This window comes from Humibacter ginsengiterrae, assembly GCF_054780115.1.
Genome location: NZ_BAAGWY010000005.1, coordinates 169738 through 226526 on the forward strand (window position 1 = coordinate 169738; position 56789 = coordinate 226526).

55 protein-coding genes and 1 tRNA gene (2 of these 56 only partly in view) are annotated in these 56789 nt (G+C 67.6%); 23 read left to right on the plus strand and 33 right to left on the minus strand.

Features of this window, described 5'->3' with window-relative positions; all coding sequences use genetic code 11:
- Both dhaL and dhaM read left to right on the plus strand, forming a co-directional pair.
- Positions 1-434: the 3' portion of a dihydroxyacetone kinase subunit DhaL gene (gene dhaL, locus ACYVII_RS08520; RefSeq protein ID WP_460533887.1), read on the plus strand. The gene continues 199 nt to the left of window position 1, outside the view; the window shows 434 of its 633 coding nt (coding positions 200-633); its start codon lies off the left edge, out of view; the stop codon is at positions 432-434.
- Positions 431-1111, plus strand: a complete 681-nt coding sequence (gene dhaM / locus ACYVII_RS08525) for a dihydroxyacetone kinase phosphoryl donor subunit DhaM (RefSeq protein ID WP_460533889.1) — start codon at positions 431-433, stop codon at positions 1109-1111. The genes dhaL and dhaM overlap by 4 nt, the downstream gene beginning before the upstream one ends.
- Before the next feature lie 35 nt (positions 1112-1146).
- Here dhaM and ACYVII_RS08530 read toward each other — a convergent pair whose 3' ends face one another.
- The 3 genes from ACYVII_RS08530 to ACYVII_RS08540 all read right to left on the minus strand — a co-directional run bounded on the left by ACYVII_RS08530 (position 1147) and on the right by ACYVII_RS08540 (position 3459).
- The gene (locus ACYVII_RS08530) at positions 1147-2337 is read right to left on the minus strand and encodes a hypothetical protein (protein WP_460533891.1); all 1191 of its coding nucleotides are present in this window, start codon (positions 2335-2337) and stop codon (positions 1147-1149) included.
- 81 nt (positions 2338-2418) lie between these two features.
- Entirely contained in the window at positions 2419-2937 is a 519-nt protein-coding gene (locus tag ACYVII_RS08535; RefSeq protein ID WP_460533893.1) for a 2'-5' RNA ligase family protein, read from the minus strand.
- 183 nt (positions 2938-3120) lie between these two features.
- Positions 3121-3459, minus strand: coding sequence for a putative quinol monooxygenase (locus ACYVII_RS08540; protein WP_460533895.1), 339 nt, complete (start codon positions 3457-3459; stop codon positions 3121-3123).
- 49 nt (positions 3460-3508) lie between these two features.
- On the opposite strand from ACYVII_RS08540, the gene ACYVII_RS08545 reads away from it, so the two are divergent.
- From ACYVII_RS08545 to ACYVII_RS08555, 3 genes are all read left to right on the plus strand, one after another.
- A complete protein-coding gene (locus tag ACYVII_RS08545; RefSeq protein ID WP_460533897.1) occupies positions 3509-4096 on the plus strand; it encodes a TetR/AcrR family transcriptional regulator in 588 nt (195 codons plus the stop codon).
- Between the two features lie 192 nt (positions 4097-4288).
- Entirely contained in the window at positions 4289-5593 is a 1305-nt protein-coding gene (locus ACYVII_RS08550) for an MFS transporter (RefSeq protein WP_460533899.1), read from the plus strand.
- 161 nt (positions 5594-5754) lie between these two features.
- Entirely contained in the window at positions 5755-6309 is a 555-nt protein-coding gene (locus ACYVII_RS08555; RefSeq protein ID WP_460533901.1) for an HdeD family acid-resistance protein, read from the plus strand.
- A 97-nt stretch (positions 6310-6406) separates the two neighbouring features.
- Here the strand turns inward: ACYVII_RS08555 and ACYVII_RS08560 are convergent, their stop codons facing one another.
- Positions 6407-8452, minus strand: a complete 2046-nt coding sequence (locus ACYVII_RS08560; protein ID WP_460533903.1) for a S9 family peptidase — start codon at positions 8450-8452, stop codon at positions 6407-6409.
- 4 nt (positions 8453-8456) lie between these two features.
- Complete coding sequence (locus tag ACYVII_RS08565) at positions 8457-9224, minus strand: SDR family oxidoreductase (protein ID WP_460533905.1); 768 nt, start codon at positions 9222-9224, stop codon at positions 8457-8459.
- A 178-nt stretch (positions 9225-9402) separates the two neighbouring features.
- Between ACYVII_RS08565 and ACYVII_RS08570 the strand changes: the two genes are divergently transcribed.
- From ACYVII_RS08570 to ACYVII_RS08585, 4 genes are all read left to right on the plus strand, one after another.
- Entirely contained in the window at positions 9403-9885 is a 483-nt protein-coding gene (locus ACYVII_RS08570) for an NfeD family protein (protein ID WP_460533907.1), read from the plus strand.
- On the plus strand, positions 9882-11024 hold the full coding sequence (locus tag ACYVII_RS08575; RefSeq protein ID WP_460533909.1) for an SPFH domain-containing protein: 1143 nt from the start codon (positions 9882-9884) through the stop codon (positions 11022-11024). Before ACYVII_RS08570 ends, ACYVII_RS08575 begins: the two co-directional genes overlap by 4 nt.
- On the plus strand, positions 11017-11811 hold the full coding sequence (locus ACYVII_RS08580) for a PI-PLC domain-containing protein (RefSeq protein ID WP_460533911.1): 795 nt from the start codon (positions 11017-11019) through the stop codon (positions 11809-11811). Before ACYVII_RS08575 ends, ACYVII_RS08580 begins: the two co-directional genes overlap by 8 nt.
- 124 nt (positions 11812-11935) lie before the next feature.
- Positions 11936-12301 (plus strand): RNA polymerase-binding protein RbpA, encoded by a 366-nt coding sequence (locus ACYVII_RS08585; RefSeq protein ID WP_460533913.1) that lies wholly within the window; start codon positions 11936-11938, stop codon positions 12299-12301.
- 97 nt (positions 12302-12398) lie between these two features.
- Here ACYVII_RS08585 and lnt read toward each other — a convergent pair whose 3' ends face one another.
- The 10 genes from lnt to ACYVII_RS08635 form a co-directional block, all read right to left on the minus strand.
- Entirely contained in the window at positions 12399-13979 is a 1581-nt protein-coding gene (lnt, locus tag ACYVII_RS08590) for an apolipoprotein N-acyltransferase (protein ID WP_460534054.1), read from the minus strand.
- Between the two features lie 52 nt (positions 13980-14031).
- Entirely contained in the window at positions 14032-16458 is a 2427-nt protein-coding gene (locus tag ACYVII_RS08595; RefSeq protein ID WP_460533915.1) for a DEAD/DEAH box helicase, read from the minus strand.
- 24 nt (positions 16459-16482) lie between these two features.
- Positions 16483-17280, minus strand: coding sequence for a twin-arginine translocase subunit TatC (gene tatC / locus ACYVII_RS08600; RefSeq protein ID WP_460533917.1), 798 nt, complete (start codon positions 17278-17280; stop codon positions 16483-16485).
- Positions 17281-17285: 5 nt separating this feature from the next.
- The gene (gene tatA / locus ACYVII_RS08605) at positions 17286-17525 is read right to left on the minus strand and encodes a Sec-independent protein translocase family protein (RefSeq protein ID WP_460533919.1); all 240 of its coding nucleotides are present in this window, start codon (positions 17523-17525) and stop codon (positions 17286-17288) included.
- Position 17526: 1 nt separating this feature from the next.
- Entirely contained in the window at positions 17527-17883 is a 357-nt protein-coding gene (locus ACYVII_RS08610; protein WP_460533921.1) for a hypothetical protein, read from the minus strand.
- Positions 17884-17951: 68 nt separating this feature from the next.
- Positions 17952-18938 carry a helix-turn-helix transcriptional regulator gene (locus ACYVII_RS08615; RefSeq protein ID WP_460533923.1) on the minus strand — a complete coding sequence of 329 codons (987 nt, stop codon included), beginning with the start codon at positions 18936-18938 and terminating at the stop codon, positions 17952-17954.
- Positions 18931-19950 carry a helix-turn-helix transcriptional regulator gene (locus ACYVII_RS08620; protein ID WP_460533925.1) on the minus strand — a complete coding sequence of 340 codons (1020 nt, stop codon included), beginning with the start codon at positions 19948-19950 and terminating at the stop codon, positions 18931-18933. Before ACYVII_RS08620 ends, ACYVII_RS08615 begins: the two co-directional genes overlap by 8 nt.
- A 59-nt stretch (positions 19951-20009) precedes the next feature.
- Positions 20010-20948, minus strand: a complete 939-nt coding sequence (locus tag ACYVII_RS08625; protein ID WP_460533927.1) for a hypothetical protein — start codon at positions 20946-20948, stop codon at positions 20010-20012.
- Between the two features lie 79 nt (positions 20949-21027).
- The gene (locus tag ACYVII_RS08630; protein WP_460533929.1) at positions 21028-22062 is read right to left on the minus strand and encodes a tRNA (adenine-N1)-methyltransferase; all 1035 of its coding nucleotides are present in this window, start codon (positions 22060-22062) and stop codon (positions 21028-21030) included.
- Entirely contained in the window at positions 22059-22727 is a 669-nt protein-coding gene (locus tag ACYVII_RS08635; RefSeq protein ID WP_460533931.1) for an HAD family hydrolase, read from the minus strand. The genes ACYVII_RS08630 and ACYVII_RS08635 overlap by 4 nt, the downstream gene beginning before the upstream one ends.
- Before the next feature lie 106 nt (positions 22728-22833).
- Between ACYVII_RS08635 and ACYVII_RS08640 the strand changes: the two genes are divergently transcribed.
- Positions 22834-23784 (plus strand): PAC2 family protein, encoded by a 951-nt coding sequence (locus ACYVII_RS08640; protein ID WP_460533933.1) that lies wholly within the window; start codon positions 22834-22836, stop codon positions 23782-23784.
- 8 nt (positions 23785-23792) lie between these two features.
- Here ACYVII_RS08640 and mshC read toward each other — a convergent pair whose 3' ends face one another.
- From mshC to ACYVII_RS08655, 3 genes are read right to left on the minus strand one after another with little or no spacing between them, the layout of a single operon-like run.
- Positions 23793-25049 (minus strand): cysteine--1-D-myo-inosityl 2-amino-2-deoxy-alpha-D-glucopyranoside ligase, encoded by a 1257-nt coding sequence (gene mshC / locus ACYVII_RS08645; protein WP_460533935.1) that lies wholly within the window; start codon positions 25047-25049, stop codon positions 23793-23795.
- The gene (locus tag ACYVII_RS08650) at positions 25042-25911 is read right to left on the minus strand and encodes an undecaprenyl-diphosphate phosphatase (RefSeq protein ID WP_460533937.1); all 870 of its coding nucleotides are present in this window, start codon (positions 25909-25911) and stop codon (positions 25042-25044) included. Before ACYVII_RS08650 ends, mshC begins: the two co-directional genes overlap by 8 nt.
- A 36-nt stretch (positions 25912-25947) precedes the next feature.
- Positions 25948-27291 (minus strand): M20/M25/M40 family metallo-hydrolase, encoded by a 1344-nt coding sequence (locus tag ACYVII_RS08655; protein WP_460533939.1) that lies wholly within the window; start codon positions 27289-27291, stop codon positions 25948-25950.
- Positions 27292-27451: 160 nt separating this feature from the next.
- Between ACYVII_RS08655 and ACYVII_RS08660 the strand changes: the two genes are divergently transcribed.
- Positions 27452-27537, plus strand: a tRNA-Leu gene (locus tag ACYVII_RS08660).
- Positions 27538-27789: 252 nt separating this feature from the next.
- On the opposite strand, the gene ACYVII_RS08665 is transcribed toward ACYVII_RS08660, so the two are convergent.
- A complete protein-coding gene (locus ACYVII_RS08665) occupies positions 27790-28500 on the minus strand; it encodes a Rossmann-fold NAD(P)-binding domain-containing protein (RefSeq protein ID WP_460533941.1) in 711 nt (236 codons plus the stop codon).
- Between the two features lie 101 nt (positions 28501-28601).
- Here ACYVII_RS08665 and ACYVII_RS08670 point away from each other — a divergent pair, with 101 nt between their 5' ends.
- A complete protein-coding gene (locus ACYVII_RS08670) occupies positions 28602-29471 on the plus strand; it encodes a helix-turn-helix transcriptional regulator (protein ID WP_460533943.1) in 870 nt (289 codons plus the stop codon).
- 7 nt (positions 29472-29478) lie between these two features.
- On the opposite strand, the gene ACYVII_RS08675 is transcribed toward ACYVII_RS08670, so the two are convergent.
- From ACYVII_RS08675 to ACYVII_RS08690, 4 genes are all read right to left on the minus strand, one after another.
- Positions 29479-30498 carry an LLM class F420-dependent oxidoreductase gene (locus tag ACYVII_RS08675; RefSeq protein ID WP_460533945.1) on the minus strand — a complete coding sequence of 340 codons (1020 nt, stop codon included), beginning with the start codon at positions 30496-30498 and terminating at the stop codon, positions 29479-29481.
- An 18-nt stretch (positions 30499-30516) separates the two neighbouring features.
- The gene (gene hydA / locus ACYVII_RS08680; protein ID WP_460533947.1) at positions 30517-31947 is read right to left on the minus strand and encodes a dihydropyrimidinase; all 1431 of its coding nucleotides are present in this window, start codon (positions 31945-31947) and stop codon (positions 30517-30519) included.
- Positions 31948-31955: 8 nt separating this feature from the next.
- Positions 31956-32804: a carbon-nitrogen hydrolase family protein gene (locus tag ACYVII_RS08685; protein WP_460533949.1), complete on the minus strand. Its 849-nt coding sequence runs from the start codon at positions 32802-32804 to the stop codon at positions 31956-31958.
- A gap of 128 nt (positions 32805-32932) precedes the next feature.
- A complete protein-coding gene (locus tag ACYVII_RS08690) occupies positions 32933-33655 on the minus strand; it encodes an SOS response-associated peptidase (RefSeq protein WP_460534056.1) in 723 nt (240 codons plus the stop codon).
- Between the two features lie 150 nt (positions 33656-33805).
- On the opposite strand from ACYVII_RS08690, the gene ACYVII_RS08695 reads away from it, so the two are divergent.
- The 3 genes from ACYVII_RS08695 to ACYVII_RS08705 are packed head-to-tail and all read left to right on the plus strand — an operon-like array spanning position 33806 to position 39696.
- On the plus strand, positions 33806-34633 hold the full coding sequence (locus ACYVII_RS08695; protein ID WP_460533951.1) for a hypothetical protein: 828 nt from the start codon (positions 33806-33808) through the stop codon (positions 34631-34633).
- Positions 34634-36217: a DNA polymerase Y family protein gene (locus ACYVII_RS08700; protein ID WP_460533953.1), complete on the plus strand. Its 1584-nt coding sequence runs from the start codon at positions 34634-34636 to the stop codon at positions 36215-36217. It begins immediately after the preceding gene.
- Positions 36218-36246: 29 nt separating this feature from the next.
- A complete protein-coding gene (locus ACYVII_RS08705) occupies positions 36247-39696 on the plus strand; it encodes an error-prone DNA polymerase (RefSeq protein ID WP_460533955.1) in 3450 nt (1149 codons plus the stop codon).
- An 18-nt stretch (positions 39697-39714) separates the two neighbouring features.
- Here the strand turns inward: ACYVII_RS08705 and ACYVII_RS08710 are convergent, their stop codons facing one another.
- Entirely contained in the window at positions 39715-40206 is a 492-nt protein-coding gene (locus ACYVII_RS08710; RefSeq protein WP_460533957.1) for a DUF7882 family protein, read from the minus strand.
- Between the two features lie 24 nt (positions 40207-40230).
- Between ACYVII_RS08710 and ACYVII_RS08715 the strand changes: the two genes are divergently transcribed.
- Positions 40231-40410, plus strand: a complete 180-nt coding sequence (locus ACYVII_RS08715) for a CsbD family protein (protein ID WP_460533959.1) — start codon at positions 40231-40233, stop codon at positions 40408-40410.
- A gap of 54 nt (positions 40411-40464) precedes the next feature.
- On the opposite strand, the gene ACYVII_RS08720 is transcribed toward ACYVII_RS08715, so the two are convergent.
- The gene (locus tag ACYVII_RS08720) at positions 40465-40950 is read right to left on the minus strand and encodes an Lrp/AsnC family transcriptional regulator (protein WP_460533961.1); all 486 of its coding nucleotides are present in this window, start codon (positions 40948-40950) and stop codon (positions 40465-40467) included.
- Positions 40951-41054: 104 nt separating this feature from the next.
- On the opposite strand from ACYVII_RS08720, the gene ACYVII_RS08725 reads away from it, so the two are divergent.
- Positions 41055-42299 carry a trans-sulfuration enzyme family protein gene (locus ACYVII_RS08725; protein WP_460533963.1) on the plus strand — a complete coding sequence of 415 codons (1245 nt, stop codon included), beginning with the start codon at positions 41055-41057 and terminating at the stop codon, positions 42297-42299.
- Here the strand turns inward: ACYVII_RS08725 and ACYVII_RS08730 are convergent.
- Positions 42273-44027, minus strand: a complete 1755-nt coding sequence (locus ACYVII_RS08730; RefSeq protein WP_460534058.1) for a DEAD/DEAH box helicase — start codon at positions 44025-44027, stop codon at positions 42273-42275. The genes ACYVII_RS08725 and ACYVII_RS08730 overlap by 27 nt on opposite strands.
- Before the next feature lie 165 nt (positions 44028-44192).
- Between ACYVII_RS08730 and ACYVII_RS08735 the strand changes: the two genes are divergently transcribed.
- Complete coding sequence (locus ACYVII_RS08735) at positions 44193-44996, plus strand: SGNH/GDSL hydrolase family protein (protein WP_460533965.1); 804 nt, start codon at positions 44193-44195, stop codon at positions 44994-44996.
- Here ACYVII_RS08735 and ACYVII_RS08740 read toward each other — a convergent pair whose 3' ends face one another.
- A complete protein-coding gene (locus ACYVII_RS08740) occupies positions 44997-46271 on the minus strand; it encodes a D-alanyl-D-alanine carboxypeptidase family protein (RefSeq protein ID WP_460533967.1) in 1275 nt (424 codons plus the stop codon).
- A gap of 24 nt (positions 46272-46295) precedes the next feature.
- A complete protein-coding gene (locus tag ACYVII_RS08745; RefSeq protein ID WP_460533969.1) occupies positions 46296-47129 on the minus strand; it encodes a TrmH family RNA methyltransferase in 834 nt (277 codons plus the stop codon).
- 70 nt (positions 47130-47199) lie between these two features.
- Between ACYVII_RS08745 and ACYVII_RS08750 the strand changes: the two genes are divergently transcribed.
- Positions 47200-48033, plus strand: coding sequence for an SIR2 family protein (locus tag ACYVII_RS08750; RefSeq protein ID WP_460533971.1), 834 nt, complete (start codon positions 47200-47202; stop codon positions 48031-48033).
- Between the two features lie 68 nt (positions 48034-48101).
- Entirely contained in the window at positions 48102-48671 is a 570-nt protein-coding gene (locus ACYVII_RS08755; protein WP_460533973.1) for a histidine phosphatase family protein, read from the plus strand.
- 6 nt (positions 48672-48677) lie between these two features.
- On the opposite strand, the gene ACYVII_RS08760 is transcribed toward ACYVII_RS08755, so the two are convergent.
- Both ACYVII_RS08760 and ACYVII_RS08765 read right to left on the minus strand, forming a co-directional pair.
- A complete protein-coding gene (locus ACYVII_RS08760) occupies positions 48678-49757 on the minus strand; it encodes a glycosyltransferase family 4 protein (RefSeq protein ID WP_460533975.1) in 1080 nt (359 codons plus the stop codon).
- Entirely contained in the window at positions 49754-50659 is a 906-nt protein-coding gene (locus ACYVII_RS08765) for an alpha/beta fold hydrolase (protein ID WP_460533977.1), read from the minus strand. The genes ACYVII_RS08760 and ACYVII_RS08765 overlap by 4 nt, the downstream gene beginning before the upstream one ends.
- Positions 50660-50809: 150 nt before the next feature.
- Here ACYVII_RS08765 and treS point away from each other — a divergent pair, with 150 nt between their 5' ends.
- Both treS and ACYVII_RS08775 read left to right on the plus strand, forming a co-directional pair.
- Positions 50810-52516, plus strand: coding sequence for a maltose alpha-D-glucosyltransferase (treS, locus tag ACYVII_RS08770; RefSeq protein ID WP_460533979.1), 1707 nt, complete (start codon positions 50810-50812; stop codon positions 52514-52516).
- Positions 52517-52704: 188 nt separating this feature from the next.
- A complete protein-coding gene (locus ACYVII_RS08775; protein ID WP_460533981.1) occupies positions 52705-53391 on the plus strand; it encodes an exonuclease domain-containing protein in 687 nt (228 codons plus the stop codon).
- Between the two features lie 60 nt (positions 53392-53451).
- Here ACYVII_RS08775 and ACYVII_RS08780 read toward each other — a convergent pair whose 3' ends face one another.
- The 3 genes from ACYVII_RS08780 to glgA form a co-directional block, all read right to left on the minus strand.
- Positions 53452-53703 carry a type B 50S ribosomal protein L31 gene (locus tag ACYVII_RS08780; RefSeq protein WP_440296071.1) on the minus strand — a complete coding sequence of 84 codons (252 nt, stop codon included), beginning with the start codon at positions 53701-53703 and terminating at the stop codon, positions 53452-53454.
- Between the two features lie 157 nt (positions 53704-53860).
- Positions 53861-54679, minus strand: coding sequence for an ABC transporter ATP-binding protein (locus ACYVII_RS08785; RefSeq protein ID WP_460533983.1), 819 nt, complete (start codon positions 54677-54679; stop codon positions 53861-53863).
- 271 nt (positions 54680-54950) lie between these two features.
- Positions 54951-56138 carry an alpha-maltose-1-phosphate synthase gene (gene glgA / locus ACYVII_RS08790; RefSeq protein ID WP_460533985.1) on the minus strand — a complete coding sequence of 396 codons (1188 nt, stop codon included), beginning with the start codon at positions 56136-56138 and terminating at the stop codon, positions 54951-54953.
- A 108-nt stretch (positions 56139-56246) separates the two neighbouring features.
- On the opposite strand from glgA, the gene ACYVII_RS08795 reads away from it, so the two are divergent.
- Positions 56247-56789, plus strand: the 5' portion of a protein-coding gene (locus tag ACYVII_RS08795) for a glucose-1-phosphate adenylyltransferase (protein ID WP_460533987.1). The gene runs 699 nt beyond the window's last position; the window shows 543 of its 1242 coding nt (coding positions 1-543); the start codon lies at positions 56247-56249; its stop codon lies off the right edge, out of view.

A 56789-nucleotide genomic window follows, 5' to 3' on the forward strand; every position in this document is an offset into this window, starting at 1 on the left:
GCACCGCGGCGATGAAGCTCATCTCGTCGGTCGGAGGCGCCGCAGGGCCTTTGTACGGGACCGCCTTCCTGCGTGCGTCCGATGCGGTTTCTGGCCACGTCGAATTGAGCGCCTCCGATGTCGTGGACCTCACCGACGCGGCGCTTCGCGGGATCGAGGAGCGCGGTCACGCTGCGGCGGGTGACAAGACGATGGTGGATGCCTGGGCCGCTGCTGTCCGGACGGCGCGCGGCGCCGTGGCCGCGGGTGACGATGCAGTGCGTGTGCTGTTCGCCGCGGCGGCCGGTGCAGAGGAGGGTGCGGCATCCACCGACGAATTGCTTCCGCACAAAGGGAGGGCGAGCTATCTGGGGGAGCGGGCCGTCGGCCACCGCGACCCGGGTGCGGTATCGACCGCGATCATCCTGAAGGCCGCGGCGGAAGCGGCGTCATGAGCGACGTGCCGGCGCACCCTTTGGTTGGGATGGTCATCGTCTCGCACAGCGACTTGATCGCGCGCGGCGTGGTCGATCTGGCCGCGGAGATGGGGCCCGACGTGACCGTGATCGCCGCGGGGGGAACTGCGGATGGCCGGCTCGGAACGGATGTCGAGCGGGTGATGACGGCGATTCGTGATGCAGATGGGGGCGCCGGCGTCGTCGTGTTGTCTGATCTGGGTTCTGCGGTGCTGAGCGCAGAGGCGGCTATCGATCTGCTCGGACCCGATTGGGCCGCCCGCGCAGTCGTCGCGCAAGGTCCGCTTGTCGAAGGGGCCGTGGCCGCGGCGGTGTCGTCGCAGACGGGGGAGGGGCTGCAGGATGTGGCGCGCGCGGCAGCCGCGTCCATGCCGCCTACGGGCGCTGTGCCGGCGATCCGTGGCTACGTGCGTACCGCGACGCTGATCAACCCGGATGGCCTGCATGCGCGCCCGGCGGCGGAGTTCGTCAAGCTTGCGGCCAGCCTTGGGCAGCGGGTGACGGTGAACGGCAAGGATGCCCGCAGCCTGCTGAGCATCCTGTCCCTCGGGCTGACGCAGGGTGCAACCGTGGAGATCGCAGCGGAGGATGCGACGGGCAAGGAAGCCGTCGACCGTTTGGCCGCGCTGGTCGAGTCGGGATTCTCTGCCTCGTAACGAGACGGTGGATGACGGCACCTCTGTGGTCGACCTCACCGGTACTTCTTTTTCGCCCGACGCCGCGCTGCCCGGTTTGACGGCATTGATGTGAAGATCCACTCGGGCGTCAAGCGGTCGAACATGGCGTGGTACATGGGAGCGAGTGAATTGCCGGGAGCGAGGCGCCGCGCCGACACGATCGTTTCGTGAGCCGCGTTCGAGAGACCGAGTGCCCATTGCACCCACGCGAAAGCGCACATGAGCCAAGCTTTCTCGGGCAGCGGGCAGTGGGCGATCGCGCGGCCGAGCAGGGCGGCGCCGGCGCGCAGCCGCTCAGGCGAGGGGAGCTCGCGCGTCTGCCCCGTCAGGAGGTTTCCCAGCCGCTCATCCCGCCGGCTGTAGATTCCGCGCTCATACCGGTCCATCAAGATGTCGTTCGGTTCGACGCCCGACTCCGCTGCGGCCGCTCGCACCTCGAGCGTGGCGGACCATGACTGTGCGCCGGCGGCGCGCCCGAACGCGAGCTGCAGCACCGTCCGGTCGACGGCGCCCTCGGACTCGATCTGAGCGATCAGCCGAGCCAGGGTCAGGGCGGAGGCCTCGGCCGGCCCGTCAGCGAGTGCGTTTTCGAGGAAGTCCACCGGGTTGGGCGGTGCGACTGGTCGCAGGCGTCCGAAAGAGTCTCGCTCGGACTGATCGATATATCGGTCGAACAGGGCGTCTGTGACGCGTTGAGCGAGTTCCGGATCGGTCTCGGGCAACGTCGATACCGCGTCGGAGCGCGGAACTTCGGGCATCCGCTTCGCGTGTTCCTCGATCTCCGCCAGCGGCTGAGGAGCTGCGAGATCGCCCTCGAAGTAGGGGATCCACCCGTCGGCGGCGACGATGGCGGCATCCTTGATGTGGTAGCCGGACTGGTGCAATCGCTCGAGGACGACGCCGAAGGCTTCGTGCCACTGCGGTCCGATCTGGTCGAACGGCTCGTCTCGGTAGACGGCGACCGAGACGCTACCGCAGTCGTCGAGTTTCGAGAGGGCTCCAAGCGCCACCGATGCGAGGGTGCGCGCCGTTTCCATGGAGGGCGATGGCTCGACCGGGATGCGCAGAGCGCGTGATGCCCGGTTTCCGATGAACGGAGCGATGACGAGGCTGCCCCGGACGGGCACACCTGCGAGGACGGGCATGAACGCGAGCAGTTCTGCCGTGGATGTGAGTTTGACGATGGGGATTGTGCTGGTCGACATGCCAACCATCGTCTCGGCGGCGGCCAGTCGGGGAGGGGCGAAAGCGCAATCTGGGGATAACTTTGCCCGGTGCTCGGACCGTCAGTCTGCAAGTGATGCAAGGGCGACGACCCGGCGCAAACCAGCCTGGTGGCCCGGGCTGCGGTCGATGAGCGCCACTCGACCGATCGCGACCGGCTGGCTCGGCGCGATGGATCGACCACGCTGCACGCTGACGTGCGGTCGGTAGCGGTCGCGAACGTTGCGGCGGTCGGCGTGCTGCTCTGCGACGGGTTCGACCGCATCCATGAGTGCCGCGTGCAGTAGAAGCAGTCCGGGGTCGGGCTCGAGCGTGATGACAGGCACGTCGCGGCGCCGGCCGAACAGTTCCCGTCCTGCAGCGCGGACGGTCAGCGGGCTGAAGCTGCGACATACCGACGCGATGAGCTCGGCAACGATTTCAGCCGGCACTGACGTGGTGAACGGTGGTACGAGCGTGACGTGCAGCGGCCAGGCGTTCGTGCGGAACTCCGAGCCCGGCCGCACCGTCTCAAGCGGCGCCACGATGACGAAGGCGCCAGGGCTGCGGCGTGACGGGTGCGTCGGGACGTCAGCGCTCATCCTGATCCCACCGTTTTCGAGTCGAAGACACCCGGACTCTACGCGGTCGAGGCGACCTCAACGACCTAGCTCTTCAGCGATATCGCGCGCGTCGGGTGGCGAGCGGGCCAGTCGATCGAGCTTGGTGACCCCTAGGCGTCATTGTGCTCTTACCGCACGCCTGAGCCCGACAATCAGGCTGGGTCAAATGGTCCAGGTGATCGGATAGTTGACGATCGAGGCGTGCTCTGGGCTGAAGTCGACGCCGACGGCTGTGAAGTCTCCACGCGCGGTGACGATCATTTCCTTCAGCCGGCCCATTTGCTCAGCGTGCTCCTCGGAATCCCAGATGCTGATGTGTACGAATGAACCGTCCGGCGATTCCCCCGCGAAGTAGTGCACAAGCCCTGGTAACGAGCGAATGGCGGGGATCAGGTACTCCGAGATCTTCATGTCTGCTGCGACGACCTCATCGAAGAGGCCGGGATCGAAGGTGACACGTGAAACACGGACGACAGCAGTTGGGGGCAACGACTCGACCATGGCGATCCTCTCCGTCGGCAATTATGTTCCGGAGTACCATCGTAACGTAATGAGTACTCCCGAAACCAGGGTCGGGCGGCCGAGGAACCCTGCCCTGGACCAAAGCATCCTCTCGACCGCGGTGCACCAGTTCGGCGACCTCGGCTTCGCCCGCATGTCTCTGGAATCCGTCGCCACCGCCGCCGGGACCACCGTGCCAAGCCTGCGACGCCGGTATCGGAACAAAGCGGAATTGGCGGCCGCAGTGATCCGATCATTACGGGTCGAAGAGCCCCCTGACGAAGCGGTCACCCCACGGGCTCACGCGCTGGCGATCCTGCAGAACTTCCACAGCAACCTGCGGGCCGCGCCCGCGATGGCCATCCTGGGTTCATTGCTCGCGGAAGAGGAACGCCACCCCGAACTGCTCGACCTCTTCAAGACGACCCTCGTCGAGCCTCGGCGGGCGCTACTTCGCCAAGCACTCTCAGCCGGGGACTTCCCGGACCAGATCGACTTCGACGTGCTCACGAGCATGCTCATAGGCTCGTTCTACGGCCAATACGTCACCACGGCCGGAGTACCGGACGACTGGCCCGAGCGGGTGCTGAACGCCGTATGGCCACAGAACGCCACCGACAACGACCACCCAATGTGACCGACAGCGTCGCGCTTCCCATCCCGCCACAGCCGCCGAATCCGCGGAGACGCAGCAGTTGAACTGACATAATGTGCATTATCGGTCATAAACCAGCGGGAGTTGCGGCGCGACCGGTGTCGACCTGCGTGAGTCGATGAGCAGCATTCCAGGTCCTGTGGTCCGCCGGCCGGCGATGGTTAGGCTGGCCGCGTGGGCGATGACGACAATGATCCGAACACGCCGTCAGTCATCGCCTCGCGTCGGCGCGAGATTCTTCGACACCCGGCGTTCGCCTTGTTCTGGAGCGCCAGCAGCATCCGAGCGTTCGGTAGCGCCATTTCCGGCGTGGCGTTCAACGTCCTGGTCGTTTCGGTCCTGCACGCATCTGCCGCTCAGATCAGCATCCTGAGCGCGCTCAGCGTCGTGCCGTACCTGTTCCTAGGACTGATCATCGGCGCTCTCATGGACCGCTGGCGACGCCAGCCGACGCTTGTTCTCACAAGCGTCGGCCGGACGATCGCTCTGGCCTCGATCCCGGTCCTGATACTCACCAACACTCTCAGCTTCTGGTCGGTCGCGATCGTCACGCTTGTGCTCGGAGTACTTGTCTTGTTCGCGCACTCAGCCGAACAGCCGCTTCTCCCGAGGGTCGTCCCCCGCGAGGCTCTCGTCATCGCCAATGCACGCCTTGGGCAGATCGAGACGGTGGCCGGAACCGCAGGTCCGGCGCTCGGCGGCGCGCTGTTGAACGCCCTCGGTGCGCCCCTCCTGTTCGTGTTCGACGCGATCTTCACCGCCGTCTCGGCCGTGCTCCAATCCCGGATCAAGGTCGACGAGCCCAAGGCCGGTCCCCGCGAGCCCGGCCGTCACATCGGGCACGACATCGCCGAGGGCATGCGTTACACCTACACGCACCGCACACTGCGCCCGCTGGCACTTTCGATCCACACGTGGTTCCTCGGCAACAGCATCGTGGCGACAGTGTTCGCAGTCTTCGTTCTCCGGCAACTCCGACTCCAACCGTGGGAATACGGTCTGGCTCTCACATTCGGTGGAGCAGGCGGGTTCCTGGGTGCACTCATCGCGCCGCGGCTCGGTGCATGGCTCGGTGCGGGACGTGCGATCTTCCTCGCCCGTGCCCTTGTCGTCGTGCCCTGGCTCGCACTCGCCGTCGTGCCCGTGAACGTGGCAAGCGGCGGCTTTGTGCTGGTCACGCTCGTGGCTGCGGCCCAGTTCCTCTATTGCCTCTCGATGGGTATCGAGGACCCGAACGACACCGGATACCGGCAATCAGTCGCACCCGACGCAATCCAGGGGCGGATGAACTCGACCATCCGCACGATCAATCGGGTGGTCTTCTTCTTCGGAGCACTCCTCACCGGAGTCCTCGCAACCTTGCTCGGCTACCGCGTGACCATCGGAATCGGCGCAGCGATCTTCTTGGTCGCTGCGCTCATCGTCCTGTTCTCGCCGTTGTTCGCAGCGCGACACGACGACCGGCCTGCGAACGCCTGAACGAGTCCTCTGCCACGCCTGATGGCCACGTGCTCTCAGAGTCCATGGTTGCGACCGCGACACGAATCGGGTGATTTGCGGCGAATGAACCACGATTCGGCGACACCCGAGGCTAGGCTCACGACAAAGCTCACAGCTTTCTCACAGGAAAGGTAGCCTCCATGTCCGCTGAAAGTTCCGTCGCGAGAACCGCGGTGAACGGCATCCGCACGGCATTCGGAGTCGGCGGCCTCGTCGCGCTCATCGTCGGCATCATCATCTTGGTCTGGCCCGGTCACGCCGCCGTCGCCCTGACAGCCGTCATCGCGGCGTACGCGATCGTCGGCGGACTGGTCTACGCCGGTCTCGGCATCTTCTCCAAGTCGATGAGCGGCTGGTCGCGCGTCGGCCACATCATCCTCGGCATCTTGTTCATCATCGCCGGCATCATCGCCTTCACCGAACTCGCCCAGACCGCGGTGTGGCTCGCCGTGTTCGTCGGCATCCTCGTGGGGATCATGTGGATCGTCGAGGGCGTGGTCGCGCTCACCGCGCTAGGGACCTCCACGTCGCGTGGCTGGTCGCTGTTCTTCGCGATCCTGAGCATCATCGCGGGCATCATCCTGCTGTTCTCGCCGCTCTGGGGCGCCGTGGTGCTGTGGTGGCTGCTGGGCATCTCGCTCGTGGTGCTCGGCATCATCCAGATCCTTCGCGCGTTCACGTTCAAGGCTGCGTGACGTAGTTCCTGCAAGTCGAAGAAAGGCGCCGGCCCTCGAGGGCCGGCGCCTTTCTTCGTGTTGGGGGTTCGACGGGCTCAATCCCGGGGATGCGAGCTCAAGCCACTGGCTCGGAGCGATGGTTCCGCACCGTGGGAAGGTGGCGTGCCCACCAGTCGAGGATGATCGCGAATCGCTGTACGCGATGGCGCGGCCTGCCCGATCGGCTGAGCTCGTGATCCTCACCGGGAAAGACGACGAGCTCCGTCTCCACCCCGCCGCGCTTCAGCGAGGCGAAATAGCGCTCCGCTTGGCTGAGCGGACAGCGCAGGTCGTTCTCCGAGTGCATCACCAGAGTCGGCGTGCGAACGTCGCCGACGTGCGCCTGGGGGCTCTGCGCCGCGATGAGCTCGGGATCGGCGCCGTTGTACTCCTCGCCGAAGAACGAGCCGATGTCGCTCGTCCCGAAGAAGAACCGCGGGTCGAGGTAACCTCGCTCGACGATGGCCGCCGCGAACCGATGGTCGTGCGCGATGGTCCACGCCGTGAGATAGCCGCCGTACGAGCCGCCGAGAATGCCCACCCGCTCACCGTCGAGGTCGGGATGCGCCGCCACCGCGGCATCCAGAAAGTCCAGCACGTCGTCCAGGTCGACGGTGCCCATGCGGCCCTTGATCGCGCGCCCGTGCTCCTGGCCGTACCCGGCCGAGCCCCTCGGGTTGCAGTAGACGACGGCGTAGCCGGCGTCCGCGTAGACCTGCGACTCGTCGAACACGTGAACGGAGTACTGCGCATAGGGCCCGCCATGGATGTTGAGAAGCACCGGATGCGGCCCCTCCCCCTCCGGCAGCACCACCCAGCCATGCACGGAATAGCCGTCGCGGCCGGTCGCCTCGAACTCGATCGGCGTACGGATGCCCGTCGCTCGCAGCTCGGTAGAGAAGTCGGTGAGCACCCGGACGGCGTCATCATGCGCGTCCTCATGCTCGAGGCGGGCGACATCGACGACCGCGAAGTCGCCGAACGTCGACTCGGACTGGAACGAGAACGCGACGGTCTGCCCCGCCGAGGCAGCACCGGTCACCTCCCGGTCGCGCACCAATGTGGTGACCACTCCGTCGGGTCCGACCGCGAGCAGCGTGACCCGACCCCGTTCCGCGTTCCGCACGAGTGCGCCGTGCGGTGACAGCACAACATCGCTCCCGGTAAGGTCGACCGTCTCGTCATCGGTGAGGCGGATCGGCTGCTCCCCCACCGACTTCACCAGATAGAGGCCGGAGTTGCGGGCGACGAAGTCCCGCCCCGACTCCCCCACGTGCTGTGCGACGAAGTACAGCGAGCCCTCCTCCGTGACGGCGACCGCGCCAGCGCTCTCCCCGAGAGACAGATTCGCCTCCGGCCCGACGACTGAGATGGACTCGCCGCCGTCGACGGGCACGAGCGTGAGGATCGAGCGCAGATCGTCGTCGGCACCAGGGTGCCCGTCGGAGACCACCGCCACATGCCGGCCGTCTGCAGTGAAGGCGATGGCGCCGTGCTCTGCGTCGTCGTTCGTCAGCGGGCGCGGCTCGACCACAGCGGGCCGCGGTTCTGCCACGCCATCGGAGGATGCGACGGGCTGCACGACGGGCGCGGCGCACAGGTCGGGCACGGGAACGACGAACACTTGGCTGCGACGATCCCGCATCCAGCCGACACCGTTCGCCGAGTAGCGGTAGGTGGTGATGCGACGTGCTGGTTCGGCGGCCGGGTCGACGCCCTCCACGGTGCCGTAACGGCCGTGCTCCGGCTCTCTGGAGACGAACGCGAACATCGACCCGTCGGGCGACCAGGCGAACTCCGAGACACCCAGCTTGCGGTCGGTGACCTGGATCGGCTCGCCGCCCGTCGTGGCCATGACGTGCAGCTGTGCCGGCTTGCCGGGTTCTGCGCGGAGGAAGGCGATGGCCGAGCCGTCCGGCGAGAACTGCGGTGCGGCGTCGCGGAAGCCGCGGGTGATCCGCCGCGGCGAGGTGCTCCCCTTCACGTCGACGGACCAGAGCTGCCCCACGTAGGCGTCGGCGTCGAGGTCGGGATGCGCCGCGGCCACGACGGCGGTACCGCCGTCCGGGCTCAGAGTGGGGCTCGAGACTGAGACCAGACGGGTGATGTCTTCGGCTTTCACGCGGTCAGGCCTCCGCCGTGAAATCCGTGACGTCACCGATGAGACGAGTGTGGTCATCCGGAACCGGCTCGACGGCGGCCTTCGCAACCTCAGCGGCGAACTCGCTCACGTTGTACAGGCGTCCTGCCGCTTCCTTGCGCTGCTGAATAGCGCCGGGATTCGCACGTTCGAGCAGCGTGGCGGTGATCGTGCCCTCGATCATGTCGCCGGAGACGACGACGAAACCGATGCCGCGGGCATCCAGCTCGGGAATGAGCTCGCGCAGTGCGTCTTCGCCTGCCCGTTTGCTCAGCGCCACCGGCTCGTACTCAGGCATGGTCGGCGTGCTGCGGATGAAGTGCGCCTGGTGACTGGTGACGAAGACCACGCGGGATCCCTCGCCGAGGAGCGGCAGCGCCGCGTTCAGCACGTTCACCTGGGCGTCGCGATTGAGCTTGAGCGCGTAGTCCGCCTCCATGCCGGACTCCATTCCGCCGGATGCGTTCAGCACGAGGATGTCGAGGCCGCCGAACTCGCGCTGAACCTTCTCGAACATGGCTGCGACCGAGTCGGTGTCGGTGAGATCCGCCCCGACCACGATGGCGGTGCCGCCGGATGCCTGGATCGAGTCCGCGAGCTTACGTGCCCGTGCCTCCTTGTTGCGGTAGTTGATGACGACGCTCGCGCCCGCCTCGGCGAAGTATCCGACGGTGTCCGCTCCGATGCCTCGGGAGGAACCGGTCACGAGGGCCCGCTTTCCGGACAGTGACGACGGGGCGAGAGGGTTGCTCACGATGAAGTTCTCCTTGTGCTGCCAGTGCTGTAAGGCCCTGCGAAGGGCACCAGGACAGTATCTCAGGCCGGTCGTCGGGCGTCGTCGTGACCGGCTCGCCCGCCGCCGACCGCGCCATCGTGGGGCTGAGGCCGCATGCTGATAGCGTCTGACCAGGCGCGAAAGGAGCGTGTGCGACATGGATGTCGTTTCGTCTTACGCGTGGATCGGCTGGCTCGTTCTGATCCTGGTCTTCGTCATCGTCGAGATGCTCTCGCTGGACTTCGTCTTCCTGATGCTGGCGATCGGCTCTCTCGGGGGACTGATCAGCGGTCTGTTCGGATTTCCGTGGTGGGCTCAGATCCTCGTCGCGGCGGTGCTTTCGATCCTGCTGCTGTTCCTGCTCCGGCCCCCGCTGCTGCGTGCCCTTCGCCGTGGTGGAGACCCGGCCAGGAGCAACGTCGCCGCTCTTCTCGGCCAGGAGGGCAGGGTTGTGGAGTCGTTCGGTAACGACGGCAGGGGTCTCGTGAGACTGGCCAACGGCGAGGTGTGGACGTCGCGGCTGGCAGATGTCGACGCATCCGGCGTGCCGCGACACGTGGAACCGGGAGAACTGGTGCACGTGACCGCGATCGAAGGGGCGACGGCCGTCGTCGTCCCGGCAGGGAAAACCACCTCATGACCTCTGTAGAAGGGCTCGTCGTGCAGATCATCGTCTGGATCGTCGTACTGATCATCCTGATCTTCGTGCTCGTCACGTTGTTCCGGGCGATCCGGATCGTGCCGCAGGCGAGGGCCGGAGTCGTCGAGCGATTGGGGCGCTACCACAAGACGCTCCTTCCCGGACTGAACCTGCTCGTCCCCTTCGTCGATCGGCTCCGCCCACTGATCGACCTGCGCGAGCAGGTGGTGAGCTTTCCTCCGCAACCGGTGATCACGGAGGACAACCTTGTCGTGTCCATCGACACGGTCGTCTACTTTCAGGTGACGGATGCCCGTGCCGCAACCTACGAGATCGCGAACTACCTCAACGCGGTCGAGCAGCTCACCACGACCACGCTCCGCAACGTCGTCGGCGGCCTCAACCTGGAGGAGACGCTGACCAGCCGCGACAACATCAACAGCCAGCTGCGCACCGTTCTCGACGAGTCGACAGGCAAGTGGGGCATCCGGGTCAGCCGGGTCGAACTCAAAGCGATCGACCCGCCGGTGTCCATCCAGGACTCGATGGAGAAGCAGATGAGGGCGGAGCGTGACCGTCGTGCGCTCATCCTCACCGCGGAGGGCACGAAGCAGTCCGCGATTCTCACCGCGGAGGGCAACAGACAGGCCGCGATCCTGAACGCGGAAGGCGAGGCGCGGGCGGCTGTGCTCGTGGCCGAGGGTGAGGCGAAGGCGATTGAGACCGTGTTCGCCGCCATCCACGAGGGCAATCCGGACAACCTGCTGCTGGCATACCAGTATCTGCAGACGCTCCCCAAGATCGCGGAGGGCGCTTCGAACAAGCTCTGGTTCATTCCGAGCGAGTTGAGCGAGGCTCTGCGGGGCATCGGAGAGGGCTTCGCATCGCACGGCAAGCCGCGTACGGGACCGCCTTCGCCGCTGAAGTCCTACGCCGACCTCGATCGGATCGCCGAGACCTCGGGGACACCGGGTGAAACGAGCGTGCAGGAGATCATCGACACCCCTGTCGAAAAGCTCGTAGAGCCGCCCGCGGACCTCCTCGGCGAAACCGACTCATCCCCGTCAACGCCGTCAGATCAGTCGCCGGCTTCCGGGCCCTCGACCGACCCCGACTCCACGCCGCGGACGGATGCCTGACCCGGCACGCTACTTCGACGGCGTTCCGCCTCGCGTGATCGCGCACCGAGGCCTGGCGCTGCATGCACCGGAGAACACGCTCGACGCGTTCCGGGCGGCGCTCGACGCGGGCACGGACATCCTGGAAACCGACGTGCACGCCAGCGCTGACGGCGTGGCCGTGATCTGCCACGACGACGACCTGGCGCGCATCGCCGGTGTTCGGCTTGGGGTTGAACAGCTGCCGTGGGAACGTCTTCGCGACCTGACCCTGGTGGGCGGCGGCGCCCTCACGACCCTGGAGACCGCGCTCGCCTGCTTTCCGAACGCCCGATTCAACATCGACATCAAGACGGATGCCGCGCTCCTCCCGACGATCCGGGCCATCCGGGATGCCGGGGCCGAGCCGCGCGTGCTGGTCACCTCGTTCCGGCAGCGTCGACGGCGCCGGGCCGTGCGTGCGCTTCCCGGTGCGGCCACCTCCGCGTCGACGCCGGGCGTGGTGATCTGCCTGATCGGGGCGTGGCTGCGCTTCGCCCCGCTCGTTCGGCTGGCACTGCGCGGCGTCGACGCCGTGCAGGTGCCACGTCGGCGTGGCGCCGTCACGGTGGTCTCCCCCGGGTTCGTGAGGGCCGTGCACGCGGTGGGGAAGGAAGTGCACGTGTGGACGATCGACGACCCGGATGAGATGCGCGATCTGCTTGCCCTCGGCGTCGACGGCATCGTGACCGACCGATGCGATCTGCTTCGGGCCATACTGCATGCCGGCACGGGGCACAACCCGCGCCGATCTCCCGGCGCGACCTAGGAGTTCGTGAGACCCTGAACGAAGAAAATGCCTGAAAGGAGGCTGAATCTCCGGATGTGCCGGGCAGAGAATGCCCAGCTTGACGGTTTATAAGTGTGGAGGCATCGCGAGAGGAGACCACACAATGGCAGATCGCAGCTTGCGAGGCATGAGACTCGGTGCTCAGAGCCTGCAGAGCGAAGAGGGCGTCACGTTCTCTGCCCGCACCACGTACAACTACAAGTGCTCGAACTGCGACCGTGAGACGGAGGTCGTATTCGCCGCCGATGCCGAGGCTCCCGAGACCTGGGAGTGCAAGTACTGCGGCCACGAGGCGACCCTGCTCGTGGACGATGCGCCCGTCGAGGTGGACCGTTCCGACGTGAAGGCACCGCGCAGTCACTGGGACATGCTGCTCGAGCGCCGCACGCGTGCGGAGCTGGAGGAGCTCCTGGAGGAGCGTCTCGCCTATCTGCGCGCACGCCGCGGAGAGCACAAGATCGGCGCCTGAGGCGCACTCGGCCGAGAAGCGCCGAGGAGCCGGGTGCAATCCCGGCCGGATGGTGACGCAGCCTGCTCCGGCAGGCTGCGTTTTCGTGTGAGGCGCCTCAGCGCGACCGGCGGTGACGCGTGCGCGGCATCGTGATGGCCGCCACCACCAGTCCGCCGAGACCGAGTCCGCACGCCAGCACTTCCCAGGCGCGGCTGAGTAAAGTCGCAGGCGTTGTCGTGGTGCCCAGAGGAACATCCGCCAGCATCGCGCCCGGTTTGTAGGCAGGAATCTGCGCGATCGTTCGGCCGTCCGGATCGATGATCTGGCTCGTTCCCACTGTGGAGATGTTCACCAGACTCCGGCCGGTCTCCACGGCACGCAGTCGCGCGATTGCGAGCTGCTGCATGTTCTCCTTCGTGCGCCCGAAATCGGCATTGTTGGTCTGCGCCAGGATGACCTGTGCCCCGCCGTCCATCATGTCGGTGGTGAGCTGATCGTCGACGATGTCGAAGCAGATCGAGATGCCTGCCCTTACCCCGTCCACATCGAACACGTTGCTGCGGGTTCCCGGCGTGTACTGGCGGCCGATCAGGCTGAGCAGACTCGGTGCGAACGGCATCCAGAACGAACGGTCGGGCACGTACTCGCCGAACGGCACCGGGTGTCGCTTGTCGTAGATGGCGACCGCGCCCTTCCCGGCCTTCCAGAGCAGCGACGAGTTGTAGTACTTGCCGTGCCGGTACGTGATCGTGCCCACGATCATCGGGGCGTGCAGCTGCGTGCTGAGATTGTCGAGCACGGCGGCAGACGACCAGTCCCTGGTGGGATCGATGTCGGCACTGCCCTCCGGCCACACGACCATGTCGACCGCCTTGCCGATCAGGGGCCGGGTCGCCGCGATCTGCGCGTTCATCACGTCGCCTGGCTGAGCGCGATCGAAGTATCCCGCTGGCCCATTTCCTTGCACAGCGCCGATCCTCGTGCTTCCCGAGATGGTGGCCGGCCAGAGTGGAACGGCGAGCACGAGCGCGATGGCCGCGACCGCGACACCGGTTCGTACACCGGGGTGCTCGGCCGAGGCATCCGTCTTGTTCGCAGGCATCTGCGCAAACGGATGCTTCTTCAAGCGTGCGCACTCGATGGCCAGGGCGACGATCCAGACGATGAGGAAGGAGACGCCGGAGAGGCCGAACCACGCGACGAGGTGGGCGAACGGGCTCTCCGACTGCGAGAGAGCTGCGCGACCCCAGGCGAAGCCGCCGTACGGCCAGTTGCCGGAGAGCCACTCCCTGCCGGTCCAGAGGCCGGCGACGATGACCGGGAGGAGTCCCAGACGACCGAGCGCGGACGGAAAGGCTCGCGCCACCCAGCGGTAAGCCAGCGCGATCGCCACGGCCCCGAGCGCGAAAAGCAACGACTCGAAGACCGACAACGCGATCCACGGCACGGGTCCCAGATACAGCGCGGTCCACGACACCTGGGTGAGGTAGAAGGTCAGCCCGGACAGGAATCCGACCAGCACGGCGGCACCGATGGAGCGCCCGGCGAGGGCGACGAGCATGAGCGCCAGGCCTACGAACGCGAGCGGCCACACGTCGATCGCCGGGAACGCTCCGTCGTACACCACTCCCCCGCCTGCGCCGAGGATGATCGCCAGCCACAGCGGAGTGAGCGGGCGGGCGGGCGAAGTCACGATGCGAGCATAGGGGAACGGGGCATGGTGCTCGCCGAGCGCATGGCCCGGTTCCTCATCCGACGCCGGAGTACGCCACGATCCCCCGTCGCACCGCGACCAGGGCGTCCCTCGCCACGGGTGCCAGAGGGCCCGTGGCGACGCCGGAAAGCTGGTCGAGCAGATCGATCACCTGCTTCGCCCAGCGCACGAAGTCCCCTGCGGGCAGGTCGGCCTCCGCCAGCACGGCGGCCAGCGGACGCCCGGATGCCCACTGGTGCATCGCCACGCACAGCGCGGTCGCCAGTGGGTCGCTGCCCGGCAGCCGGTGCTCCCGCTCCAGGTCGTCCAGGCGCGCCCACAGCTCTTCTGTCTTCTGCAGCACCTCCCGGAATGCCCCGCGCGGCAGGAACCGCTCGGCGGGATTCGGCTCGTCGCGCCGCGGCTCGAACACGAGCGCGCAGATCATCGCTGCAAGACCGGGCGCATCCAACTCTGCCCACACGTTGCGTCTCAGGCACTCCGCGACCAGCAGGTCTCGTTCGCCGTATATCCGGGCCAGCACGCGGCCGTGCTGAGTGGGGGCGAGCGAGCCGTCGCGGTCCCCGAGATAGCCCAGCTCGAGAAGCACCTCGGTCACACGATCGAAGACCGTCGCGACGGCACCGGTACGGGTACGGATCTGGCGAGTGAGGGCATCCGTCTCGCGCTTCAGGCGCCACCACCGTTCGGCCCAGCGTGCGTGCTGTTCCCGCTCGGCGCATCCGTGGCACGGATGCCTCTTCATGCGTCGTCTCAGATCGGCCAGCTCCCTGCTGCGCGCCTGAACAGCGGCGGCGCTCTGCGAGCCTGCCCTGGCACCCTTGCGCTCCAGATCGCTGAGCTCGCGACGGAGTGCGGCGTACTCGGCGAAGTCGCCGAGGTGGCACTGCATGGCCCGCTCGTACCCGGCGAGCGATTCCTCCTGCTTGCGCACCGTGCGGGCGAGATCGACGACGGCACGGTCGGCCTGGAACTGAGCGAACGACGACTCGAGGATCTCGCGGGTGCGATTCCTGCCGAACTGGGCGATGAGGTTGACCGCCATGTTGTACGTGGGCCGGAAGCTCGAGTTCAGCGGGTAGCTGCGCCTGGAGGCCAGTGCCGCCACAGCCTGCGGGTCCAGCCCGTCGCGCCACTGGATGACGCAGTGCCCCTCGACGTCGATGCCGCGACGGCCCGCCCGCCCGGTCAGCTGCGTGTACTCCCCCGGCGTGATGGGCACCCTGGCCTCGCCGTTGAATTTCTCCAGCCGTTCGAGCACGACGGTTCGTGCCGGCATGTTGATGCCGAGAGCGAGCGTCTCGGTCGCGAACACCACCTTGACGAGCTTGCGCCGGAAGAGTTCCTCGACCACCTCCTTGAACGCGGGAAGCAGACCTGCGTGGTGAGCGGCGACGCCGCGCTGCAGGCCCTCCAACCACTCCCAGTAGCCGAGCACTGCGAGGTCTTCGTCGGCGATCGTGCGGCAGCGCCCCTCGGCCACCAGCCGGATCTGCTCGCGCTCGTGCGCCTCGGTGAGACGGATGCCCGACCGCAGCACCTGCGACACCGCCTGATCGCAGCCGGCCCTGCTGAACACGAACACGATCGCCGGCAAGAGGTTGCGGTCGTCGAGCAGCCGCACCACCTCTGGCCGGTCGAGCCTGTCCATGTCGGGCCTGCCGCGCCCCCGCCGTCTGCCGCGGTCGCTGTACTGACGGGATCCGGACGGACGTCCGCCGAGCCGTGCCATCTGCACCAGCTCAGGATTGACCCGGTTCGCCGCGCCCCGCGCAGCCGACTCGAAGAGGTCGACCAGACGCTGTCGCACGAGCACGTGCTGCTCCAGCGGGACCGGCCTGCTCTCCGACACGATCACGTCGGTGTCGCCGCGAACGGCCTGCAGCCAGTCGCCGAACTCCTCGGCGTTCGACACGGTCGCCGACAGCGACACCAAGCGCACCTCGGGCGGCAGGTGGATGATCACCTCTTCCCACACCGCGCCCCGGAACCGATCGGCGAGGTAGTGCACCTCGTCCATCACGACGTAGGCGAGGTCGGTGAGCAGATCCGACTCCGCATACAGCATGTTCCGGAGCACCTCGGTGGTCATGACCACCACCCTGGCGCCGGCATTGACGTTGGTGTCACCCGTGAGCAGGCCGACGGCATCCGTTCCGTACTCGTCGGCGAATTCCTGGTACTTCTGGTTGGACAGCGCCTTCATCGGCGTGGTGTAAAAGACCTTGGCGCTGGGATGCCGCATCGCGAGAGCAACTGCGAACGCCGCCACGACGGTCTTGCCGGCGCCCGTCGGCGCGGCGACGAGTACGCTGTGGCCGTCCTCGAGGGCGCCACACGCCTCGCGCTGGAACGGGTCGAGGTCGAACCGCTGGTGTTGCCGGAACTCCTCGAGCCGCGGATGTCCGACACGGCTCCGCGACGCCGCGAAACGATCGGCGGGCGAGAGCTGCTCGGTCACCCGTTCAGACTAAGGGGCTCGCCGCTACCCCGCCGCGAGCTCGGCGTCGATGTCGAGCGCACGCTTCGCATCTCTGCGGTCGTGTATCCACGCGACGGCCCAGGCCAGAAGGTAGAGCACGATCAGCGGAAGGGCGAGCAGGAACATCGAGATGACGTCGGCGGACGGCGTCGCGATCGCAGTGAAGACCATGATCACGAGAATCGCCCACCGCCACGACTTGATGATCGCCTTGGCGCTGATCACGCGCATGAAGTTGAGCAGCACGACGAACACCGGCAGCACGAACGCGATGCCCACGACGATGATCAGCTTGAGAACGAAGTTGAAGTAGTCGGATGCCACCAACAGGGTGGTCTCACCGTTGGGCACGAAGCTGGTCAGCACGCCCACGATGTGCGGAACGACCCACCAGCCGGCCGCACAGCCGGCGAGGAACAGCGGAATCGCGGTGAAGAAGAACCCGAACGTGTAGCCCTTCTCCCTGCGGTTGAGCCCAGGGGTCAGGAACGCGAAAATCTGGTACAGCCACAACGGCGACGTGATGATGATGCCGATGTAGACGCTCAACTGCAGCTTCAGGTCGAACGCCGCGGTCACGTTCGGCCAGTTGATGCTGGCATGCTGCGTCTTTGCAATCTCATGCACAGGCAGGCTGATCGCATCCCACACGAACGGTTCGAGGAACCAGCCGGCGATGGCGCCAACGAGGATTCCACCTGCGATCCAGAAGAAGCGGTTCTTCAGTTCCCGGAGGTGTGCCCCCAGCGACATCCGGCCTTCGGGATTGCTGCCGCGCTTGGTACGAGCGGCGGTGCTCACGGCGACTAGATCTTGTCGGCCGGCTTGTCAGCCGTCGAAGGCTCGGCCTTGGTGTCGGTCTTAGAGGACTTGGCAGCTTCGGCGGCCTCGTCTTCTTCCTGTCCGTCCCGGATCTCCTTCTTGAAGATACGAGTGGACTGCCCGATGCTCCGCGCCAGTGCGGGAAGTCGGGTCGCGCCGAACAGGAGCACGATGATGAGCAGGATGATCCAGATGTGCCATCCGCTGAAGAGATCGCCAAGCATTTCAGTGTCGCTTTCGCAGTAGGTGGGAGAACCGACTCGGATCGGCACTCACCAGGAGTTTACCGCGCCGGACTCTCTCTTCTCGTCGAGTATGCCTGATCGTTGCACTGCGTGCACGGCGATCCTCCCACCTCTGCGCGTATTCACGGGCTGGGCCGAGCGCGGCAGGACGGAAGGCAGGTTCGCCGGCATCGTCGTCGAAGCGGGTGGAGAGCAACTCGGTCTTCTCCGCGAGCTCGCCGAGGGCGCTCATCGTGCGCATCGCCTTCACGAACAAGCGATACCCGAGCAGCGCGAGCATGCCGAGCAGCGCAAGCACGAGCACGAGCCAGATGACGAGCCAGGACCACCACGGCATTGCTTCACCCTATAGGCGATGGCGGCCCGATTGAGTCCTTGAGCGGCGACAGCCGCGATAGTCGGTCGCTAGGTGGTCGGATCCTCGTAACGGGCTGCACCTGCGCGTGCCCAGTCCGCCACCGCGATCCGCGCCTCCTCCGGAGCGGTGACCGTGACCTGGCCGGCGAACCGGGCCACCATGCGCTTCAGCCCGTGATAGTGCGCCACCCGAACCTTGGTGTGCACGACGTCGCCGTCCTGGATGCGCGCAGCATCGTCGGGAATGTAGTCGGCGATCAGCGGCAGCGCGGCCGCGACGACGTCGACAGACACCGTGAGGTCTTCGGCCGAGCCCTGGAACAGCCGCTCCGGCAGCACGACGTGTGCGGCGTGCTCGCTGATCGGTTGCCCCGTCGAGACGAGGTGGTCGATGCGGTCGAGGCGGAAGGTGCGCACCGCCTCGCGCAGATGGCACCACCCGCGCAGGTACCAGTCGTCGTTCACGGACTCGATGCGCAACGGATCGACCGTGCGCCGTTCGGAGTCGCCGCGGGCGCTGACATAGTCGAGGTCGACCTGCGTCCTCTTCTCGATCGCCTCCCTGATAGTGGCGACGGTGTCGCGAAGTGCCGCAGGGGCGACCGCGACCTGGGCGGCGCCCGCGGCCGTTCCGCGTTCGAGCTTGGCCATCAGCGAGGACATGGCATCGCGGTCGGCGTGCTCGGGCAGCGAGCTGAGATACTGCAGGCCCGCGATCAGGGCTGCGGCCTCGCGTGCCGAGAGCCGCGGCGTGTCGTCTATCGCCACGGTGTGCGTGAGCGCGATCCGATCGTGCTGCTCCAGTTCGTCCCAGTCGATGTCGAACAGGTCGCCGGGCAGATACGAATGCGATTCGCCAGGCAGGCCGGAGACCGCGATCAGATAGACGGCGTCGCGGATCTGCTTCGGCGAGACGTCGAACGCGGCAGCGACCTCGTCGACGGACGCGCTCTCGTGATCCATCAGGTACGGGATGAGCGAGAGCAGCAGGGCGAGCTTGTCGCGGGCGTCGCGGGGACCGGCAGGCTCAGCCACGGGCATCCACCTCCCCCGCGCCGGTGTTCGCCGTGTGCGCCATCAGTGTCGTACGCAAGCGTTCGCGCACCGCGTCCACGAGGCGCTGCGGCCAGATCACGCGCACCTCGGGGCCATAACCGGCGAGCTCGTCGGCGAGGAGCGCCGTGTCGGAGTAGTGCACAAGCAGGTTGCCGTCATCATTGCGGCGCGCGTCTTCGCGCTTGCTCAGCCGCACCCAGGCATCCGTTCCGGGGAGCACGTCGAGCTCGGCCTGATTGCGGTCCCAGATCTTCTGCAGCTCGTCGATCGCGTGCGAGGCGTAGTCGGTGCCGCGCCGCGTGAACCCGACCTGGGTGACTCGCGGGCGGCCGATCACGCGCGAGAGCAGAAAGGTGCGCGGGGCATCCACTCCTTTGTCATGGGCGTGCAGCAGCCAGCGTCCGTGGAACTGGACGAGCGCGAGCGGCTCGACGACACGCTTGGTCGCCTCGGTCTCCCCCGGCTTCAGGTAGTCGAAGTTCACGACGACGCTGCGCTCCAGGGCGACCTCGAACGGTTCGAATGCGGCCTCCCTGGTGCGCACGCGGGGAGCGAACCCGACCAGCGGGTCGTCGGCCTCGACGCCCAGCGTGCGCAGCTTCATGATCGCCCTGCGGGAGTCCGCCGAGAGGGACCCTTCCCGCCAGACGGTGGCGGCGAGGCGGAGCAGCGCCATCTCCTGCGGAGAGAACGTGATGTCGGCGGGCAGATCGTATGCCGCTTTGGGAATGCGATAGCGCAGGCCCTGATTGTTGCCGGGATCCCCAGGGTCTTCGACCGTCTCCAGAGGGATGCCGAGCTCGCGGATGTCGTCTTTGTCGCGTTCGAACTGCCGCTCGAGTGCGCTATTGTCGCCGCCCTCCCGGTACCGGGAGTTGTAGCCCTGCACGCTGGAGAGGATCTCGCCCTTCGTCAGCCCCGCTTCGGTGGCGACGAGGGTGAGCACAAGCGAGAACAAGCGCTCCTCGACGGGGACCTTCTGTGGGGACACGCAGGCAATCCTATGAGGTCGCCGCCTCGGACCGCGTGAGCGCGATGATGCCCGTCGCGCTACTTCCAGATGCCGAGGATGTCGATCACGTACGCCGTGGCGTTGCTGCCCGGTGTGACGACGAGCACCTGGCTTCCGACGTTCTGGCCGACGAGTTGCTTCACCACATCGGCGGGCGGGGTGAAGCCGCTGGAATCCGTGGTCGGCCAGACGACGGGAGACCCGTCCACCCAGCTGGATCCGGCGACGGAGGTGGGGTCGTTGTACGTGACCGCGGTGTAGTTCACCAGCACCCCGCTAGAGGAATCGACCTTCTTCACGACGGCGCCCGAACCCTGTCGGAGCACGGCCGTGCGCAGCTTCGTGGGCACGGTGTTCTCGGTGATCTTGATGCCGGGCTGGCCGTTCGGTGCAAGGACCACGGTGGGCATGCCGGGCTGTCCCGGTCGCGGAGAGCCGGTCGCGCGCGAGGGGTAGGCCTTCTCGACGTCGACGACGAGCACCACAGCCTGGTCTGCCGACCCCTGGCTGCCGGCGATGTCGGCCTCGGTTCCCGTGACCACGATGCGCGATCCGACTGTGGTGCACAGCAACGCCTTCTGAAGGCCGGGCAGCGAGCTCTTCCCGCCCGCGGGCACAGCGGCCGGGAACGTCTCGACGGACTTGCCGGTCGATGCGTCGTAGTGCGCCAGCGTGAACCTGACCATCTGGCCCTTGCCGATGGTGTTGCCCGAGCCGGTCTTCACCGTGCTCTTCTGCAGCGTGCTCGTGTCGATCGGGTGCGGGAACGACGCGTGCGGCGAGCCGAACGCGCCCGACGTGTGGACCAGTTGAGACGCATCCCCCGGCTGCACGCAGGAGCTCGCCGACGCGGCCGAGCATCCGGTCAGCCCGACGCCCACGAGTGCCGCCGCGGCGATCACCGTGCCGATGCGACGAGCGCGTGCGGTGAGCGGCACCGAGCGTGTCGGTGCTGTGCGTGCCAGGAGTGTGCGCACGATTCCTCTTTCGACGAGGGACGAGGGGTCAGGGGCGGCCAGGGCAGGCAGGGCGGTCCGAGCGCTCCGGCATCCCATGCTAGTCGACGGCCTGATGTCCCTCGGCTCCGCCGTCGGAGGGTGCTGCGTCGCGTTCGCGGGCCAGCCGCGCGGACTCGGATGCCTCCCGCACCCGCTTGCGCAGGCTCTTCGGGCTCACCACTCGTTCACCGAGTGCGCCGGGCGTCCAGGCCTCGACGTCGTCTTCGCTGTATTCGCTCTTGGATGCCCGCCGCTTCAGCTCGGGCAGCTCCGTGCCCGGCGCCAGCCGACGCGCACTGATCAGGAAGCCGGTGTGCGCGATCATGCGATGGTCCGGCCGCACGGCGAGACCCTCGACGTGCCAGCCCCGCACCATCGTCTCATTGGAGATCGGGTGCGTGAACGCCCCGCTCCCGCGGATCGCCTCCGCCACCCGGGAGAGCTGCGTGACGGTCGCGACGTAGCACAGCAGCACGCCACCGGGTTTCAGGGCGGCGGCACAGGCATCCACGCACTCCCACGGCGCCAGCATGTCGAGCACGATGCGGTCGGCGGTGCCGTCAGGCGCGGCCAGCGCCAGCTCCTTCTGCAGGTCGCCGACGGTGAGCGTCCACATCTTCGGAAGCTCGCCGAAGAACGTCTCGACGTTGCCGCGCGCGACGTCGGCGAACTCGGCGCGTCGTTCGAAGGAGAGGAGCCGTCCCTGCGGCCCGATCGCCCGCAGCAGCCACAGCGAGAGGGCGCCAGAACCCACGCCGGCCTCCACGACGGTGGCGCCGGGGAAGACGTCGGCCTGCGCGAGGATCTGCGCGGCATCCTTCGGATAGACGATCGCGGCTCCGCGTGGCATCGACATGACGAAGTCGGTGAGCAGCGGGCGCAACGCCAGATGTTCCACGCCTGCCTCGTTAGCCACGACGGAGCCGTCGGGCAGGCCGATGATGGCATCGTGCGGCAGAGGTCCCTTGTGCGTGTGGAACACCTTGCCGGGAACGAGGGTGATGGTGTGCAGGTGCCCCTTCGGTCCGGTCAACTGCACCCGGTCCCCCGGGCGGAACGGACCGGAGGACGCCGGGAGCTCGCCGGCGGTCACGCCGCCCGCTCCTCGAACAGCTCGGCCAGGTCGGCGAAGCTGACGCCATCCAGCGTCGGCCACAGCGTGTGCTCGTCGCAGCTCGGAAGCGGGATCATGTGCGGAACCCCGATCGCGACTGTGCCGGCGGCCACTGCCGAGGCCAGCCCGTTCATCGAGTCCTCGATGGCGAGGCAGTCCTCGGGGTGCACGCCCAGCTTTCGCGCCGCGTCGAGATAGGGGTCGGCGTACGGCTTCGGCCGGGCGACCTCGTCTCCGGTGACGAGCACGTCGAAGGCGGGGAACGGGATGTGTGCCACGATCTGCTCGGCCATGTCGCGGATGGACATGGTCACGAGCGCCGTCTTCACACCGTTGTTCCGGATGTCGAGCAGGAGCTCCTTCGCTCCCGGGCGCCATGGCACGCCATCGGATTCGAGCTGGTCCTGCACACGTCGGGTGAGCGTCGCGACGATCGTGTCAGCGTCGAGGTCGACGCCGTGCTGCTGGAAGACCCTCGCCGATTCCCATAAGCCCGACCCGACCAGCACGAGCGCGTCGTCGTGCGTCCACGTTCCGCCGTGCTCTGTGACGAGCTCGGTCTCCGCCCGCATCCAGTACGGCTCGGTGTCGACGAGGGTGCCGTCCATGTCGAAGAGGACGGCGGCGGGGGCGGCGGAGGTCACGAGCATCCATTCTATTGGCGGCCTCCAGCGGCCGGTCGTCGTGGACCCGGGCCTATTCTGGGTAGGCGCGCCCAGCCGGGCGCCGAGGACGAAAGCAGCCGAAAGCGTGAGCAACGACAGCGGGATCTTCGACGGACGCATCCTGGTGGTGGCGTTCGAGGGGTGGAACGACGCGGGCGAAGCCGCGAGCGGAGCCGTGCGCACTCTGAAGGACTCCCTGGATGTCGTGCCGGTCGCGAGCATCGACCCTGAGCTGTACTACGACTTCCAGTTCAACCGTCCGATGCTCGCCGCCGACGAAGAGGGCAGGCGCAGGCTGGAGTGGCCGGGCGCGGTGGTATACGCGCCGGTGTCGCCCGGCATCCACCTCGATCCGCTGGAAGAGGATGCCGAGGCGCACGCCAGCGGGAGCGGGGTAGGCAACCTCTATCTCCTGCTCGGCACGGAGCCGTCGCGCAGCTGGAAGGCGTTCACCGCCGAGCTCATCGATGCCGCGCTCGCCGCGGGCATCGACGGCATCGTGCTGCTCGGGTCCATGCTCGCCGACGTTCCGCACACCCGGCCGATCTCCGTCTTCGCCTCCAGCGACAACCCGCAGGTGCGTGCCGATCTCGGAGTGGAGCGCCCGACGTACGAAGGTCCGGTCGGCATCCTCAGCGTGCTGGCCGACGCGGCGGAGACCGTGGGGATCCCGACGCTGGCGCTGTGGGCATCCGTTCCGCACTATGTGCACAACTCGCCGAGCCCGAAGGCGATGCTCGCCCTCATCGAGAGGCTCGAGCAGCTCATCGACGTGACGGTGCCCCGAGGAGAGCTCGTGGCGGATTCGGCCGCCTGGGAGAGCGGCATCGACGCGCTCGCCGCCGACGACGAGGACATGGCGGCATACATCGAGCAGCTCGAGCAGGCCAGAGACACCGTGGACTCCCCCGAGGCGAGCGGGGAGGCGATCGCGCAGGAGTTCGAGCGCTACCTGCGCCGCCGGGGCGACGGCCGCGACAAGGGCGACGGCAGGGGCGACGGCAGAGGCCCCGACGAGCCCTGGCGGCGGGAGTAGTCCTCCGCTTAGAGCGCGACGCCGAGCAGGGCGTCGACGAGTGCGCGGATGAGTGCCGGGTCGTCGACTCCTGACTCCACCGCGTCGTCGATCACCGCGAGCGAGCCGGGCGTGTCGAGGTCGTCGGCGAGTCGCTCGCGCACCCGCTCGAGCACGTCGAGCGCGCGGGCACCGGTCGTGGTGGCACGGATGCCGCGCCAGGCATCCAGCCGGCGGAGCGCCGCCTCGAGTCCTTCCTGCGTCCACTCCCACTCGTCGCGGTAGTGGTGAGCGAGCAGCGCCAGCCTGATGGCGGCGGCAGGCACACCGCGCTGTAACAGGTCAGAGACCAGAACGAGGTTGCCCAGGGACTTGCTCATCTTCTCGCCCTGGTACGCGACCAGCCCGGCGTGGCTGAAGACCTTCGCGAGCGGATGCCCGCTGAGTGCCGCCGCGTGGCCCGCGCTGAGGTCGTGGTGCGGGAAGATCAGGTCCGCTCCCCCGCCCTGCACGGTGAAGTCGTGCCCGAGGTGCTTGAGCGCGATGACCGAGCACTCGATGTGCCAGCCGGGCCGGCCCCGGCCGAGCACCGATGCCCACGACGGCTCCCCCTCGCGGGCGGCGCGCCAGAGCAGCGGGTCGAGCGCGTCCCGTTTGCCCACGCGGTCGGGGTCACCGCCGCGCTCGGCGGACAGGGCGAGCATGTCAGCCCGGTCGAGGTTGCTCTCCTCCCCGATCCGCCACGGGCTGGTGCGCTCCGCCGAGGCGATGTCGAAGTAGACGTCGTCGGTCTCGGCGCCGCCGGCACCCGCGTCGGGCGTAGGCACTCGATAGGCGGTGCCGCGTTCGAGCAGGAGGGCAACGGCATCCGCGATCTCGTCGATCACCTCGGTGACGGCGACGTAGTCCTGGGGCGGCAGGATGCGCAGCGCGGTCATGTCGCCGCGGAACAGGTCGATCTGCTGATCGGCGAGTTCGCGCCATGGCACGCCGGTGGCCTCAGCGCGTTCCAGGAGAGGATCGTCGATGTCGGTGATGTTCTGGGCGTAGTGCACCTCGAGCCCGGCGTCCAGCCACACCCGCTGCAGCGTGTCGAACGCGAGATACGTGCTCGCGTGACCGATGTGCGTGGCGTCGTATGGGGTGATTCCGCACACGTAGAGCCTGGCGATGGTGTCGTCTGGCGCTGAGCAGAGCCTTTCGCCTGTGGCCGTGTCGTGCAGACGTGGCGGCCTGCCCGTGCCGGGGAGGGGCGGTACCTGCGGCCGCACCCAGGACTCAGGCATTCAGCACCCCCGCACCGAGGAGGATCATCAGGAGCACGCCGAGCGCAATGCGGTAGACGACGAACGGCAGGAAGCTGCGTCGTGAGATGTAGCGCATGAAGAATGCGATCACGAGCAACCCGACCGCGAAGGCCACGACCGTGGCGCCGAACGTGTCGACCGCGTTGAAGACCTCGGGGGTGCACGCGTGCGTCGTCGCTTCGTGCGACCCCGCCACGCACGGATGCTTGACCGACTTGTACAGCTCGTACAGTCCGCTCCCGAAGACGGCGGGCATGGCCAGCAGGAACGAGTACCTGGCGGCCGCGCTGCGCTGGTAGCCCATGAACAGACCGGCCGAGATGGTTCCACCGGAGCGGGAGACGCCGGGGACGAGGGCGAACGCCTGCGCGATGCCGTAGATCGCCGCGTGCCCCCAGGTCAGCTCTGAGACGCGGCGCGTCTTCGCGCCGAGGTAGTCCGCGACCCACAGCACGACCGCGAACACGATGAGCGTGACGGCGACGATCCAGAGCGAGCGGAACGTGGTCTCGATCGCGTTCTGGAACAGCAGCCCGAGCACGACGATCGGGATGCTGCCCACGATGATCATCCAGCCGAGACGCGCCGTCGGGTCGTTCCGCGGGATGCGGCCGAACAGGGCGAGGAACCATCGCCCGATGATGTGCGTGACGTCGTGCCAGAAGTAGACGAGCACGGCGAGCTCGGTGCCGAGCTGGATGATGGCGGTGAACGCCGCTCCCGGGTCCTCCCCCGTGCCGATCAGCTCGCCGACGATGCGCACGTGCGCGCTCGAGGAGACGGGCAGGAACTCGGTGAGCCCCTGCACGAGGCCGAGGATCAGCGCGTTGACGAAATCCATCGCACCCTTTCGGTGGGTCGGGCCATAAGGGCGGCGTCAGTAGGTGGAGAGCAGGTGGCGCAGCACGGTGCGGCCGAATACGAGCGCGTCGAGCGGAACCCGCTCGTCGACCCCGTGGAACATGGCGGGAAAATCGATGTCGGTGGGCAGCTTCAGCGGGGCGAAGCCGTAGCCGGTGATGCCGAGCCTGCTGAGCGCCTTGTTGTCGGTGCCTCCGGAGAGCAGGTACGGCAGCACGACGGCGTCGGAGTCGTGCGACAGCAGGGCATCCGTCATGGCATCCACGAGAGGGCCGGCGAACGGCGCTTCGAGACCGATGTCGCGGTGCACGATCTCGATGTCGACGTCGTCGTCGACGAGCTCGCGCACCTTCAGCAGCACGTCATCCTCCTCACCGGCGAGGGTGCGGATGTCGACCAGCGCCTCCGCGCGCTCCGGCACGACGTTGTGCTTGTAGCCGGCCTTCAGCAGAGTGGGGTTGCTCGTGGTGCGCAGTGTGGCACGGATGAAACCGGATGCCGTTCCGCTGCGCAGCACCACCTCGTCCGGCCCCAGCGCGACCGGGTCGACGTCGAGCAGGCGGGCGAGTTCGCCGACCAGCTGGGCCGTCGTCTCGGTGAGACGCACGGGCCATTCGTGCGTGCCGATCGCGACGACCGCTTTCGCCAGCTTCGTGACGGCGTTCTCATTCACCATGCGGGAGCCGTGTGCCGCCTTGCCACGTGCGACGAGGCGGATCCAGACCAGGGACTTCTCCCCCGTCTGCATCAGGTATGCCCGGGTGCCCGCGAGGTCGACGGAGTAACCACCGACCTCGCTGATGGCCTCCGTGGCGCCTTCGAAGACGTCGGGATGCTCGTCGACCATGAAGTGCGAACCGAACAGGCCGCCGTCCTCCTCGTCGGCGAAGAAAGCGATGACGAGGTCGCGTTCCGGCGCTTGCCCCGCACGCAGGATGTCGCCCAACGCGGTGAGGATCATCGCGTCCATGTTCTTCATGTCCACGGCCCCGCGGCCCCAGAGCAGTCCGTCGTGGATCTCGCCGGCGAAGGGGTCGAAGGTCCAGTCTGACGGGTCGGCAGGCACGACATCCAGGTGGCCGTGCACGACGAGGGCCGGTTTGCTGCGGTCGCGTCCATCGACGCGGGCGACGACGGTGGTGCGGTCGGGCCGCGACTCGAACGTCCGGGGCTTCAGCCCCAGGGAGGCGAGGTGCTCGCTGACGTAGGTTGCGGCATCCGTCTCGCCTTTCGCCCGTCCTTCGCCCCAGTTGGTGGTGTCGATGCGGATGAGATCCCGTGCGATGCGCGCCGTCTCGTCGAGGCTCTGCTCGGTTCCCGATCCGTCGGCGCTGGTGGTGGCGTCGTCCGGGTTGGTCATGGGTGCAACGCTACCGGGAGGGGGTTCTCGGCGACCAATCGGATGCCTGTGCTCGCCCCCTCCGGCGGCCACCGCGGTCTCTCCGGCGCGGGCGGAAGGGGCATCGGATTCGTGCTAACCTCGTACGTCGGTGGCCGATTGGTCGGCCTCCGGAAAGTGCGCGCGGGTGGCGGAATAGGCAGACGCGCTAGCTTGAGGTGCTAGTGCCCTTTATCGGGCGTGGGGGTTCAAGTCCCCCCTCGCGCACGAAATGAGAAGAGCCGGTCCGAAAGGACCGGCTCTTCTCATTTCATCCGCGTGCGGGTCTCCTTGAACCCTTCGGGGGTGGGCCCCCACGGCGCGTAGGGGCCCCGGGCGCCGCGAAGCGGCGGTTGGAGGGGCCGTAGGGACAAGTCCCCCCTCGCCGGTTTCGAAGCACCGCTTCGAAACCGCACCTGGAACGTCTACGGAACCCCTCGGGGGTGGGCCCCCACGGCGCGTAGGGCCCCCGGGCGGGGTTCACCAGCCGAGCACGCCTGCATCCTCCTGGAACGTGCCCGTCGGCCCGTCCACCCCGATGTTCGCCCACGCGGCGACGACCTCTGCGCTCTCGGACGCAGGGCGTCCGGGATGGCTGCCCGGGTCTCCCCCACCGAGCTCGGTCGCCGTGATGCCGGGCTCGACGGCGTTGAACTTCACCTCCGGAACCACCTTCGCGTACTGAACCGTGAGCATCGAGACGGCTGCCTTGCTCGACCCGTAAACGATCGACGGATAGTGCGAGGCAGGACGGGATGGCTCGTGCGTCGCCCAGAATGAGCCGAGTGCGCTCGACACATTGACGACGACGGGATTGGGTGATCGACGCAGAAGCGGCAGCGCAGCTTCCGTGACCCGGATGATGCCCACCGCGTTCGTGTCGTACACCTCGAGCGCGCTGGGTCCGTCGACGGCCTCGCCCTGCCCGTCCGCGGTGCGCTTGGCTATCCCGGCATTGTTGACGAGTACGTCGAGTCCGCCCTCGCTCGCAATCGTTGCCATGGCGGACTCGACGGAGACGTCGTCCGTCACGTCCAGCTGCACGAATCGGGCGCCGAGCTCGTCGGCGGCTTCGCGTCCGCGCTGCTCGTCGCGCGATCCGATGTAGACGGTGTGGCCCAGTTCGATGAGGCGGCGGGCGGTTTCCTTGCCGAGGCCCTTGTTGGCCCCGGTGATGAGTGTCGTGGTCATGGGTCAATGCTCTGCCTGGGTTCGACGCGCAGGCAGTCGTCTCTTCTTCGTAGGACTGGCAGTGCCACGACAACGCGTGTGCCGCGGAGCAGACTGGAGCCGTGGAGCAGCAGGAGTTCGGCCGCACGGTTCGGCGTTGGCGTGATCGGGTGGCACCTGAGACCGTCGGAGCTCCGGTCGGCACCCGCCGACGCGCCGAAGGTCTTCGTCGCGAGGAGCTGGCTGCCCTGGCCGGGATCTCCGTCGACTACCTCACAAGGCTGGAGCAGGGGCGTGCCACCTCGCCGTCTGGTCAGGTGGTCGAGGCTCTGGCACGAGCACTGCGCCTGACCGATCCGGAACGCGAACTGCTGTTCCGGCTCGCCGGGCTGGCTGTTCCCGGTCGTGAACTGGTCCCGGCGCGCATTCCGCCGAGCGTGCAGCGGATGCTGGATCGGCTTTCCGAGAACCCGATCGCCGTGTACGACGCCATGTGGAATCTCCTCGTCACGAACGCCGCGTACGACGCGCTCACCGGCGCCTCGGCCTGGCGGGGCATCCAGCGCAATGGAGTGTGGCGGAACATGGTCGGGCCCGGCCCGGTGGCCGAACTCGGTCCGGACGAGCTTCTCGATCAGCAGGCCGGGCTCGTCGCGGATCTGAGGCTCTCGGCGGCGAAGTATCCCGCAGACCCCAGGCTGCGCGCCCTGGTGTCCCGGCTCCGGCGGGAAAGTACACGGTTCTCGGAGCTCTGGGACGACGGCGAGATGCGGCTGCACGAGGATCACTCCCGCCATAAGTTCATCGAGCATCCGGAAGCCGGCCGCATCGGTCTGGACTGCGACACGTTCATCGTGGCCGGTGATGATCTGCGGATCATGATCTACTCGGCCCAGCCGGGAACGGAGGATGCCGAGCGGCTGAAGCTGGCCATCGTTCTCGGCACGCAGGCGTTCGCCGAAGTACCGTCGAGGGGCGGGTCAGGACGATAGCGGACGCCTACCCCTTCGCGGCGACGTGCCCCAGGATGGCGGGAATCACCGTCTCACCGTAGACCCGCAGGGTCTCCTCCTTGTCGTCGTGCTGAAGGTATCCGGCGAACTGGGTGACGCCCAGCTCCCGCAACGCTTTCAGCTTCGCGATGTGGTCCTCGGCCGGCCCGAGCACGCAAAGCCGGTCGACGATCTCATCGGAGACGAAGGCGGTATGGGTGTTCCCGGCCCGGCCGTGCTCGTTGTAGTCGTAGCCTTCGCGCTCCCTGATGTAGTCCGACAGCACCTGGGGAACGGCGCCTCCGCTCTCGCCGTAACGGCGCACGATATCGGCGATGTGGTTGCCGACCATGCCGCCGAACCATCGGGTCTGCTCGCGTTGATGGGCGACATCCGTTCCCACGTACATCGGCGCGGCCACGCAGATGGCCAGGGACTCGGGGTCGCGACCTGCCGCGCGTGCGGCATCTTTGACGGCCCGGATCATCCACTCGGCGACGTCGAGGTCCGCAAGCTGCAGGATGTACCCGTCACCGACCTCGCCGGTGAGTTTCAGCGCTTGCGGTCCGTACGCGGCGACCCACACCTGAAGCTCGCTCCCCTTCGACCACGGGAAGCGCAGGGTGGACCCCTTGTACTCGACCGACCGGCTGTTGGCGAGCTCGCGGATGACGTGGATCGCCTCGCGCAGTTCGGCCATCGTCACCGGCTTGCCGTTCGTGACGCGCACGGCCGAGTCGCCTCGGCCGATGCCGCAGACCGTGCGGTTGCCGTACAGCTCGTTGAGCGTGGCGAAGACGGATGCCGTCACCGTCCAATCCCGTGTTGCCGGATTCGTGACGAAGGGTCCCACCTTGATGCGGTGTGTGCGGGCGAGGATCTGGGAGTGGATGACGTACGGCTCCTCCCAGAGCAGGTGCGAGTCGAACGTCCACGCGTGGCTGAAGCCGTACTGCTCTGCGAGCTCGGCGAGATGCACCACCCGGCTCGCGGGCGGATCGGTCTGCAGAACGACGCCGAACTCCATGAGCGGATGCCTCTCTCGTCACACCAGGTATTGGCTGAGCCCGCGCTTGAGGAAGACGCCGTCGCCCTTGGTACCGACGTATTCGCCGTCGTCGACGATGACCTTGCCCTTCGACAGCACCGTGTGCACCCGGCCGTCGATCTCGAAGCCCTCCCACGCGGAGTAGTCGAGGTTCATGTGGTGCGTCGCGGCCGAGATGGTGGTGTGACCGTTCGGGTCGTAGACGACGACGTCGCCGTCCGCGCCGGGCTGGATCACGCCCTTGCGCCCGTACAGACCGAACATGCGGGCGGGCGTCGTGGAGCTGATCTCGACGAAACGCTCGAGCGAGATCTTGCCCGTCGCGACCGCCTGGTACAGCAGGTCGATCCGATGCTCAACGGTGCCGATGCCGTTCGGGATCTTCGCGAAGCTGGCCAGCCCCAGCTCCTTCTGGTCCTTCATGCAGAACGGGCAGTGATCCGTGGAGACGAGCTGGAGCTCGTTCGTGCGCAGCGCGCGCCAGAGCTCCTCGATGTGTCCCTCGTGCTTCGAGCGCAGCGGCGGTGAGGCCACCCACTTCGCTCCCTCGAAGTCGCCCCATCGGTCGCTGTGCGCGCCCAGCTGGTCCTCGAGGCTGAGATAGAGGTACTGCGGGCACGTCTCGCCGAACACGTTCGAGCCTCGGTGGCGCGCGGCGGCGATCTGTTCGACGGCCTGCTTCGCGCTCACGTGCACGAAATACAGCGGCGTGCCGGCCACGTCGGCGATCATGATGGCTCTGTGCGTGGCTTCCTCCTCCATCTGCCACGGGCGGGTGAGCCCGTGGTACACGGGGCCGGTGTCGCCTGCGGCGAGCGCCTGCTGCACGAGCACATCGATGACCGAACCGTTCTCGGCGTGCATCATCATCAGCGCGCCGTTCTCGGCACCCTTCTGGAACGCCCGGAAGATCTGCCCGTCGTCGGAGAGGAACACGCCCTTGTACGCCATGAAAAGCTTGAAACTCGTCACGCCCTCGTTCACGAGCTCGTCCATTGCGATCAGCGACGAGTCCTGCACGTCGGAGAGGATCTGGTGGAACCCGTAGTCGATCGCGCAGTTGCCCGCAGCCTTCTCGTGCCACAGGTGGTACTGGTCGAGCACGTTCTGATCGGGATACTGCGTGACGAAGTCGATGACGGTCGTCGTTCCGCCGATCGCTGCTGCCCTGGTGCCGGTCTCGAAGGTGTCGCTGGCGTTCGTGCCGCCGAACGGCATCTCCATGTGCGTGTGCGGATCGATTCCGCCGGGGATGACGTACTTTCCGCTGGCGTCGATGACGGTGTCGACGGATGCCTTCAGGTCGGAGCCCAGCAACTGCGAGCCCGGCTCGAGGACGGCGACGATGGTCGCCCCGTCGACGAGCACGTCGGCGGCCGCCCGTCCGGTCGAGCTGACCACGGTACCGCCGGTGATGAGCGTCTTCATCGTGTCTCCTACGGCTTCGGGATGCCCGTGTACGACTCGGGGCGCCGGTCTCGGTAGAACTGCCAGTCGTCGCGCGTCTGCCGCACGAGGTCGAGGTCGAGATCGCGGATGACGAGCTCTTCGTGCTCACTCGAGCCGTATCCGCCGATGACGTTCCCGCGCGGGTCGACGAACTGGCTGGATCCATAGAAGTCGACCGCCAGGTCTCCGTACTCGTTGTCTTCCCGGCCGACCCGGTTGGGCGCGGCGACGAAGTAGCCGTTCGCGGCCGCAGCGGCAGGCTGCTCGATCTCCCACAGGCGGTTGCTGAGCCCCGGTTTGGTCGCGTTCGGGTTGAAGACGATCTGCGCGCCGGCCAGGCCGAGCTCGCGCCACCCTTCGGGGAAGTGCCGGTCGTAGCAGATGTACACGCCGATCGGTCCGACGGCCGTCTTGAAGACGGGGTATCCGAGGTTGCCTGGACGGAAGTAGAACTTCTCCCAGAACTTGTCGAGGTTGGGGATGTGGTGCTTGCGGTACTTGCCGAGGACGGCGCCATCGGCATCCACGACGACGGCCGTGTTGTAGTAGACGCCGGGTTGCTCCTCTTCGTAGATGGGCAGGATCATCACGAGGCCCAGTTCCTCGGCGAGTGCCACGAAGCGCTGCACGGTCGGCCCGTCAGCCGGTTCGGCGAAGGAGTAGTACTTCTTGTCTTCGGTGATGCCGAAGTACGGCCCGTAGAACAGCTCCTGGAAGCAGATCACCTGTGCGCCCTGAGCCGCCGCGTCGCGGGCGAATCCCTCGTGCTTGACGATCATGGACTCTTTGTCGCCGGTCCAGGTGGTCTGGCTGATGGCCGCTCGAATCGTGGTCACGTTCGTCCTCTCCATCGGTGTTCCCCGCATTAAACGCTCGAGAGGTGATCTTCGCTACGGAAGGACTCGAATGGGGCACAATGCGCTCGGATGCGCAGCCACAGGCGTTTCCCCGGTGCGTTGCCGGCCTATGCCGCGGGCTTCGTGGGCTCGATGAGGGATGCGTCGCCGGGGTCGGCGGTGCGGGAGCTGTTGACCTTGGGGTCGACTTCGTAGCTCGTGATCGTGCCGGCGACCTTGTCGGACTCCGCCGTCAGAAGCTGCACCATGTGCTCCTTGGCTGCGTCGTCGAGCTTGTCAGGGGTGAGGAACTCCTCCCAGACATCGCGGTCGAGGAACACCGGCATCCGCTCGTGGATCTCACCGGATGCGTCGCGAGCCGGCCGGGTGATGATCGCGGTGGACACCACCCATTCGTCGTCGACCTTCCTGGCCGTGTAGATGCCTGCGGCGGCGAGAAGGCCGCCCGCCTCGGAGTGCAGGAAATGGGGTTGCTTGTGGCCGGCCTCGCCGGTCCATTCGTAGTAACCGCGCATCGGGACGATGGCTCTGGATGCTGCGAACGCACCCTTCCAGAGTCCGTTGCTGGTGACCGTCTCGATACGGGCGTTGAAGTTCGGGCGTTTCGAGTCGCGCATGAACGCGGGATGGAAGTCCCAGACCGCGGCATCGACGCTGCGCCGCACCTCACCGGTCTGTTTGTCGACGCGTTCCCTGACGATGGGCACGACGTCCGTCGGGGCTATCGAGTAGCTCGGCCGCCAGTCGCGATAGTCGCCACCGGAGGCGACGAACTCCTGGATCAATTCATCGACGTGGTCGTCGAGAGCGAATCTGCCACACTGGTCCAGCTTCTCACCTGCGTCTGTCGGTGCGTGATGAGAGGATGCTTCCGCGCACTATCGCGTGCCGCGAGCACATAGCGTATCTTCGAAGAAGAAGTCGCAAACGACACGCCGCTGATGTTTGACAGTCTCGAAGATGCGTTCGAAACTGGAGTGGTGACCCTTCTCGTTTCCGATCTGCCGGCGGAGTACCCACCCCCGCCGATGCGATCGGTGCGGCCGGTCATCCATGACGTCGGCGATACCGCCGTCGAACGTGCAAAGGCAGACCTGGAACGACTGCTCAGCCTCCGCTCCAGGATGGGTGAGCTGGAAAGCGCCCGTGTCGACGACGGGGTGCTGCGCACCGACCCCGTGCTGGCTCCTCTGCTCCCCGGCGGCGGCCTGCAGCCCGGCGGCGTCTACTCCGTTCAGGGCGCCACCTCCCTGGTCATGGCGTTGCTGGCCGGCCCGAGCGCTGAAGGTGCGTGGAGCGCCGTGGTGGGCATGCCCGGGTTCGGCGCAGAGGCAGCGGCACGGCTGGGCGTCGACCTCGACCGGCTCGTGCTGGTGCCGCATCCCGGCGACCGCTGGTTCAGTGTGACCGCCGCGCTCGCCGACGCGGTGAGCGTCGTCGTCACCGTGCCGGGTTCGAGAGTGGGCGAAGCGGAGGCGGCCAGGCTGGCGGCCAGGCTGCGGCAACGCCGTGCGGTGCTCCTCGTGTGCGGCGCATGGCCACGGGTGGATGCACGGGTGGGCGTGGCATCCGCCCGTTGGGCCGGTGTCGGCGATGGGCACGGCTACCTGGCGGAGCGCGAGCTCACGGTCGCAGTGGAGAGCAGATCGTGGGGGCGGGAACGCAGAGCGAAGCTCCTGCTGACGCCGGACGGACGGCTGCACGAGACGACACCGTCGCGGCATACCACGTCGCGTCACCAGAGTGCGCCATCGCACAAGACCGCGCAGGAGCAGGAGACCTTCCCCGCGCTGAAGGCGGTGGTCTGAATGGCGATACGCGACGCCGATCGCACCGGCCGGCGCAGCATCGTGCTGTGGTGTCCGGACTGGCCGGTGCGGGCGGCGGTGGCAGCGGGACTGGCCGAGCACGGGCATCCGATCGCGCTCATCGACAAAGGAATGGTGTTCGCAGCCTCTGCCGCCGCGCGACGCGATGGGGTACGGCGCGGACTGCGCGTGCGAGAGGCGCAGGCACGCTGTTCGGCACTGACCGTGCTGCACTACGACGTGTCCATCGACCAGCGGGAGTTCGATCCGCTGCTCACGGCGATCGAGCAGGCCGTTCCCGGGGTGCAGCCCATCCGGCCGGGGCTGTGTGCGCTGAGAGCGCGGGGTCCGGCGCGCTATTACGGGGGCGAAGACGCCGCAGCCGCCGAACTGCTGCGCGTCGCTGCCGAGCACGGCTCTCCGGATGCCTGCGTGGGGATCGCCGACGGCCCGTTCGCCGCGGAGCAGGCAGCGAGGGCAGCGGGAAGGGTGACCTTCGGCACGAGCCGCACCCTGATCGTGGAACCGGGACGCACCGCGGAGTTCCTCGCCCCGCTGCCGGTTGACGTGCTCGACGACGCCGACTACGTCACGCTGCTGCACCGGCTGAGCCTGGACACGCTGGGCGCCGTGGCGAAGCTGGGCCCGCTCGAGCTGGAGGACAGATTCGGCGAGCTCGGCGTGCGCACCCACGCGCTGGCGAACGGTTCGGAACGCACCACCGTCGTGCCGCGTGCTCCGCAGGCGGTGCTGGAGCGTCAGGCCGAGTTCGAGCCGGGACTGGAACGGGTGGACGAGCTCACGTTCGCCTTCCGTCGAACGGCCGACGACTTCGTGGCATCCCTGACGGCGGCGAAACTCGTCGCCACGGCGATCACCGTCGTCGTGCTCGCCGAATCGGGTGCGGTCAGCGAACGCACGTGGCTGCATCCCAGGTGGTTCACGGCATCCGACGTGGTCGACCGGGTGCGATGGCAGCTGCAGGGCACAGGAACCGACAGCGGACTGGACTCCCCCGTCGTACAGGTGACGGTGGCCCCCGAATCGGTCGACGCGATCGGCAACCACGAAGACGGCCTGTTCGGCGCAGGACCGGACGAGCGCGTGCACCACGCGCTCTCCAGGGTGCAGAGCATGCTCGGGCACGACGCGGTCGGCACGGCGGCGATCGGCGGCGGACGTCTGCTCGCCGACCGTTCCGTTCTGGTCCCCTGGGGTGACCGGGTTCCGGATGCCGTGACCGTCGACGCAGCGAAACCGTGGCCGGGTGCCCTTCCACCGCCGTTGCCCGCCACCGTCTACTCGCCGCCGGTGCGATGCACGGTGACGGCGGCATCCGGAGAGCCGATCGACGTGGACGAGACGGGTATGCTCACCGCGCACCCCGCGCGCTTCTCCCCCGCTCCTGGCAGAGCTCCGTCACAGGTGACGGCATGGACGGGACCATGGCCGGTCGAGGAGCGCTGGTGGGATCCGGATGCCGCCCGCAGCATGAACCGGCTGCAGCTCGTCGACGAGACCGGCAGCGCCTGGCTCGTGCTGCTCGAGCGCGGCGAATGGATGCTGGAGGCCCGCTATGACTGAGACGGCGCCATGACTGGCGGGATGCGCTGATGGGCTGGAAGAACCCCGCGATACCGTGGTCCGAGCTGGAGCGCACGCTCTCTGGCCGACGCCCTCCGGAGGGCAGCCTCGCCGCGCTGGACTCCCCCGCCCGAAGCGTGAAGCGCAGGACCTACCAAGGCGAGCGCATCGTCCCGGTGGCAGGCCCTTACGTGCCGTACGCGGAGCTGCACGCGCACTCCAACTTCAGCTTCCTCGACGGGGCGAGCGATCCGGAACGGTTGATCGAAGAGGCCGCGCGACTGAGACTCACCGGGCTGGCACTCACGGACCACGATGGGCTGTACGGTGTGGTGCGCCTGGCGGAGGCGGCCGAGACGCACTCCAGCGTGAAGACGGTGTTCGGCGCAGAGCTGTCGATCGGTCTGAGCAAGCCGCAGAACGGTGAGGCGGATCCGCAGGGGTCCCACCTGCTCGTGCTCGCCCGCGGCGAGGAGGGGTATCACCGCCTCGCCGGTGCGATCACGGATGCCCAGCTGCATCCGGATGCCGAAAAGGGCCGCCCCGTCTACGATCTGCGGCAGCTGGCCGAGCAGGCGGGCGGCCACTGGACGGTGCTCACCGGATGCCGCAAGGGTGCCGTGCGGCAGGCACTGACGGGCAGCAGCGACAGCGGCGCCGATCCGGACCTCGACGCCGCATCCCGTGCCCTGGACGAGCTCATCGAGCTGTTCGGCACGGAGCACGTGGTCGTCGAACTGTTCGACACCGGCTCCCCGCTGGACACCGTGCACAACGACGCGCTCTACGCACTGGCGCGACGCAAGGGGCTGGCATCCGTCGCGACAGGTCTCGTGCACTACGCCACGAAGGCGGAGCGTCCGCTCGCCACGGCGATGGCGGCTGTGCGCGCCAGGCGCAGCCTGGACGAGCTCGACGGCTGGCTGCCCGCCGCTGCCACCTCGCGGATGCGCTCGGGTGCGGAGATGGCCAGGCGGTTCGCCCGCTACCCCGGTTCGATCGAGCAGACGGTCGTCATCGCCGAAAGCCACGCGTTCGCGCTGAGATCCGCCAAGCCGCGACTGCCGAAACAGGAGGTTCCCGAGGGACACACACCGATGAGCCACCTGCGCGAGCTCGTCGCGCGCGGAGTGGCCGAGAAGTACCCGCCGGACTATCCGCACGCGAGCGCCGAAGCCGTCACGGCACGCATGGAGCAGGAATTGAAGGTGATCGAGGAGAAGGACTTCCCCGGCTACTTCCTCATCGTGCACGACATCGTGCGGTTCGCCCGCAGCAAGGGCATCCTGTGCCAGGGCCGCGGCTCTGCCGCCAACTCCGCCGTCTGCTTCGCGCTGAGCATCACGGCGGTCGACTCGATCCAGTACAAGCTGCCGTTCGAGCGCTTCCTCTCCAGCCTGCGACCGGAGGAGCCCGACATCGATGTGGACTTCGACGCCAGGCGACGGGAGGAGGTGATCCAATACGTGTTCGACAAGTACGGCAGACGCAACGCCGCCCAGGTGGCCAACGTGATCAGCTACCGGCCGAAGAACGCGGTGCGCGATATGGCCAAGGCTCTCGGGCATTCGACGGGACAGCAGGATGCCTGGTCCAAGCAGGTGGAGAGATACGGCCCGGAGGTGTTCACCGGCGATCACGACATCCCGGATGCCGTCGTCGCGCTCTCCGAGCAGCTGCTGCGCGCGCCGCGGCACCTGGGCATCCACTCCGGAGGCATGGTGCTCACGGATCGGCCGATCGGTGAGGTGTGCGCCATCGAACACGCCCGCATGGAGAACCGCACCGTGCTGCAGTGGGACAAGAACGACTGCGAGTGGATGGGCCTGGTCAAGTTCGATCTGCTCGGACTCGGCATGCTCGCCGCCGTGCAGTACATGTTCGACATGATCGAGGCGCACCTCGGCGAGACCTGGACGCTGGCCACGCTGCCCAAGGAGGAGCCGGCGGTCTACGACATGCTGTGCAGGGCGGACGCCATCGGCGTGTTCCAGGTGGAGAGTCGCGCCCAGCTCGGCACGCTGCCGCGTCTGCTTCCTCGCGAGTTCTACGACCTCGTGATCGAGGTGGCGTTGATCCGGCCGGGGCCGATCCAGGGCGGTGCGGTGCATCCGTATATCCGCAGGCGTGCAGGCAAGGAGACCGTGACGTACGCGCACGACGACCTGATACCGGTGCTGGAACGCACGAAGGGCATCCCGCTGTTCCAGGAGCAGGTGATGCAGATGGCGATGGCTGTCGGAGACTGCACCGGTGAGGATGCCGACCTGCTGCGGCGGGCGATGGGGTCGAAGCGCGGCATCGAGAAGATCGAATCGCTGCGCGACAAGGTGTTCGCAGGCATGGCGAAGCGGGGACTGGACGACACGGCGGCGCAGGGCATCTGGTCGCAGATCGAGGCGTTCGCCGACTTCGGGTTCGCCGAGAGCCACGCGCTGAGCTTCGCGCTCATCGTCTACGCCAGCTCCTGGCTCAAGCTGCACTACCCCGCCGCGTTCCTCGCCTCGCTCATCAAAGCGCAGCCGATGGGCTTCTACTCGCCGCAGACGCTGACGCAGGATGCCGTGCGGCACGGTGTCGTCGTGCGGCACGTGGACATCCTGCGCTCGGGCGTGCATCCCGACCTGGAGCCCGTCGACATGGAGTCCGGCGGCGCCGTGCGCCCGGCGCCGACCGGGATGCCGGGATGCCTGGCGCAGAAGCAGCCGCCGGTGCCGAAGGAATTCCATCGCGACGCTCCGGATGCCTCCGCCTCCCACCGCAGAGACGCCGCGCTCGCCGTGCGCCTCGGCCTGGCCGGGGTGAACAGCATCGGCGAGAAGCACGCCAAGCGCATCGTCGAGGAGCGCGAGACGGCAGGACCGTTCACGAGCATGCACGACCTCGCCAGTCGTGTCGGCCTGACATCGCCGCAGCTGGAGGCGTTGTCGGCGGCAGGCGCGTTCGAATCGCTCGGGCTCACCCGCAGGCAAGCGTTGTGGGCGGCGGGCCCTGCGTCCAGGGAACGCAAGGACTACCTGCCCGCCACCGCGGTGTTCGTGCAGCCGCCGTTGCTTCCGATGCTGACGGCATCCGAGCAGACCGTGTACGACCTGTGGTCGACCGGTATCTCACCCGGCGACCATCCGATGCGACACGTGAGGCAGGGCCTGGCAGCCAGAGGAATCCGATCGATCGAGGAGCTGCTGACGGTGGAGACGGGAACGCGGGTGGAGGTGGCAGGCGTGGTCACGCACAGGCAGCGGCCTGCGACGGCGAGCGGAATCACGTTCCTGGGCCTCGAAGACGAGTCCGGCCTGCTCAACGTGATCTGCAGTGTCGGCGTGTGGGGTCGCTATCGGAGGATCGCTCGAGAGGCGGCCGCGATGGTGGTGCGGGGCATCCTGGAGCGAAGCGAGGAGGGCATCGTGAACGTCGTAGCCGATCGATTCGAGAACCTGCCGCTGAAGGCGCGGACCACCTCCCGCAACTTCCAGTAGGGCGAGAAAAGCGTGCGCTCAGCCCGGTTTGACGCTGTTGTCCTTCGACTTGCCCGGCGCGCCCGCGCTGTTGGGCCCTGGCGGCTCATCCATGAGGTGAAGGCCCTGCGTGCTGTTCGCCGACAGAGTGAGCAACTCGATCCACTCCCGGTTGATCACCGGCGGCTTGCTGCCCGAGTAGCGGAAGTACAGCGGAACGGACGGATCGATCCACACCGAGCTGCGCCCGTCTCCCACCGAGATGTCGTCGCGCCAGGTGAAGAAGAAACCCTCACGACGACGCAGCTTGGCCCCGATCACCACCTGGAGGTGGGCGAGAACGCGGTCCTCGAATTTCACTTCGATGTCGGATCCGCCGTACAAAAGAGCACCCACCACTACCTCCCGGGGATCACGGTCTCGAGCGGCAAGCTTACCGTCGCGCGGCTGCAGGCCGCGCTCCTGCAGCACGAGCATGTCAAGCCCTTGCCGTTCGCCCTGACCGCTTCGTAACGTCAGGGTTTGCCGCATCCGACCATCCGAGAAGGAGAAGCCATGGGCGACGAAGACAAGATCGAGAACAAGAAGGACGAGCTCTGGGGCAAGGGCAAGGAGGTCGTCGGCAAGGCGACCGGCGATGACGAGCTCGAGAACCAGGGCAAGTTCGATCAGACCAAGGCCAACCTCAAGCAGGCCGGTGAAAAGGTGAAGGACGCCTTCAGCGACAACGACTGAGGGCTTCGACGGCCAGGGCCGCACGCGAGTGGGATGCTCGCGTGCGGCCCTTCGTCATCCCCGGAGCAGTTCCTGCCAGCCGTCCGCCGTGGCGTTCTCGAAGATGAGGCTCGTCTGGGTGTGCGAGACGGCGGGGTCGCCGGTGAGGTATTCGAGCACGAAGTCGCGCAGCTCCCCGGAGTCGCGAGCGGCGACGTGCAGGAGATAGTCGTCGGACCCCGCGGTGTGGAACAGCCGCAGCACTCCTGGCCAGTGCGGTGCCGCCCCGCGGAAGGCGTCGATCTGCGCCCTGGAGTGCTTCGCGAGACGCACGGCGATGAGCGCCTGGAGCGGGATGCCCGCCGCGGCGAGGTCCACGTCGAGCCGGTATCCGGTGATCACTCCCCTGCGCTGCAGACTCTTCAGCCGCAAGGACACGGTGGACTCGGCCACACCGAGTTCTGCCGCCAGAGCGGAACCCGTGATGCGCGAGTTGCGGGACAACGCCAGCACGAGCCGGCGGTCGAGGGAGTCCAGTTCGGGAATCTTCGAGGCGGGCATGCGGGCATCCTCAATTCTGCAAGAAACTGCGATCATCCGGAGTCTTCTCGAAGGATATCCGAGCGAGCTACTCCAATGCGGGAGAATCCACCGATCATGGAGATATGACAACGTCGTCCGATTCCCTCAGCCCGCACCTGGAGACCAGGGCCGTTCACGCCGGCATGGACGGTCTCACCGAGACCGGCTCTCACGTTCCGCCGATCGACCTCTCGACCACCAATCCCCTGCCGAGCGTCGAGGCCGGCGGTGACTCGTACGAGAACCTCGCCACGGGAGGCGAGCTGCTCCCCGGCGACTCTGCCGTGTATCAGCGGCTGTGGCAGCCTGGCGTCGCCCGGTTCGAGCGTGCGCTGGCCGACCTGGAGGGAACGGAGGAGTCCGTCGCGTTCGCGTCAGGCATGGCCGCGCTGACCGCCTGCCTGATGGCGGCAGTGGCCGCCGGCACACCGCACATCGTCGGCGTCCGCCCGCTCTACGGCGGAACAGATCACGTGCTGGCGACCGGACTCGTGGGCACGAGCGTGACCTGGGCGAGCCCGGACGGCATCGCCGCCGCCGTGCGGCCCGACACCGGTCTCGTCGTGCTGGAGACTCCGGCGAACCCCACCCTGGAGCTGGTCGACATCGCGGATGCCGTGCGGCAGGCCGGGTCGGTGCCGGTACTCGTCGACAACACGTTCGCCTCCCCGGTTCTGCAGCGTCCCGTCGAACACGGCGCACGGCTCGTTCTGCACAGCGCCACGAAGTACCTCGGCGGCCACGGCGATGTGATGGGCGGCGTGGTGGCGACGGATGACGAGTGGGCGCGCCGCCTGCGCGGCCTGCGTGCGCTGACCGGCGGCCTGCTCCATCCGTTCGCCGCCTACCTGCTGCACCGGGGACTGCGCACGCTGCCGCTTCGCGTACGCGCCCAGCAGGAGACCGCGAGCGTGCTCGCTCGGCGCTTGCAGGAGCACCCGGCCGTGCACCGGGTGCTGTATCCAGGGCTCCCGGGGCAGGACCCGCTCGGACTCATCGGCCGCCAGCTCGAGGGACCCGGCTCGCTGATCTCGCTCGACCTGGGCGACTACGACAGTGCGGTGCGGTTCACCGAAGCGTGCCGGCTGGTGACCCATGCGGTGTCGCTCGGCGGGGTGGACTCGCTGGTGCAGCATCCCGCATCGCTCACCCACCGACCGGTGGCGGCCGAGGCCAAACCACACGCCGGCGTCGTGCGCATCTCGATCGGCCTCGAGCACGTCGACGACCTCGCAGAAGACCTCATGCGTGCCCTGGATGCCGTGGGCGCCGAGCGGTCGCAGGCCGGCCGGACAGGCGCGTCAGTGATGGCCCAGTCGCTTGCGTAACAGGTCGATGCGCGCCTGAAGCTGGGTGACACTCGCCTGTGCGACGGCCGGCCCGCCGCACAGGCGGCGGAGTTCGGCGTGCACGAGCCCGTGCGGTTCGCCGCTGTTCTTCGCATACAGCCCGACCAGGCTGTTCAGAAGGCTGCGCTGCTCCTTGAGGGTGCGGTACACCGGCGGTGGCGCCTTCGGCGCGTCGGCAGATGCCGGCCGGTTAGCGGCGCGCTTGGCCTGGCGCGCCTGCCTCGTGCGCAGCAATTCGTGCACCTGCTCGGGCTCGAGCAGGCCGGGGATGCCGATGAAGTCCCACTCCTCGTCGCTCCCCGGCTCCGCGTACCCGCCGAACTCGGTGCCGTCGTACAGCACCCGGTCGAACGCGGCATGGGAGTCCAGAGCTTCGAACGCGAACTCCTGCTGCAGGGAGTCGGATGCCTTGTCCTCGCGCTCGGCGGCCGCCACCATGGCGTCCTCCGGGTTCCAGAGGTCACCCTCGCCGTCCGCCGAGACCCGGTCGAGAGCGTGGTCGCGCTCCAGTTCGAGGGCGTGCGCAAGGGCGACGAGGATCGGCACGTCGGGCAGGAACACCGTGGCGGTCTCGCCACGTCGTCTGGCTCGCACGAATCGCCCGATCGCCTGCGCGAAGAACAGCGGCGTCGCGGCGCTCGTGGCGTACACGCCGACCGCCAACCGCGGCACGTCGACTCCTTCCGAGACCATGCGCACCGCGACCATCCACCGGGAGGTGCCCTGCGAGAACTCCTCGATGCGGTCGCTGGACTCCTTCTCGTCCGAAAGCACGACCGTGACCTTCTCGCCGCAGATGCTCTCGAGAATCGCCGCATACGCGCGAGCCGCGACCTGGTCGGTGGCGATGATGAGGCCACCGGCATCCGGAATCTGTTGGCGGATCTCGCTCAGGCGCCGGTCGGCGGCATGCAGCACCTGCGGTATCCACTCGCCCTTCGGGTCGAGCGCTGTGCGCCATGCCTGCGCCGTGATGTCCTTCGTGTTGCCTTCGCCGAGCCGGGCCTCCATCTGGTCGCCGGTCTTGGTGCGCCAGCGCATGTGGCCGGCGTAGACCATGAAGAGCACAGGCCGCACGACACCGTCGGAAAGAGCGCGTCCGTAGCCGTAGTTGTAATCGGTGCGGGAGGTGCGGATGCCTTCCCTGTTCTGCAGGTACGTCACGAACGGAATCGGCGAGGTGTCGCTGCGGAACGGTGTTCCGGTCAGTGAGAGCCTGCGCTCCGCGCGTTCGAAGGACTCGCGGATGGCGTCGCCCCAGCTGAGCGCATCGCCACCGTGGTGCACCTCGTCGAGGATGACGAGCGTGCGGTGATCCAGCGTGATGTCGCGGTGCAGTGCGGCATTGACCGCCACTTGCGCGTAAGTCACCGCGATTCCGCGGTAGTGCGATCCGTATCTGCCGTGCGCGTTCCTGAAGTTCGGATCGATCGGGATGCCCACGCGCGCTGCGGCCTCGGCCCACTGTCTTTTCAGATGCTCGGTCGGCGCCACGATGGTGACACGGTCGACGGTGCGTCGTTTCAGCAGCTCGACGGCCAGGCGCAGCGCGAACGTCGTCTTGCCGGCGCCCGGTGTCGCGGCCGCCAGGAAGTCGCGGGGCTCATAGCGGAAGTACGCCTCGAGCGCCTCGGCCTGCCAGGCGCGCAGCTTGCTGGCGGTACCCCACGGGGCACGGGCCGGGAACGAGGGCGAGAGGTGCTCGATGGCCCACGTGCCGACCTCGCGTCCGCCGCTTTCCTGCTCGGCGGCTCCCGGGTACGACGGATCCGGATCCTCGGTCGAGGCGGAGGCGGGGATCGGGGAACTCACTTCACTCCACGGTACCCAATGCGACTGACGTCCTCGCGTACTCCTGGCCAGAATGGATCCATGACGGAACCGCTGCATCCCTTCCATCGGTACGTCGCTCTGGGCGACTCGTTCACGGAGGGAATCGGCGACCCCGACCCCAACGCGCCCGGCGGCCACCGGGGGTGGGCGGATCGTGTCGCCGAGGTGCTCGCCCGAGGCACAGACGACTTCGCCTACGCGAACCTTGCCGTGCGCGGCAAGCTCATCCGTCAGATCGCTGCAAGCCAAGTGGACGCGGCGGTGGCGCTGGCGCCGGATCTCATCACGATCTCCGCGGGCGGAAACGATGTCATCCGGCCCGGCACGGACCCCGACGAGATCGGCGAGCTGTTCGACGAGATCATCACGAAGCTTTCCGCGACCGGTGCCACGATCGTCGTGTTCACCGGAGTCGACGTGGGCTTCTCACCGGTGTTCAAGACGATCAGAGGCAAGGTCGCGATCTACAACGAGAACGTCAGGGTGGTCGCCGAGCGGCACGGATGCCTCGTGGCAGACCAGTGGGCGCTGAAAGACGTGCAGGACCAGCGCCTGTGGTCCCCCGACCGGTTGCACATGAACCCGCTCGGGCACCACACCGTCGCGCGCATGGTGCTCGACACACTGGGCGTCAGTCACGACCTGCAGCCGATGGAACCGGAACCGCTTCCTCCGCGCAGCTGGCGGCAGGCTCGGGCGGAAGACCTCTCGTGGGCTAAGGAGTACTTCGTGCCGTGGATCATCCGCCGCGTGAAGGGCATCTCCAGCGGCGATCACGTGCTGCCGAAGCGACCCGAGCCCGCCCCGGTCACCCTGCCGGGCGACGAAGAGGCCGCGATGTAGCTACGGCAGCAGCAGCTGCGGGTGCGTGAGCCGCCACCCGAGACCGGGATCCTCGACGGCCTTCGACACGGTCAGGGTGCTGCTGAACCTCTGCCCGCCGCCGCTGAACGTGACGGTGCCGACATCATCCCCGGGGCTTGCCAGGGTGACGGGGGCGGATCGAACGGTGACCTTGATGGGCGTGTCGGAGAACACGAAGATGCCGTCGGACTTCTCGCTCTTCAGCGTCGCGGACTGCCCCCACACGCTGCGGTAGGTGCCGTAGTCCGTGCTGCTCGCGCCGACCGTCACCTCGTGGAAGCCTGCCTCGACGCTCTTCAGCAGAGCCGGGACATCCGTCCACAGGTTCGTGTAGTCGGGGGCGCCCGTCACGACGCCGACCAGTGTGACCGGATGCCCGTGCAGCGTCACCGACGCCGCGAACAGCAGGCAGTGGCCGGCCTGGTCCGTCCACCCGGTCTTGATCCCGATCACGCCGTCCTGCCCGAGCAGCTTGTTGCCGTTGTCGACCGTTCCCGCCCCGGGCAGATCCGCGGTCGTCGTGTCGACGATGGAGGCGAGCACGGGATTCGCGATGACCAGCTTGCCGATGCCGACGAGGTCGACCGGCGTGCTGACGGTGCCGGGGTCCAGACCGGACGGATCGGTCACGTGCGTACCCGTGAAGCCGTGCGAGTTCAGCCACGCGTTCGTGAACGTGAGGTAGGCATCCACCGAGCCGAAGCCCCAGTTCGCCAATGAGTAGGCGTAGTTGTTGGCACTGGGCAGCAGCATCGCGGTCAGTGCCTGTTTCTCGGTCAGCTGCTCCCCTGCCTGCACGGGCGCCCAGGAGCCGTCCTCGGCCCACACCTGGTGCAGGATGGCGACGTCGGCATCCGTGAACGTGATGACGGGTCCTTCGGTCCCCGCCGCGATCGGATGCTTGGCGAGCAGCACGAGCGCCGTGATCGTCTTCGTCATGCTCGCGATGGGGGTGCTGGCCATGCTGCCGTTCTTCACGAGCAGGTCATTCCGGCCGACCATGCCGACCGCTGCGCTTCCCCACGACGGGAAGGCCGGCTGCACCGCCGCAGGACGGATGGTCGTCGACGCGGATGCCGCCTCTGCGGCAGCGGGCAACGGCGCGATCGCCGTCAGCACCGTGTACGCGGCCGCAGCGACGACCACACCGAGGGTGGTGAACGTGAGGACCCGGCGACGACGGCCGCGTGGCCGACGTCGCGTGTCGGACCGTTCGCGAGTGGCCTCCGCCTGGCCATCGGATCTGTCGTGCACGGCTGTCATGCTACGGCGACGCCGCTATGCATCGGCGCCAAGCGGTTGTCTCTCGGGTACCCGGAGCGCGTACAGTGCCACCGCAGCGGCGGAAGCGACGTTCAGCGAGTCGACGCCGTGCGCCATCGGGATGGTGACGATCGTGTCAGCGACCGAGAGGGCGCGACGGCTGAGACCGTCGCCTTCCGCGCCCATCACCATGGCGACCTTGCGTGGTGGACTCGCCGCGAACTCGTCGAGGCTCACCGCGTCGTCGGCGAGCGCGAGCGCCGCGAGATGGAAGCCCGCCTCATGAAGCCGAGGTGCGGCATCCGACCACTCTCCGATCCGCGTCCACGGCACCTGCAGCACGGTGCCCATGCTGACCCGCACGCTGCGGCGGTACAGCGGGTCGGCACAACGCGGGGACACCAGAACCGCGTCGGCGCCGAGGCCGGCAACGGCACGGAAAGCTGCACCCACGTTGGTGTGGTCGACGATGTCTTCGAGCACCACGACTCTGCGGGCGCCGTCGAGCACCTCCTCCAGGGCAGGGAGTTCGGGGCGGTGCATTGCCGCCAGCGCGCCGCGATGCAGGTGGAAGCCGGTCAGCGTCTCCAGCGCTTCCTCGGTGCCCACGTACACCGGAACGTCGGGAAAGGACTGCAGCAGCGGCTCCAGGTCGGGAAGCCACCGTTCGTGCAGCAGAACGGACCGCGGGATGTGCCCGGCCGCCAGTGCCCGCGCGATCACCTTCGTCGACTCGGCCAGGTAAAGACCTCCGGCGGGTTCGAGCGCTCGCCGCAGCGCGACATCCGTGAGCCGCGTGTAGTCGGCCAGCTCGGGGGCGTCGACCGTGTCGATGGGAATGATGCGCATGACGTCCAGGGCGGGGAAACATATCCGAAAACTGCGCTGTTTACACTGGCGAAGAACGAGGGGGCTTCCAGTGAGCACAGCGGTGACGACGGATGCGACGATCGACTCCGCCATCGACATCCTCGCAGACCGCACTGTCGCCGTGCTGACAGGCGCCGGCATCTCCACCGACTCCGGAATACCGGACTACCGGGGCGAGGGTGCACCGCGGCGCACCCCGATGTCGTTCTCGCAATTCCTCGCCGATGCGCGTTCGCGCAAGCGCTACTGGGCCGGCAGCCACCTCGGCTATACGCGCTTCAGCGCCGCGGAGCCGAACGCTGGTCACTTCGCACTGGCCGACCTTGAAGCGGCGGGGGTGGTGTCCGGCGTGATCACTCAGAACGTGGACGGGCTGCATACGCGGGCCGGCTCCCGCAGAGTCGTGCCGCTGCACGGCACCATGGACCGCGTTCTCTGCCTTCGCTGTGGCCAGATGTTCGCCAGAGACGACATCGCTGCGCAGATCGACGCGCTCAACCCCTGGCTCACGCGGCCGGACGCGGTCACCATCGCCCCGGACGGAGACGCCGAGGTGAACGACGTCGACTCGTTCGTCGTTCCCGAGTGCAGCGTCTGCGGCGGAGAACTGAAGCCTGACGTCGTGTTCTTCGGCGAGTTCGTGCCGCCGTTGCGTTTCGAGGCGGCACGTGAGCTCGTGGACGGCGCGGATGCCCTGCTCGTCGCCGGTTCGTCGCTCGCGGTGAACTCGGGCATCCGGCTCGTCGAGCAGGCGCGTCGTCGTAGGCTGCCGATCGTGGTGGTGAATCGCGGTGAGACGAAGGGCGACGCGCGAGCGACGCTGAAACTGGATGCGGGCACGTCCGAGACCCTGGTCGCCCTGGCCGACGCGCTGATCCGATGAGCTCGGCGCACGCGAACGCACCGCACGGGAACGCATCGCATGGGAACGCCGAGACCCGACTCACGCTGGTGAGGCACGGCGAGACGGACTGGAACCGTCAGCGGCGCATCCAGGGGTCGACGGATGTCCCGCTCAACGCCGTTGGAATGGCGCAGGCCCGCGCAGCCGGCCTCTCGCTGATCGGCACGGACTACGTCGCGCTGTACTCGAGCCCGCAGGTGCGGGCTCTGGAGACCGCGCGCATCATCGCCGAGACTCTCGGCAGGGGCGAGCCCATCGTGCGTGCCGAACTCCGGGAGCGGTCCTTCGGACCGGCGGAGGGGCTTACCGATGGAGAGATCGCTGAGCGCTTTCCCGACGGTATCCCCGATCAGGAGTCCAGGGAATCGGTCGTCGACCGCGCACTGCCCGTGCTGGAGGAGATCGCCGACCGCCATCCGGGAGAGGCCGTTCTGGTGGTGACGCACGGCGCCGTGATCAGCTCGCTCGTGCGCCGGTTGAGCGGGGACGCGCATCCGCGACTCGGCGAGCCGATCGTGAACCTCTCGCTCAGCCACTTCACGCACTCCGGCGGGCGACTGCGCATCGGCGACATCAACGTGCCGTCGCACGACCCGGGCGGGCTCGTCGTCGAGTAGCGGCGCTCAGGCGTCGGAACGGGCTGCAGTCTCGGTCAGCACGCCCAAGAGCGTGGCGGCCGAGGCGGCCCAGGTGTAGCGGGAAGCCGCGGCGACACCGAGCCGGGATCGTTCCGCCCACTCCCCCGGCCGCTCGAGGCGGCGCACGGCTGCGGCGAAGCCGGCGGCGTCGTCCGCCGGCACGTACAGGGCGGCATCCGCTCCGATCTCGCGGAAGATCGGGATGTCGCTCACGATGGTCGGTGTTCCGACCCGCATCGCCTCCACCACGGGGATGCCGAAGCCCTCATCGTGGGACGCGGTGACGAGCGCCGTCGCCTGCAGCAGGGTGGCGAAGTACTCCTCATCGCTGACGCCGTTGTGGAACATCAGACGGGCGTCCGGTGCTGCGGCGACCAGGCGTTCGCGCTGCGCGTCCGTGATGCGGCTCATGAGGTGCAGCGCGTAGCCGGGCAGCAACGCCGTCGCCCGAACGAGCGTCTCCACGTTCTTGTACGGCATGAACGATCCCATGTACACGAGCGACTTCGTGGCCGGGGAGATACGGGCATCCTCGTTCAGATCAGAGGGCACGACCGGGGCGTTCGGCACGACGTGCACCGGTCTGCGCGTCAGGCGATGCCGGGCGATGAGTCCGGCCGTGGTGTGCGAGACCGCCACGACCGCGTCCGCTCGGTTCAGCAGCATCCGCTGGGGCCACCACGACAGGTGGTAGAGCCGCCACAGCCCGCGCACGAATGCGGGAAGGTCGCGCGGCGGGGTGCGGTGCCGGTAGTAGATGAGGTCGTGCACCGTCTTGATCAGACGGTACCGGCGCCCGAGCGATCCCATGGTCTGCATGGGCGTGAAGACGATGTCGGGCTTCAGCTTGTTGACCTGCAGAGCCACGAGCGGTTCGCGCACGCTCGTGGGCGACGATGCGAGCGACCACGGCAGCGCCGGCAGCATGTCGAGTTGCGCTGTGTCGCTGATCAGCATCGTGACCTCGTGCAGCCTGCCGAGCTCCTCGACGAGGGATGCCGTGTAGCGGCTGATCCCGTCGTGCCGCCCGATGCGCGTGTAGCGGCAGTCGAAGACGACCTTCATGCCAGGAACTCGCGGATGCTCTCGGCCGCCTCGTCGGCCGCCTCGTAGTGCACGAGGTGGCCGACGCCGTGCACGACATGCATGCGGGCATCCGGAAAGAGGGTCTGCAGCCGGTGCTGCGCCTGCAGCGGGGTGATGTCGTCGCGGTCGGCTGCGATGAGAAGCACGGGCTCGTCGATCGACTTCGCGTACTCCGACACGTCATGGCTCACGGATGCCCGGAACGCCTCGAGCACGACCTCCCGGTTGGCGAACGCGCTGAAGTATCGTGCGTGCTGGTCGTGGATCCAGCGTCGGAGCGGCCTGTCCTTGGTCTTCGCCATCGCCTCGCTCATGACGCGAACGATCAGCCCGTTGCGCAGCAGACCGAATCCGAGGCGCTCGGGCAGGGCGGCGCCGAGCCAGTAGTAGAGGATCGCGAGACGGGTGCCGACGGCGCGGGGACCCTTCAGCGCGGGCGCGCCGATCGGGTTCACGAGCACGACGCGCTCGGGCCGCGCCGTCTCCTGCGGATGCTGTGCGAGCATCGCGGACACGACGATGGAACCGAACGAGTGGCCGAGCAGCACGAACCCGCCGGCGGGATCGACCGCACGGAGGAATCCGCGCAACCAATCCGCGTAGCCGTCGATGTTGTGCTCGTGTCTCAGCGGTTCCGATTCTCCGAAGCCCGGCAGATCCGGCACGATGACCCGGAACTCCTTCAGGCGTGCGGCGATCGGCTCGAGACCATGGTGATCGCCTCGGAAGCCGTGCACGAGCACGACAGTGGTGCCGGCATCCCGATCGCCGTACTCCCAGAACCAGGTGCGCGATCCATTGACCTGCACGGAGAGCCTGCGTGGGCGCGGGTGCTCGCCAGGATCTGCGGCGGCCGCCGCCGGCACAGAACGGTTCGACATCAGGCACCAGTGTAGGCGGGCGAGGATGCCGCTCCTGAGTGTGCGCAGCACGTCGCAACACGGGCCCGGCATAGACTTTCGTGCAAAGCGTCAGTCGCGGACGATGCGCCACTCGAACCGTCAGAATCGCCTTCGCAGGAGGACCCGTACGTGACCTTCACCGCACCGATCCAGCTGCCTGGACTGACGCTCGACCCGCAATGGTATCGACGCGCCGTGTTCTACGAGGTGATGGTGCGCTCGTTCGTCGACAGCAACGGTGACGGCACCGGAGACATCCAGGGCCTCATCTCCAAGCTGGACTACCTGCAGTGGCTGGGCGTGGACGCTCTGTGGCTGCCTCCGTTCTTCGTCTCGCCGCTGCGCGACGGCGGATACGACGTGTCCGACTTCCGCTCGATCATGCCCGAGTTCGGCACGCTCGACGAGTTCCAGGAACTCGTCACCAAGGCACACGAACGCAATATGCGCATCGTCATCGATCTGCCGCTCAACCACACGAGCGACCAGCACGAGTGGTTCCAGGCTTCGCGCAGCGACCCGGAGGGGCCGTACGGAGACTTCTACGTCTGGAGCGACACCGACGAGAAGTGGCCGGACATCCGCATCATCTTCGTCGACACCGAGGAGTCGAACTGGGCGTTCGACTCCGAACGCCGGCAGTTCTTCTTCCACAGGTTCTTCTCGCACCAGCCCGATCTGAACTACAACAATCCGGCCGTGCACGATGCCATCTTCGACATCGTGCGGTTCTGGCTCGACATGGGCGTCGACGGGCTGCGGCTGGACGCGGTTCCGTACCTCTACGAGTCGGACGAGGGCAACGGCGAGGGCGAACCTCCCACGCACGACTTCATCAAGACACTGCGCGCCATGGTCGACCGCGACTACCCCGGGCGCGTCATGATCGCCGAGGCGAACCAATGGCCGCGCGAGGTCGCCGCGTTCTTCGGCAGCGAGGAGGAGCCGGAGTGCCACATGGCCTTCGACTTCCCGGTCATGCCGCGCATTTTCTACTCGCTGCGCTCACAGCACGCCGACGAACTCGTGCGGGTGCTGTCGGAGACCACCGACATCCCGGAGGGCGCCGGCTGGGGCGTCTTTCTGCGCAACCACGACGAGCTCACACTCGAGATGGTCAGCGAGGAGTACCGGCAGGCGATGTACGGCTGGTACGCCTACGACCCGCGTATGCGCGCCAACATCGGCATCCGGCGCCGCCTCGCTCCCCTGCTCGACAACTCCCGTGCCGAGCTCGAGCTGGCTCACGCGCTGCTGTTCTCGCTTCCCGGCACCCCGTTCCTGTACTACGGCGACGAGATCGGGATGGGCGACAACATCTGGCTGCCCGATCGCGATTCCTCGCGCACGCCCATGCAATGGACCCCGGACCGCAATGCCGGCTTCTCCACGGCGGACCCCGGCAAGCTCTACCTGCCGGTGGTGCAGTCGCTCGTGTACCACTTCAACCAGGTGAACGTGGAGGCTCAGCTGGCTCAGTCGCGCTCCCTTCTGCACTGGGTGCGCAATGTGATCTACGTACGCAAGGGGCATCCGGTGTTCGGGCTCGGCTCCATCACGGTGCTGCCGTCCGATCACTCCTCGGTTCTGGCGTTCGTGCGATCGTATGGCGGAAGCGGAACCGTGTTCGGCGACCAGCCCGAGAACGTGCTGTGCGTCTTCTCGTTCTCGCACAACCCGGTATCTGTGACTCTGGATGCCCCGGACTACGCCGGCAGCGCGCTCTACGACCTCTTCGGCGGCGGCCAGTTCCCCACGATCGCCGACGACGGCAGGTTCACCCTGACGCTCGGCACCCAGAGCTTCTACTGGCTGCACATCGAGTCGCCGCGATAGACCTCCCCTCCCCCTTCAAGTGGGTCAGACGGCCATAGCCGGCGCTCGGCCGCTGGCAGCATGACGTTCCATCCGGAACAGGCCGATCTGTCCTGTTCGCGGCGGGAGAGCGCGATCTGTCAGGTCGGCGGTGCGTGGCCCTGCGTGGCGACCGTGAAGTGACAGTGGTGATCCATAACGTTGCAGCCATGAAGCAATGGCACGACGAATTGGGCGTATTCGATCTGGAGACCACCGGCGTCGACGTCGACGCCTCGCGCATCGTCTCGGCGCACGTGGGTGTGCTGGATGCCGCAGGCGACGTCGTCGAGAGACTCGACTGGCTGGTGAACCCCGGCGTCCCCATTCCGGAAGCCGCCACGGCGGTGCACGGCATCACCAGCGAGCGAGCGCGTGCCGAGGGACGTGAGGCCGCCGGTGCCGTGCTCGAGATCGTGGCGGCGCTGCGCACCTTGCTGAGCCGGGGCATCCCGATCGTCGCATACAACGCGCCCTACGACTTCTCTCTGCTGCGTCGTGAGGCGCTGCGGCACGGCGTCGAGCCGCTAGTGGACCCCTCTCCCATCATCGATCCGTTCGTGATCGACAAGGCCGTCGACAAGTACCGGCGCGGCAAGCGCACGCTCACCCTGACCGCCGGTCACTACGGCGTGGCCCTGCTGGATGCGCACGACGCGGGAGCGGATGCGGTCGCAGCCGGCCGCGTCGCGCAGGCGATCGCCCGAACGTATCCGGCCGAGCTCGGAATCGACGTCGCCGAGCTGCACAGACGCCAGGTGCGGTGGTGCCAGGAGCAGGCGGAGGACTTCCAGGCCTACATCCGCCGGGTGAAGGACCCGCTCTTCACGACGACGGGCGCCTGGCCCTGCCGCTGACCGTCGCGGAGACGCAAGAAGAGGGCGGCCGATCGATCGGCCGCCCTCTTCGCGTCGGTTCTACTTGCCGAAATTCTTGAAGCGCTGGTTGAACTTCTCGACGCGGCCTGCGCTGTCGAGGATGCGCTGCTTGCCCGTGTAGAACGGGTGCGACGCGCTGGAGATCTCGACGTCGATCACGGGGTAGGTGTTGCCGTCCTCCCACTCGATCGTCTTCTCGCTCGTGACCGTCGAACGGGTCAGGAACGTGGCACCGGAAGCGAGGTCACGGAAGACCACCGGCGCGTAATCGGGGTGAATGTCAGACTTCATGGGACTTCCTCGAATGCTTGCGGATCGGAACTCGACGCGCACCGCGAATGGGACGCGAAAGCTGGATGGGCCGGGATGAGCATCCACGGCCGACGAGCAAGTTTAGCAGAGACGCGACGCTTCCCCGGACTGGGTCCGGACGCACACCGGGACGTGCTCAGTCGTTCGCCCTGGATTCGTCGGCGCTCTCGGTGCCTGCACGAGCCGTGTAGCGACCGCGGTCCGATGAGACCTCGATCGGCAGGCCGAATGTTTCGCTGAGCTTCTCCGCTGTCAGCGTCTCCTCCAGCGGCCCGGCCGCCACGACCTTGCCGGCGTTGAGCAGCAGCACGTGGGTGAATCCGGTCGGGATCTCCTCCGCGTGATGCGTCACCATGATCATCGCGGGCGACCGCGAGTCGCTGGCGTATCCGCCCAGCAGGGTCACGAGCTCCTCGCGGGAGCCGAGGTCGAGACTGGCCGCCGGCTCGTCGAGGATCAGCAGCTCGGGATCGGTCATCACCGAACGGGCGATCTGCACGCGCTTCTGCTCGCCGTCGCTCAGTGTGCCGAACGCCCTGTCGGTCAGCGAATCGAGCTTCCACTCGGCTAGCACCCGCCTGGCACGGCGCGTGTCGATGTCCTCGTACTCCTCGTTCCAGCGCCCGGTGACGGAGTAGGCGGCGGTCAGCACGACGTCGAGCACCGTCTCTCGCTTCGGGATGCGCTTCGCCAGGGCGCTCGACGCGTAGCCGATGCGAGGCTTCAGCTCCGCCAGGTCGGCTTTTCCGAGCTCCTCGTCGAGCACGGTCACGGTGCCGGACGTGGGATGCGACGCCGCGGCCGCCAGCTGCACGAGTGTCGTCTTGCCTGCGCCGTTAGGGCCCAGGATGACCCATCTCTGATCGGCGGTGACCGTCCAGTCCACCTGGTCCAGGATCGCGTTCCCGTCGCGCACCACAGACACGGAATTAAACGAGAGGACGGTGTTCGACATGGCCTCTAGCCTAGAGGCGATTGAGGGTCCGACGGGCGAGCTTGCTCGCACGGCGGGCCCGATTGAGTCTCTGAGTGGCCACGCCGCGATAGAGGCGATTGAGGGTCCGACGGGCGAGCTTGCTCGCACGGCGGGCCCGATTGAGTCTCTGAGTGGCCACGCCGCGATAGAGGCGATTGAGGGTCCGACGGGCGAGCTTGCTCGCACGGCGGGCCCGATTGAGTCTCTGAGTGGCCACGCCGCGACAGAGCGTGCCCGCGCCGGGCTCGTGTCACTGCGCGGTCAGACGGCGGTACAGGTCGAGCGTCTGCTCGGCGATCGCGGGCCAGCCGAACTGCGTCTGCGCACGCAGCCGGCCCGCGAGCCCCTGGTCACGGGCGCGGTCTCGGTCCGACACGGTCTCGGTGAGAGCTTCCGCGAGATCGGCGACGAAGCGGTCAGGGTCCAACGGCGTGCCTGTGCCGTCGGTGGCCTGGGCGATCGGCACCAGTCGTCCGGTGACGCCGTTCTCCACCACTTCGGGGATGCCACCGGTCGCTGTCGCCACGACCGGGAGTCCGCACGCCATGGCCTCGAGGTTCACGATGCCGAGCGGTTCGTAGATCGAGGGGCAGACGAAGACCGTGGCGGCACTGAGCAGGGCGGCGAGCTCGTTCTGCGGGAGCATCCGGTCGATCCAGACCACGCCGTCGCGCGAACCCTGCAGCTCGCGAACCAGCCCTTCGACCTCGGCCATGATCTCGGCCGTGTCCGGTGCCCCCGCACACAACACGAGCTGCACCTCGGGCGGAAGCGCGGCCGCGGCCCGCAGGAAGTATGGAAGGCCCTTCTGGCGGGTTATGCGGCCGACGAAGATCACGGTCGGCTGGTCGGGATCAACCCCGAGCGAACGCACGAGGTCCGGCTCGTCGACGATGCGCCACCGCTCAAGGTCGATGCCGTTGTAGATGACGTGAGTGTGCGCAGGGTCGACGTCGGGATACACGCGCAGGATGTCACGCCGCATGCCCTCGCTCACCGCGATCACGGCATCCGCCGTCTCGTACGCCTCGCGCTCGACCCAGCTGGAGATGCGGTACCCGCCGCCCAGCTGCTCGGCCTTCCACGGACGCAGCGGCTCGAGGCTGTGCGCGGTGACGACGTGCGGGATGCCGTGCAGCATGCTTGCCAGCCGGCCGCCGTGGTTCGCGTACCAGGTGTGCGAGTGCACGAGGTTGGCGCCGGCGGCATCCTGCGCGAACTGCAGGTCCACGCCCAGGGTGCCGAGCGCCGCGTTGGCTCCGGCAAGCTCCGCGGGGACACGGTAGCCGGTCGTGTCCGCCTCGTCGCGCGGGCCGCCGAAGCAGCGCACCTGCACCTCGATCGATCTGCGCAGCGCGCGCACCAGTTCGGTCACGTGCACCCCGGCCCCGCCGTAGATGTCAGGCGGATATTCCCTGGTCAAGAGGTCCACGCGCATGTCGTCGACGGTAGCGCGAGTCGTGCTGCGCCGCATCAACTCGACCGGCAACGCGCCCGGAAACCAACCCCTTACGGTCGTTCACCGACGTCGGTCTAGTGTTGTGTCATGACGGGCAAGAAGATCTTCGGCATTGTGCTGGCGGGGGGCGAAGGCAAGCGCCTGATGCCGCTGACCGCAGACCGGGCCAAGCCGGCCGTTCCGTTCGGCGGTCAGTATCGATTGATCGATTTCGCGCTGTCGAACCTCATCAATTCCGGGCTGAGACAGATCGTCGTGCTCACGCAGTACAAGTCGCACAGCCTGGACCGCCACGTGTCGCAGACGTGGCGCATGTCGGGGCTGCTCGGGTCTTACATCGCCTCGGTGCCCGCCCAGCAGCGGCTGGGGAAGCGGTGGTTCTCCGGCTCGGCCGACGCGATCCTGCAGAGCCTCAATCTCATTCGAGACGAGAAGCCCGACATCGTATTCGTGGTCGGGGCCGACCACGTCTATCGCATGGACTTCGCGCAGATGCTCGACGCGCACATCGAGTCAGGTGCGGCCGCCACGGTTGCGGCGATCCGGCAGCCCATCTCGCTGGCGAACCAGTTCGGAGTGATCGAGGTCGACTCGGCACAGCCCGACCGCATCGCCGCGTTCCGGGAGAAG

Excerpts from the sequence above, each read along its gene's own strand:
- dhaM (WP_460533889.1), top strand. The coding sequence starts at position 431 with ATGAGCGACGTGCCGGCGCACCCTTTGGTTGGGATGGTCATCGTCTCG.
- ACYVII_RS08530 (WP_460533891.1), bottom strand. The coding sequence starts at position 2,337 with ATGTCGACCAGCACAATCCCCATCGTCAAACTCACATCCACGGCAGAA.
- ACYVII_RS08535 (WP_460533893.1), bottom strand. The coding sequence starts at position 2,937 with ATGAGCGCTGACGTCCCGACGCACCCGTCACGCCGCAGCCCTGGCGCC.
- ACYVII_RS08540 (WP_460533895.1), bottom strand. The coding sequence starts at position 3,459 with ATGGTCGAGTCGTTGCCCCCAACTGCTGTCGTCCGTGTTTCACGTGTC.
- ACYVII_RS08545 (WP_460533897.1), top strand. The coding sequence starts at position 3,509 with ATGAGTACTCCCGAAACCAGGGTCGGGCGGCCGAGGAACCCTGCCCTG.
- ACYVII_RS08555 (WP_460533901.1), top strand. The coding sequence starts at position 5,755 with ATGTCCGCTGAAAGTTCCGTCGCGAGAACCGCGGTGAACGGCATCCGC.
- ACYVII_RS08570 (WP_460533907.1), top strand. The coding sequence starts at position 9,403 with ATGGATGTCGTTTCGTCTTACGCGTGGATCGGCTGGCTCGTTCTGATC.
- ACYVII_RS08575 (WP_460533909.1), top strand. The coding sequence starts at position 9,882 with ATGACCTCTGTAGAAGGGCTCGTCGTGCAGATCATCGTCTGGATCGTC.
- ACYVII_RS08580 (WP_460533911.1), top strand. The coding sequence starts at position 11,017 with ATGCCTGACCCGGCACGCTACTTCGACGGCGTTCCGCCTCGCGTGATC.
- ACYVII_RS08585 (WP_460533913.1), top strand. The coding sequence starts at position 11,936 with ATGGCAGATCGCAGCTTGCGAGGCATGAGACTCGGTGCTCAGAGCCTG.
- tatA (WP_460533919.1), bottom strand. The coding sequence starts at position 17,525 with ATGCTTGGCGATCTCTTCAGCGGATGGCACATCTGGATCATCCTGCTC.
- ACYVII_RS08610 (WP_460533921.1), bottom strand. The coding sequence starts at position 17,883 with ATGCCGTGGTGGTCCTGGCTCGTCATCTGGCTCGTGCTCGTGCTTGCG.
- mshC (WP_460533935.1), bottom strand. The coding sequence starts at position 25,049 with ATGCCTGAGTCCTGGGTGCGGCCGCAGGTACCGCCCCTCCCCGGCACG.
- ACYVII_RS08650 (WP_460533937.1), bottom strand. The coding sequence starts at position 25,911 with ATGGATTTCGTCAACGCGCTGATCCTCGGCCTCGTGCAGGGGCTCACC.
- ACYVII_RS08655 (WP_460533939.1), bottom strand. The coding sequence starts at position 27,291 with ATGACCAACCCGGACGACGCCACCACCAGCGCCGACGGATCGGGAACC.
- ACYVII_RS08665 (WP_460533941.1), bottom strand. The coding sequence starts at position 28,500 with ATGACCACGACACTCATCACCGGGGCCAACAAGGGCCTCGGCAAGGAA.
- ACYVII_RS08675 (WP_460533945.1), bottom strand. The coding sequence starts at position 30,498 with ATGGAGTTCGGCGTCGTTCTGCAGACCGATCCGCCCGCGAGCCGGGTG.
- hydA (WP_460533947.1), bottom strand. The coding sequence starts at position 31,947 with ATGAAGACGCTCATCACCGGCGGTACCGTGGTCAGCTCGACCGGACGG.
- ACYVII_RS08700 (WP_460533953.1), top strand. The coding sequence starts at position 34,634 with ATGGCGATACGCGACGCCGATCGCACCGGCCGGCGCAGCATCGTGCTG.
- ACYVII_RS08705 (WP_460533955.1), top strand. The coding sequence starts at position 36,247 with ATGGGCTGGAAGAACCCCGCGATACCGTGGTCCGAGCTGGAGCGCACG.
- ACYVII_RS08710 (WP_460533957.1), bottom strand. The coding sequence starts at position 40,206 with ATGCGGCAAACCCTGACGTTACGAAGCGGTCAGGGCGAACGGCAAGGG.
- ACYVII_RS08715 (WP_460533959.1), top strand. The coding sequence starts at position 40,231 with ATGGGCGACGAAGACAAGATCGAGAACAAGAAGGACGAGCTCTGGGGC.
- ACYVII_RS08720 (WP_460533961.1), bottom strand. The coding sequence starts at position 40,950 with ATGCCCGCCTCGAAGATTCCCGAACTGGACTCCCTCGACCGCCGGCTC.
- ACYVII_RS08725 (WP_460533963.1), top strand. The coding sequence starts at position 41,055 with ATGACAACGTCGTCCGATTCCCTCAGCCCGCACCTGGAGACCAGGGCC.
- ACYVII_RS08735 (WP_460533965.1), top strand. The coding sequence starts at position 44,193 with ATGACGGAACCGCTGCATCCCTTCCATCGGTACGTCGCTCTGGGCGAC.
- ACYVII_RS08745 (WP_460533969.1), bottom strand. The coding sequence starts at position 47,129 with ATGCGCATCATTCCCATCGACACGGTCGACGCCCCCGAGCTGGCCGAC.
- ACYVII_RS08760 (WP_460533975.1), bottom strand. The coding sequence starts at position 49,757 with ATGAAGGTCGTCTTCGACTGCCGCTACACGCGCATCGGGCGGCACGAC.
- ACYVII_RS08765 (WP_460533977.1), bottom strand. The coding sequence starts at position 50,659 with ATGTCGAACCGTTCTGTGCCGGCGGCGGCCGCCGCAGATCCTGGCGAG.
- ACYVII_RS08775 (WP_460533981.1), top strand. The coding sequence starts at position 52,705 with ATGAAGCAATGGCACGACGAATTGGGCGTATTCGATCTGGAGACCACC.
- ACYVII_RS08780 (WP_440296071.1), bottom strand. The coding sequence starts at position 53,703 with ATGAAGTCTGACATTCACCCCGATTACGCGCCGGTGGTCTTCCGTGAC.
- ACYVII_RS08785 (WP_460533983.1), bottom strand. The coding sequence starts at position 54,679 with ATGTCGAACACCGTCCTCTCGTTTAATTCCGTGTCTGTGGTGCGCGAC.
- glgA (WP_460533985.1), bottom strand. The coding sequence starts at position 56,138 with ATGCGCGTGGACCTCTTGACCAGGGAATATCCGCCTGACATCTACGGC.